The organism is Embleya sp. NPDC025285 (assembly GCF_055558835.1).
Genome location: NZ_JBVHLU010000062.1, coordinates 1 through 57,671, shown reverse-complemented (window position 1 = coordinate 57,671; position 57,671 = coordinate 1). Strand labels below are relative to the sequence as shown.

Sequence of the window (57,671 nt, the reverse complement as noted above, 5' to 3'; positions counted from 1 at the left end):
TGGTGCACCCCGAGCGCAGCAGCGCGGCGGCCGAGCCCTGCGCGGCGGCGTAACACATCTCGTCGTCGATCTTCGCCCAGGTGGGGTAGAGCGTCACGAGCCAGTCGAAGAGGTTGCACTCCTGGGCCAGGCCGCGGGTGATCCACTGGTAGAAGTGGTGGTGCGTGTTGACCAGCCCCGGGGTGACCAGGTGGCCCGTGCCGTCGATCCGGCGGACGACGTGTTCCAGGCCGGCCGGGGCGGCACCCGCGCCGACCGACTCGATCCGGTTGTCCGCGACCACGACGTGGCCCGAGGCGTACTCGGTGTCCCGCGCGTCGACGGTCGCGACCGCGCAGTTCTCGATCACGATGCGCCCGGAACCGGCGGCGCGGGCGGAGTCCGCCACGGAGGGGGCGGAGCCGGCGGAGTTCCGCGCGGAGTTTCCTACAGACATGGGCAGTCCCTTGCGGCAGCGGTCCAATGTGCCAACGAACCGCCGTCTGGTCCTGCGCGCGGGCCCCGGAGGCGGGACGGCGGATGAAGAATCCTCCGGGGGTTATGCCCGACGAGCGAGGTCAGTCCACCGGAATCAGCGGAATGACACCCTCGCGGTGCACGGTGCCCTCGATCAGACCGTAGGGCCGGTCGGCGGCGTAGTACACCTCCTTGTCGTTCTTGACGCCCATCCGGTCCATGTCGACCTGGAAGTGGTGCTTGTTCGGCAACGACAGCCGAACCTCGTCCACCTCGTGCCGATGGGTCAGCACCCGGTTCGCCATCGCGTACAGGGACTGCTGGAGCGAGTAGGAGTACGTCTCGGCGAAGGACTCCAGCAGGTGCCGGCGGACCTGGGCGTACGAGCGCTCCCAGTTCGGTTCGCTCGCGCCGTCGGCCGCGTCGAAGGAGAACCGCCAGAGCGCGGTGACCTGGGTGGCCAGGATCCGGTCGTACGCCTCCTGGAGGGTGGTGTACCGATCCTTGATGTAGCCCCAGAATTCGGAGGCCGTCGTGTTCATCACGACCAGGTCCTTGAGTCCGGAGATCACCCGGACCCGGCCGTGCTCCCAGACGATCTCGGTGGTCCGGGTCTCGCCGCCGTCCCGGACGAACGAGTGGTGGATCTCGTCCGCGCCGACGAAGCGATTGCGCGCCTCGGCGGCGGGGATGCGGTTCCAGGGGTACTCCTCGATCCGCACCCGGGCCCGGGTGATCGAGGGCTGCGACTCGACGAAGTGCCGGGCCAGGCGTATGCCGTAGGCCTCGGCCGAGTCGATGCCGTGCTCTCGCGCGAACGCGAACACGGTGTTCTTCATGGTGTCCGTGGGCAGCACGTTGCCGTTGCCGCCGGTGAAGTGGGTGTCGGACAACTCGCCCGACAGTGCGACGCTGACGTTGAGGTCCTTGATCTCGTGCCGTTCGGTGTCGCGGCGGACCCGGACCACGCGGGTCTCCGCCTTTCCGTACTGATTCTGGCCGAGCACCATCGGCATGCCTGTCAGCTCCCTCGATAGACGGAATATCCGTACGGGTTGAGCAAAAGCGGTACGTGGTAGTGCGTTCCGGGGTCGGCGGTGAAGACCACTTGCACCTCCGGGAAGAACGGCGTCTCGCCGCGGGCGCGGCGGTACGCGGCGACGTCGAAGACCAGTCGTACGTCGACCGGGCCGGCGGCGGGATCCACGCCCAGCGGCGGCAGATCCGGACAGCGTCCGTCGGCGTTGGTCGCCGAGTTGCCCAGTACGGTCCACGTCCCGTCGGCCGCGCGTCGGGACAACTCGACCGGCACGTCCGGCGCCGGCCGGCCCTCGCTGGTGTCCAGGATGTGGGTGGAGATCACGCGGAGATCAGCCCTTCCAGGCGCAGGCGGTTGATCTTCCGCAGTTCCTCGCGGGTGACCTCCCACTCGGACGCCGGGTTGTTGTCGAGTCGGTGCCGCAGTTCGGCGAGCATCTCCGCGGCGCTGCGACCGCTCGCGCAGATCAGGAAGACGTGGCCGAACCGCTGTTCGTACGCGATGTTCCCGGCCCGCAGATCGGCCAACACCGCGTCACCCGCCCGGTGTACCCCGGACTGCTCGCGCGTCGACTGCGGATCGTCGTGGCGCGGGCGGCCGATCACCGCGTGACCGTCGATCGCCTCCTGGAGATCGTCGGCGGTCAGGATCGCCACCGCCTCGTCGGATCTCGCGTACAACTTCTCCGGGTCGCCGTAGGGCCGGGCCGCGAGCAGCGCGCCGATCCAGGCACGACTCGCGCAGACCTCACCGAGCAGTCGGATCGCCTCTTCGGCGGACGCGGCGTCGAGTCTGTCGAGTCCTGGCGCTGATGACATGTCGGGAACCTCCTCACTCGGCGGGCGTGCCCGTCCAGAGCCATGCGCCGCGTCCGAGCGAATACCCCGACGCGACGATGGCCGGAACGCTAGGCGCTCCGAATCTCCCGCGTCAACAGTTTGTTGAAGTCGATCATCGTGGTGAACACAACGTGACCCGCCGGAAACGAGGCTCGCCGAAGTGCTCGCGTGGGGGAGGCACTTCGTTTCCGCGCGCGGCGGCGCTCGCCCTCGCGCGGGTCGGGCCGGGCCGAGGGGGCCGGGTTCAACCTCGGGATTCGCGGTTGAGGTAGTTGTAGACGGTGAAGCGGCTCACGCCCAGGGCCGCGGCCACGGTCTCGACGCCGTGGCGGATGGTGAAGGCGCCGCGTTGTTCGAGGGTGCGGACCACGCGCTGTTTGGCCTCGCGGTCGAGGTCGGCCAGCGGGCCGTACTGGCGTTCCGCGTCGCCGAGGAGGCGGTCGAGGGCGGTGCCGAGGCCGGGGAGGCGGACGGCGACGGCCGGTTCGCCCTCCCAGTCCAGCACGACGTCCTCGGGGCCGGCCTCGTCCGGGGTGACGAATTGCGCGCCCATCGCGGTCACCAGCGGCTTGATCGCGGCGGCCAGCGGGTGTTCGGCGGGGCTCACGCGGGGCCTCCCGGCGCCGTCGGCACGGTGGTGACCTGCACCGAGATCCGAGTCGCGCCGACCCCGAGCGCGCCTCGGTAGACCTTGTCCAGCGCGGCGAGGACCACGTCGGCCTCGCCCTCGGCGGTCGTACCGAAGGGGCCGACCTCCACGTCGAGGCCCGCTTCGTCGAGGACCCGGCGGGCCTCCAGGGCGTGGGCCGGCACGCCGTCCAGGTCGAACGGCTCGGTCGAGAACTCAATCCGCAATCGCACGCTCGAACCCTAGCGCCCGGCTCGGGAGCCTCGCCGGGCCCGCGCCGCGGGCCGGCGATTCGACGGGGCGGGAGCGGCCTGGGCGGGGGGCTGGTCGGCGGGGCGCGCGTGGGTCAGACTGCGGCGGCCACCCTTGACAAACTGTTGAAGGCGCGTGACATCATTCCGGTGAGCAGAATCTTACTTCCGCATTGTGGAACCGACGTGGAAGAGGTGATCCCGTGAGCGCTCGTGATCTGCGCTTCGACATCAATCTCTCGATCCTCTTCACCGAACTCCCGCTCCTCGAGCGGCCCGCTGCCGCCGCCGAGGCCGGCTTCGCCGAGATCGAGCTGTGGTGGCCCTTCGGCGGCCCGACCCCCGCCGACGCCGAGCTGGACGCGCTCGCCCGAGCGATCCGCGACGCCGGCGTCGACCTGGTCGGCCTGAACTTCGACGCGGGCGACATGCCCGCCGGCGACCGCGGCCTGCTGTCCCGGCCGGCCGAATCGGCGCGCTTTCGGGACAACATCGCCGCGGCGACCGGCTTCGCCGAGAGCCTGGGCTGCCGCGCGCTGAACGCGCTGTACGGCAACCGCGAGGACGGCGTGGACCCGCGGGCCCAGGACGAACTCGCCCTGGAGAACCTGGCCCTGGCGGCCCACGCCGCGCACGGCATCGGCGCGATCGTGCTGATCGAGGCGCTCAACACGCCGGAGAACGCGCGCTATCCGCTGACCACCGCCGCGGAAGCGGTGGCGGTGGTGGACAAGGTCAACGCCGAGACCGGCCTGGGGAACGCGACCTTCCTGTGCGACCTGTACCACCTCGACCGCAACGGCGAGGACCTCACCGCCGTGATCGACACGTACGCCGACCGGTTCGGCCACGTACAGATCGCCGACACTCCCGGACGGGGGCAACCGGGCACCGGCGGGCTGGACTTCGAAGACCTGTTCCGCCGACTCGTCGCCGCCGGGTACACCGGGCGCGTCGGCCTCGAATACAAGCCCGTCGGCCCGAGCGCGGACAGCTTCGGCTGGCTTCCGCGCGAGCTGCGCGACACCAAGGGAGGGGCCGGATGACCGGCGCAAGCAAGAGGATCGGTTTCGTCGGTCTCGGCATCATGGGCGGTCCGATGGCCGCCCACCTGGTCCGGGCCGGCCACGAGGTGACCGGGTTCAACCTGGAGCGGGACGCCATCGACCGGCTGATCGCGGCCGGCGGCAAGGGCGCGGCGAACATCGCCGAGGCGGTGCGCGACGCGGACGTGGTGATCACCATGGTCCCGGCCGACCCACACGTCGAGAAGGTGATGTTCGGCGACGGCGGCGTGTTGGACACGGTCGAGCCCGGCACCCTGGTGATCGACATGAGTTCGATCAAGCCCGGCACCTCGATCGCGGTGGCCGAGGCCGGCGCCGAGCGAAAGCTGCGGGTGCTGGACGCCCCGGTCAGCGGCGGCGAGGCGGGCGCGATCGAGGCGGTGCTGTCCATCATGGTCGGCGGTGAGGCGGCGGACTTCGCCGCCGCGCTGCCCCTGTTCGAGGTGCTCGGCAAGACCATCGTGCACGTCGGCCCGCACGGCGCGGGCCAGACGGTCAAGGCGGCCAACCAGCTCATCGTCGCGGGCAACATCCAACTCGTCGCCGAGGCACTGCTGTTCCTCGAACGTGCCGGGGTGGACACCGAGGCGGGCCTGAAGGTGCTCGCCGGCGGCCTGGCCGGCAGCACGGTCCTGGACCGCAAGGCCCGGGTGATGCGGGACCGCGACTTCAAGCCCGGGTTCCGGATCGACCTGCACCACAAGGACATGGGCATCGTCACCGAGTCGGCCCGCGAGTTCGACCTCGTGCTGCCGCTCGCCGGCCTGACCGCGCAACTCGTCGCGTCGCTGCGCGCCCAGGGCGGCGGCGGGCTGGACCACTCCGGTCTGCTGCTCGGCCTGGAAAGGCTCAACGGCTTTCCCGCGCAGAGCGGTTCCGGGCAAGGCAGTTCCGGGCAAGGCGGTGCCGAGCAAGGCAGTTCCGGGCAAGGCAGTTCGAAGCAGGGAGACAACTGATGGCACCCCGTCGAGTTCCGGTCATGAACGCCGTCGTCGAGGTGCTCAGGTCCGAAGGTGTGGACACCGCGTTCGGCTGTCCCGGCGCGGCGATCCTGCCGCTGTACCAGGCCCTGGAAACGGTCGGCGGCATCGAGCACCTGATCGTCCGGCACGAAGAGGGCGCGACCCACATGGCCGACGGCTGGGCCCGTACGAACGGCGGGGTCGGCGTCGCGATCGGCACGTCCGGTCCGGCCGGCACCAACATGATCACCGGTCTGTACACCGCGCTCGCCGACTCCATCCCGATCGTGTGCATCACCGGCCAGGCCGTCTCCAGCAAGCTGCACCAGGAGGCGTTCCAGGCGGTCGACATCGTCGAGATCGCCAAGCCGGTGACCAAGTGGTCCGTGCAGGTCAAGGAGGCCGCACAGGCGCCGTGGATCTTCCGCGAGGCGTTTCGGCTGGCCCGCTCGGGCCGGCCCGGCCCGGTGCTGATCGACCTGCCGCTGGACGTGCAGAAGCAGGAGATCTGGTGGGACTCCGAGGTGGACGCGCCGCTGCCGGTGAGCGAGGTGCTCCCACACCAGCCCCGCGTGGACGCCGCCCTGGACCTGCTGCTCGCCGCCGAGCGTCCGCTGCTGCTCTCCGGTGGCGGCGTGATCATCGGCGAGGCGCACGAGGAGCTCGTCGAGCTGGCCGAACTGCTCCGGATCCCGGTGCAGGTCACCCTGATGGGCAAGGGCTCGATCGACGAGAACCACGCGCTCTACAGCGGGATGACCGGCGTGCAGACCTCGCAGCGCTACGGGAACGCGTCGTTCCTGGAGTCCGACCTGGTGCTCGCGCTCGGCGCGCGCTTCGGCGACCGGCACACCGGCACGCTGGACGTCTACCGGGGCACCCGCAAGTTCATCCACGTGGACATCGAGCCGACCCAGATCGGCAAGGTCTTCGAACCGGACCTGGGCATCGTCTCGGACACCCGGCATTTCCTCCAGGCGATCCTGGCCACCGCGAAGGAGCGGGGCATCCGCCGCGAGGCGGGCGCGTGGGTGGCCCGGATCCAGGAGCTGCGCGCGACGCTGACCCGGCGCGAGGACTTCGACAGCGTGCCGATCAAGGCGCCGCGGGTGTACAAGGAGATCAACGAGGTCTTCGACGAGGACACCTACTTCGTCACCGCGATCGGCCTCTACCAGATCTGGGGCGGCCAGCACCAGAAGGCCTACAAGCCGCGCCACTACCAGGTCTGCGGCCAGGCCGGCCCGCTCGGCTGGGAGATCCCGGCGGCGATCGGCGTCAAGAAGGCGCTCAAGCACAGCGACCCGGACGCCGAGGTGGTCGGCATCGTCGGCGACTACGGCTTCCAGTACCTGGTCGAGGAACTCGCGGTGGCGGCGCAGTACAACGTGCCGTTCGTGATCATCATGATCAACAACGAGTACCTCGGGCTGATCCGCCAGGCGTCGATCCCGTACGAGATGAACTTCCAGGTCGACATCCACTACGACGAGGTCGGCACCGACAACGTCAAGTTGATGGAGGCGTACGGCTGCTCGGGCAAGCGGGTGGTGGAGCCGGACGACATCCGGTCCACCATCGAATGGGCCCGCAAGGAGGCGCAGCGCACATCGCGCCCGGTCCTGGTGGAGATCATGATCGAGCGCGAGGCGAACACGCCGCACGGGCCGGCGATCGACGCGGTCAAGGAGTTCGAGCCGGTTCCGTAGCCGGTCCGCGACCCGCGGTCGGCCGCGTGGCAGACCACGGGTGACCGGTGGGGCGTACCCGCTCGTCAGGTCCGGAGCGGGGCGGGCCGAGTCGTCGGACCCTCCCAGGGGCCCGCCCCGCTCCCTTCGATTCCGCCCGGTGACGCTGATCCCACTCGTGGTGTCGCGCCCGCGTCACCGGGCGGTTGCCACCCCGATCGCACGCGTCGGGTCGGGCCCGCGCCCGACCGTCGCACCCGCGTGGTGTCGCGTGCACGTCGGACCGTTGCCACCCTTGCCGATCTCCCCGAGAGCGGCAGCCACGTAGTTGACTGTGCCTCGGCACGGCATCCGATCGGTCGGCTCCGCGCCGACCCCGGACATCCCCTCCGGCAGCCCACCCGAAGGAGCAGCGCATGGGACCGGTCGTCGTCCTGGCCCCCGACAAGTTCAAGGGGACCCTGACCGCCGTGCAGGCCGCGGTCAGGATCGGTGCCGGGATCCGGCGGGCCCGTCCGGACGCGGACGTGCGCATGTTGCCGATCGCCGACGGCGGCGAGGGCACCGTGGACGCCGCGGTGGCCGCCGGCTTCGCGCGCATCCCGGTACGGGTCACCGGCCCCACCGGGCGGCCGGTGGGCGCGGCGCTCGCCGTGCGTGGCCGGACCGCGGTGGTCGAGCTGGCCGAGTCCTCGGGGCTCGCGCTGCTCCCGGACGGGCCCGCGCCGCTGACGGCGGACACCACCGGGGTGGGCGAGCTGATCGGCCGGGCGCTGGAGCTGGGTTGTACCCGGATCGTGCTCGGCCTGGGCGGCAGCGCCTCCACCGACGGCGGCTCCGGGCTGGCTCGCGCGCTGGGCGTACGGCTGCTGGACGCGGCGGGGGAGGAACTGCCCCGGGGCGGGGCCGCGCTGCTGCGGCTGGACCGGATCGAGCGCGGCGACCTGGCGACCCGGCTGGCCGGCGTCGAGGTGGTGATCGCCTCGGACGTGGACAATCCGCTGCTCGGCCCCAAGGGGGCCGCGGCGGTGTACGGGCCGCAGAAGGGCGCCTCGCCGGACGAGGTTCGGCTCCTGGACTCGGCGCTCGCGCGCTGGGCCGAGGTGGTCGCGCCCGAACTGGCCGAGGTGCCCGGGGCGGGTGCCGCGGGTGGGGCCGGGTTCGGCGCGCTGGCGCTGCTCGGCGCGAGCATCCGGCCCGGCATCGGCCTGCTGCTCGAACTCCTGGGCTTCGACGAACTGCTCGACGGGGCGGATCTCGTGGTCACCGGAGAGGGCAGCCTGGACCGGCAGACCCTGCACGGCAAGGCACCGGCCGGGGTCGCGGTCGCCGCCCGGGAACGGGGTGTACCCGTGGCGGTGGTGTGCGGCCGCGTCGAGTTGAGCGGGGTTCAACTCGACGCGGCCGGCATCGTGGCGGCCTACGCGCTGGCCGACCTCGGCGCCGACAGCATGACCCGCGCCGGCGAGCTGGCCGAGGACGCGGGCGAACGTCTGGCCCGAGACCTGCTCACCGGCCCGGCCGACGGGGTCGACCCGGCCGGCCGGTCCGCATCGCATCACCCGACCTCATCGCACCACCCGTCCGACTCGCCGGACCCGACCGATTCGACGGACCGGCCCGGTTCGACCGACCGGATCGGCTCGGCCCATCCCGTGGACTCGGAGGACGCGTCGTGACCCACACCCCCACCCTCGTACTACGCTCGCGCCGCGTGTTCACCCCGGCCGGCGAGCTTCCGGCCGACGTGATCGTGGCCGGCGGCCGGATCGCCGACGTGGCGCCGTATCGCAGCGCCGCCGGCGCGCCGGTCGAGGATCTGGGCGAACTCGCCCTGCTGCCGGGCCTGGTGGACACCCACGTACACATCAACGAGCCGGGCCGCACCGCGTGGGAGGGCTTCACGAGCGCGACCCGGGCGGCGGCGGCCGGTGGCGTCACCACCTTGATCGACATGCCGCTGAACTCGATCCCGGCCACCGTCACCCTCGACGCGCTGCGGGTCAAGCAGGAGGTCGCGCGCGGTCGGGTGTACGTGGACGTGGGTTTCTGGGGCGGTGCGATCCCGGGCAACACCGACGAGCTGGAACCGCTGTACCGGGCGGGCGTGTACGGGTTCAAGAGTTTCCTCGCACCCTCCGGCGTGGACGAGTTCCCGCACGTGAACGCGGCCGAGTTGGCCCAGGCGCTCACCGAACAGGCGCGGCTGGACGCGCTGGCGATCATCCACGCCGAGGCGCCGCACGTGCTGGACGCGGCGCCGCAGATGCCCGGCCGGGCGTACGCCGACTTCCTCGCGTCCCGGCCGGACGCGGCCGAGACGGTCGCGGTCGAGCAGTTGCTCGACATCGCCAAGCGCACCGGCGCACGCGTGCACGTCCTGCACGTGTCCTCGGCGCAGGTGTTGCCGCTCCTGGACGCCGCCCGCGCGGACGGGATCGCGGTCACCGCCGAGACCTGCCCGCACTATCTGACCCTGGTCGCCGAGGGTGTTCCGGCGGGCGACACCGCGTTCAAGTGTTGCCCGCCGATCCGCTCCCAGGACAACCGCGACCGGCTGTGGCGCGGGATCGAGGCGGGCTCGTTCGCCGCCGTGGTCTCCGACCACTCGCCGTGCACCGCCGATCTCAAACGGCTGGACGTGGGCGACTTCGCCGCCGCGTGGGGCGGGATCGCGTCGCTGCAACTGGGCCTGGCCACGGTCTGGACCGAGGCCAGGGCACGCGGCTTCGAACTGGCCGACGTGGTCGCGCTGATGGCGGCCGGCCCGGCCCGGTTGGTGGGCCTGGCCCGCAAGGGCGCGATCGCACCGGGATACGACGCCGACCTGGTCGCGTTCGACCCGGACGCGGTGTTCACCGTGGACCCGGCCGGGCTGCACCACCGCAACCCGGTTACCCCGTACGCGGGCCGCGCGCTCACCGGCACGGTGCGCACCACGTGGCTCGCGGGCGCGCCGGTGGACGTGCACGGAAGCCCGCGCGGCCGGCTCCTGGACCGGACGGAGACCGCCGCGTGATCACCCCGGGAATGCGCCGGTTGCGCGGCCACGGCCCGCCCCCTCGTCCCGAGTTGTAGCCGAGTAGCCGTCGACTTCCTTTCCGGACGAGGAGATCAGCCGATGACCGCCGAATTCACCGAATACGTCAACCTCGCCTCGCGCGCCCTCGGGGCGGGCGTGGTGGCCGCCAGCGACGAGTGGTTCGCCGAGAAGGAGAACCTGCTCAAGGCCGAACCGCCGGTCTTCGTACCGCACACGTTCGGCCCCAAGGGCCAGATCATGGACGGCTGGGAGACCCGCCGCCGGCGCGGCCCCTCGGCCGAGCACCCGCATCCCGAACCGGACGCGCACGACTGGGCGATCGTCCGGCTCGGCGTGCCCGGTGTGCTGCGCGGGATCGTGGTGGACACCGCGTTCTTCACCGGCAACTACCCGCCGAGCGGCTCGGTGGAGGCCGCGTCCGTGCCCGGCGCACCCTCGGTCGAGGAACTGCTCGACCCGGCGGTGCGGTGGACCACGATCGTCGCGCGCACCGATCTCAAGGGCGACACGGCACACCCGTTCACCGTCACCTCCGGGCAGCGGTTCACCCATGTGCGGCTGAACATCTTCCCCGACGGCGGGGTGGCCCGGCTGCGCGTGTTCGGCGAGGCGGTGCCGGATCCGGCCTGGCTGGACGGGCTCACGGTGGACCTCGCGGCGCAGGAGTACGGCGCGGTGGCCGAGGCGGCCAGCGACCGCTACTTCTCATCGCCGCACAACCTCAACGCGCCGGGCCGCTCGCGGGTGATGGGCGAGGGCTGGGAGACCCGCCGCCGACGGGACGACGGACACGACTGGGTGCGGGTGCGCCTGGTCGAGCAGGCGCAGATCCTGGCCGCCGAGATCGACATCGACAACTACCTCGGCAACGCGCCGGGTTGGGTCGCCCTGATGGGCAGCGACGCGAGCGTGGACCCGGACGGCTGGTTCGAACTGCTGCCGCGCACGCGGGTGCAGCCGGACACTCGGCACCGGTTCCGGCTCACCGACGTACCGCCCGTCACGCACGTGCGCATCGAGGTCTTCCCGGACGGCGGGGTGGCCCGACTGCGGCTGCCGGGACGGCTGACCGAGGGCGGTCTGACAGCCCTGCGGCACCGCTTCGCACCCTCGCAGCGGTAGCGGACGTTCGCACGTACAGAGGGCCCGCGACAGCCGGTCCTCGGTGCACCCACGCTCGGCGCACCCACGCTCGGCGCACCCACGCTCGGCGCACCCACGCTCGGAAAGACCGGTGCCGCCATCCCCCGGAATAGCTGACAGGGAGTCAACTCTGCTATGAGCAAGCCGATACTGACGACGGAGGCCGGTGCGCCCGTCTCCGACAACCAGAACAGCGCGGCGGCCGGGGCCGGCGGCCCGCTGCTGCTCCAGGACCAGTACCTGATCGAGAAGTTGGCCCGGTTCAACCGCGAGCGCATCCCGGAGCGGGTGGTGCACGCGCGCGGGTCCGGCGCGTACGGCGTGTTCGAGGTGACCGAGGACGTCACCTGCTACACGCGTGCGCACTTCCTCGGCGAGGTCGGGCGACGGACCGAGGTCTTCCAGCGCTTCTCGACCGTCGCGGGCAACCTGGGGGCGGGCGACGCGGTGCGCGATCCGCGCGGGTTCGCGGTGAAGTTCTACACCGAGGAGGGCAATTACGACCTTGTCGGCAACAACACGCCGGTGTTCTTCATCAAGGACCCGCTGAAGTTCCCGGACTTCATCCACTCGCAGAAGCGCGACCCGTACACGGGGACGACCGAGCCGGACAACGTCTGGGACTTCTGGTCGCACTCGCCGGAGGCCACCCACCAGGTCACGTGGCTGTTCGGCGACCGGGGCATCCCGGCGTCCTACCGGCACATGAACGGTTTCGGCTCGCACACCTACCAGTGGGTCAACGCCGAGGGCGAGGCGTTCTGGGTCAAGTACCACTTCACGACGAACCAGGGCATCCGCACGCTCACCAGTGCCGAGGGAGCCGAACTGGCGGGCGAGGACCCGGATTCGCACCAGCGCGACCTGCACCAGGCGATCGACCGGGGTGTCTTCCCGTCCTGGACGCTGTACGTCCAGGTGATGCCGGTCGCCGAGGCGCCGCGCTACCGGTTCAACCCGTTCGACCTGACCAAGGTGTGGCCGCACGCGGATTATCCGCTGCGCAAGGTCGGTCGGCTGACCCTGGACCGCAACCCGGAGAACGTGTTCGCGGATGTCGAGCAGGCCGCGTTCAGCCCGAACAACTTCGTGCCGGGGATCGGGCCGAGCCCGGACAAGATGCTCCAGGGCCGGCTGTTCGCCTACGCGGACGCGCATCGCTACCGCCTGGGCGTCAACCACACGCAGCTCGCGGTGAACGCGCCCAAGGCGACCGCGGCGCTCAACCACGGGCGGGACGGCGCGATGGCGACCAACGCCGGTGGGCGGGCCCGGAATTACGAACCGAACAGCTTCGGCGGTCCGTACGAGAGCGGCGAGCCGCTGTCCGCTCCGCTCGCGGTGACCGGCCACACCGGCGCGCACGCGGCGCCGGCACACGCGAAGGACGACGACTTCTTCCAGACGGGCGAGCTGTACCGGCTGATGTCCGACACGGAACGGGCCCGGCTGGTCGAGAACATCGCGGGCAGCCTGGGCCAGGTCACCCGGGACGACATCGTGGATCGGGTGCTCCAGCACTTCCACGCGGCGGATCCGGAGTACGGAACGCGCGTGAAGCGGGCGGTCGCGGCGATCCGGGACGTCTGACCCCCGGGCCGGCGGGTCCGGTCCCGGACGAGAGCCACCCGAAGCCCGATCGGGTCGGGTCGACGCGCGCCCGGATGTCCTCGGACGTCCCGGGCGCGCATTCGGCCGTTCGGCCCCATGCCGCGTGGGGCCGGGTGGCCCGGAAACCCCTGGGCAACCGTAGTTACATAGCCACTTCGACGCCTCTCCAGTCTCACCCGTTCGGGTAATGGCCGGCTGCCCTCGCACCGGCAACGATTGACCGCGAAGACCGGTTCATCCAGGGGAGGCGGAATCGTTGTCGATCGATGCTGGGGCCGAAACGAACAGTGAGGCCCAGGACACGCAGGCTCGTTCGAGTCTTGCGACGGCGGCGGCGCGAAATCTCGCGACCACGACCAAGACCGTCCCGCAGATGCAGGACATCACGTCTCGGTGGCTGCTGAAGATGTTGCCGTGGGTCCAGGTGTCGGGTGGTACGTACCGGGTCAACCGGCGGTTGAGTTACCGGGTGGGCGACGGGCGGGTGCAGTTCGTCCAGACCGGATCGGAAGTCCGGGTCATTCCGGCGGAGTTGCGCGAGCTGGCTCCGTTGCGCGGGTTCGAGGACGAGGAGGTGCTGCGCGCGCTGGCGGACCGCTTCGTGCGGCGGGAGTTCGCGGCGGGGGAGACGCTCGCCACGATCGGCGAGCCGAACGACCGGGTATTCCTGGTCGTGCACGGCAAGATCGGCAAGTTCGGGGTGGGACCGTACGGCGATCGCACTTCGCTCGGACTGCACGGCGACGGCGACCACTTCGGCGAGAAGATGCTCGTCGACCGGGAGTCGACCTGGGACTACACGGCCACGGCGGCCACCTCGGTGATCGTGCTCGAGATGCCGCGGGACGCGTTCGACGGGGTCCACGCCGACACGCTGCGTGACCACCTCGCGGATTACGTCGAGAGCAGCGGCCGGCCGCAGAACGCGAAGGGTGAGGCGGAGATCCCGATGTCCGCCGGCCACCACGGCGAGGCGGTGCTGCCGGGCAGCTTCGTGGACTACGAACTCAAGCCGCGCGAGTACGAGTTGAGCGCGGCGCAGACGGTGCTGCGGGTGCACAGCCGGGTGGCCGATCTGTACAACCAGCCGATGGACCAGATCGAGCAGCAGCTGCGACTGACCATCGAGGCGCTGCGCGAGCGGCAGGAACACGAGCTGATCAACAACCGCGAGTTCGGCCTGCTGCACAACGCGGACTACGAGCAGCGCATCCAGGCCCAGGCGGGCCCGCCGACGCCGGACGACATGGACGAGCTGCTCAGCCGGCGGCGCGGCTCCCGGCTGTTCCTGGCCCACCCGCGCACGATCGCCGCGTTCGGCCGCGAATGCAGCCGGCTCGGCCTGTACCCGACCACGGTCGACGTGGGCGGCAACCAGATCCCGGCCTGGCGCGGGGTGCCGATCTTCCCGTGCAACAAGATCCCGATCTCCGAGGCGCGCACGAGTTCGATTCTGGTGCTGCGTACGGGTGAGGACGACCAGGGTGTGGTGGGCCTGCATCAGACCGGCCTGCCGGACGAGTACCAGCCCGGCCTGTCCGTGCGATTCATGGGCATCAACGAGCAGGCGCTGATCTCCTACCTGGTCACCGCGTACTACTCGGCGGCGATCCTGGTGCCCGACGCGCTCGGCGTCCTGGAGAACGTGGAGATCTCCCGAGTCGGGTGACAAAGGTCACGAGAATCACCAAATTGTGTCGGATGGGTCGTTTCCGGTTATAGGTCGGGCTGGACGTCGCGCGAACAACGGACGCGCGCGGTCGATCGTGACAGGAGACCCGAGACATGGGCATCGACGACAACATCCGCAACAAGGCCCAGGATGTCGGCGGCCAGGCCAAGGAGAAGGTCGGCGAGGCGACCGGAAACGAGGACCTGCGCGACGAGGGTCAGCAGGACCAGGGTTCGGCCAAGGCCAAGGAAGCCGTCACGAGTGCCAAGGACAAGGCCAACGAGGCGATCAACAAGATCAAGGGCTCCCTCAAACGCGACTGACCCACCCTCGCAAGGCCCGAGGCCCCCGGCGCGCGCCGGGGGCCTCGGGGCGTTCCGGCGGCGGATGCGCGTCACCGGGGCGCGGCGGCACGGGATTCCGGGGCTCGGGGTCGGCGGGAATCGTTCGGGCTCGGGCGGGAATTTTCTGGATCAAGGCACCGATAAACGGTGATCATTTCATCCGATCGGTTGCCGGTATGCCCATATGCGTTGTCCGGTCGGTGCGGGCGCGCCTACACTGGGTGATCAATGGCGAGTTCGAGACTTGGGGGAGTCATGAATCGACCTTGGGAAGCCGATCCGTCCGCCGCGCTGTCACGGAGACTGGGCAAATCGGCCGCGGAACTGGGGCAGAGCGAGGGGCGTGAGGGCTGTCCTGATATCTGGGAGTTGGACAACGGTGACATTGCGATCATCGGTCGCGATCTGACCGACGCCTACCTGCCGCTATTGCCCGCTGGTGTGACCGTCGCTTCCGACGAACGCATGGTGATCATTCCGCGCATCATGCTCGTCGCCGCCAAGAAGGATATTCCGGATGCCTGATCCCGACCTCTTCGACGAGGCTTCGGGCGAGTTCCTCGCACTTGCGGACTACCGGGACGACTTCGCGGCTCGCGAGGCCGCGGGCCGGGGCCAGGCGTCCTGGAAGCTGGAGCGACGGCAGGTCTTCAGGGAGCCCGGCAACGAGAGCTGGGAGGCGTTCGCGCGCGGGGACTGGAGCGAGGCGCTGCGGCTCGCGGAGCAGCGCCGTGGTTCCCTCGCCGAATATCAGGCCACGGTCGACGCACAACGGAACACGTTGTATCGGGTGCGTGTGGTGGAGGAGCCGATCGCGCCCTATCTGCAATGGGAGCTCAATCTTCTCCGGGTTCGCGCCGAGGTCGGCGAGAATATCAGGATCATCGGGCCCGAGAAAATTGCCGACCGTGAAAGAATCGCCGCGCTGCCCGAATTGATCACCCTCGGTTCGCATACGCTCTATAAAATCGTCTACACCGACGAAGGCGTGCTCGACGGCGGTATTCGAATTACCGATCCGGAAAGTGTCGCCAAGGTCACCGAATTGGCCGAGGAGCTTTACCGGGGCGGCGAGGAGATCGATAGCTTCTTCGAGCGCCGGGTAGCCCACCTGCCGCCGCCGAAACTCGAATAGGAGCCGATCAGGATGCCCACTCCCGCCGGCGGAAGCGAATTCGGGTCGGCGGATCCGTCGGGCGCCGCGCCCGGGTCGACGCATTCCGAATTGTCCGGGGCCGCGGGCAACGTCGTCCAGGCACGTGAGGTCTCCGGCGGGGTGCACTTCCATCAGGACGGTGCGCCCCGACGCCCGGTGCCTCGCCAGCTTCCGGGCGACGTGCGCGGATTCGTCAATCGAACCCGGGACCTCGAACGCCTGGACGAGATCACCGCCGCCGATTGCACGGAACCGGGCGTCACGGCCCTCGCGGTCATCGCCGGCACCGCCGGGGTGGGCAAGACGTCGCTGGCCCTGCGGTGGGCGCATCGCGAACAGCATCGATTTCCCGATGGTCAGTTGTACGTCAACCTCAGGGGCTACGACCCGGGCAAGCCGGTGACGCCGCAACACGCGCTCGACTGTTTCCTGGAAGCGCTCGACGTACCGCCGAGGGCGATCCCCCGGAAGTTGCCCGACAAGGCTGCCGCCTATCGGTCCCTGCTGGCCGGGCGGCGCATCCTGGTGGTGCTGGACAACGCCGCGGGCGTGTCCCAGGTACGCCCGTTGTTGCCCGGCTCGGGTGGCTGTCAGGTGCTCGTGACGAGCCGGAGTCGGCTGTCCGGGCTTGCCGCCCGGGAGGGTGCGCGCCGGATCACCCTGGACGTGCTGTCCGAGGACGAGGCGGTGCGACTGGTGCGTGAGGTCACCGCGGGACAGCGCCCGGACGACGAACCGGCCGCGCTGGCCGAACTGGCCCGGCTGTGCGCCCACCTGCCGTTGGCACTGCGGATTGCCGCCGAGCGCGCGGCGGCCCGTCCCTGGATGCGGCTCACCGACCTGATCCGCGATCTGCGCGACGAGTCGGTGTTGTGGGACGCGCTGACGGTGGACGACGGCGAGGAGGCGGACGCCGTACGCACGGTCTTCGCGTGGTCGTACCGCGCGTTGCCGCCCGAGGAGGCTCGGCTGTTCCGACTCCTCGGCCTGCACCCGGGGCCCGATTTCGGGGCGGGCGTCGCGGCGACGCTCGCCGGGGTGAGCCTCGCGCGGGCACGGACCCTGCTCGACGTGCTCATCGGTGCCCACCTCATCGAGCAACACGAGGCGGACCGCTACCACTTCCACGACCTCCTGCGGACCTACGCCAGGGACCAGGCCTGCCACGAGGAGGCCCCGGAGCTGCGGAACGGTCTGCTTCGTCGGGTCCTGAACTGGTACGGGCATACCGCGGACGCGGCGCAGACCTGGATCAATCCACACGAGCCGCATGTCGAACTCGACGCGCCGGAAGAGGGCGTCGTACCGCTGGTCTTCTCCGGTCACGACGAGGCGGTCGCGTGGTACGAGGCCGAGCGCGCCGGCCTGCCGGCGATAATCCTCGCGGCGGTCGACGCGGGACTCGATCGGCCGGCATGGCAATTGGCGGTGGTACTGCGGGCCATTCACATGCGCCTGCAACCCTTCGACGAATGGATCGCGATCGCCGACGCCGGCCTGGTGGCGGCTCGACGCTCGGGGGATCGTGCGGCCGAGGCGGAAGTTCTGGAAAGCCTGGGGATGGCGTACGCACAGCGAGGGCAGGCGGTCGAGGCGGCCGACTTCCACCGGAATTGCCTGACGATCCGTCAGGAATTGCTGGACCCGCGGGGAGTGGCGTTCGCGCTGAACAATCTCGCCGTACTCGGGTTGCGCACTCTCGATTCGGCGGCGGCGCTGTTGTGGGCTCGGCGCGCGGCCGCGGCATTCGAGGCGATCGGCGAGTGGCATTGGGCCCGGATCTCCCGGGTGAATCTCGCCGAAGCATATTGCGAGGCCGAAGAGTTCGGCTCCGCCGTCGCGCTCGTGAGCGAGGTGCTGCCGGAGTTGCGGGAGCCGGCTTCGGCCGGTCATCGAGGCAACGCGCTGAATGTGTTGAGTACGGCGCGGCTCGGGCTCGGCGATGCCGAGTCCGCACGCGCGGCGGCCGCGGCGGCCGTGGAAGTCGCCACGAGCCGGCACAACCGGGTCTGGGAGGGCCATTGGTTGTGCACCCTCGGCCGTGCCCAGCAGGCCTGCGGCGACATCGACGAGGCGCTGGCCTCCTATCGGCGCTCGGCCGCCCTCCAGCACGGCCTCGGTGACCGTGTGCGTGAGGCGAGGGCCTGGCATCTGACCGGTGTCGCGTATCAGGCGCTGGGCCGGCATCGCGAGGCCGTCGACTTCCACCTGACGGCTGCGGCGGTCTTTCGCGAACTCGACGACGGGCGGCGCCTCGCGGTCGTTCTGGCAGATCTCGCCGAGGCCCGGTCGTGCTCGGGAGAGCACGACGCGGGTGCGGCGGCCCGGCGTGAGGCGGTGGGGATTCTGGCCCGCTACGACGACGTGCGGGCATCGCGACTGAGGGAGCGACAGGCGCGGATCCTCGGCGACTGAGCCGTTACGTCGCGATCTCCTCGCTCTCCACGATCCACAGCGGACCGTCCCCACACTCCACCCGGACGGCCCCGGACACCGGAGTCGGGGAGGTGCGGTGTACGAGCAGGCGGCGACCTGCCACGGTGGCGATCGCGGCGCGGTCGACGAAGAAATGGAACATTCGTACGTCGTTGTGGATGTCGCGGGCGGGGCGGGACCAGTCCACGAGCCGATCCTCCTCGGGAACCCACCCGGCGGTGGTGGCCGCCGTGTCGTCCTGGGGTGTGCCCGGGGCGCGGGCCGCCACCAGGGCCAGGGCCTCGGGGAGCAGACGTTCGATCGTCGCGTCGATCTCGGCGAACAGGGCGTCCGGGTCGATGTCGTCGGCGAGTTCGATGCCGCCGGCGCGGGCCAGGACGGGACCGGTGTCGAAGTCCTCGGTCATTCGGTGGATGGTGACGCCGGTCGTGGCGTCTCCCGCTCGAATGGCCCAGTGGATGGGGCACGGACCCCGGTGTCGAGGCAGCAGCGAGGAGTGGATGTTGATCGCGCCCAGGCGCGGGAGGCGCAACGCGCTCGCCGGGACGCGCCACGGGAAGCCGTGTACCAGGATCAGGTCGAGGTCGGCGCCGGCCAGTAACCGGGTCAACCCGGCGCCGTCGCGGGGCAGCGCGAGATCCACGTCGGCGGGCAGGCGTTCGACGATCTCCGCGACCTCGGCCGGGGTACGGGGGTCGGCGGCGCGACGGGGACGTAGCGAGCGGGCGCGCACGTAGGTGACGGGGTGGTGGCCGGCGGCGGCGCAGATCGCGTGTAGTCGGGCGAAGCTCGCGGCGGAATGGGATGCGATTGCGACGCGGAGCGGCGGGGGTGTTGCGGGTGCGGGGGGCGTTGGGGCTGGTCGGGCTGGTGGGGGCGCGGTCATGGGGCTCCTGACGGAAGGGTGGACGGCCGGGCAACGGTCGTGTTGGCCTGGCTGGTTCCACTATTCCGAGAGTTGCGTGGCTCGCGCGGGCAACAGCGGAATTGGGGGCCTCATTCGCCGGCGGGCTGTTGGGGTGATGGGTGGCCTCAAGCGCCGGCCGGGCTGTTGGGGTGCCTGGTCGGGTTGGGAGGTGGCCTCGGGTTTCGGCCGGGCTGGGGGGTGTCGGTTGGGTTGGAGGGGGCGGCCGGGGGTGGGGGTTCAGGCGGCCTTGGGGTGGATGGGGCCTGTGGCTGTGCGTAGGGGGAGGCCGGTGGCGGCGTGGTGGGTGGCTATCACCTCGGCGAAGATCGACAGGGCTGTCTCCTCCGGGGTTCGGGCGCCCAGGTCCAGGCCGATGGGGGAGTGGAGGGCGGCCAACTCCCTTTCGGTGAGCGTGGTTTCGCGGAGGCGGGTGAGGCGGGCCTCGTGGGTGCGGCGGGAGCCCATCGCGCCGACGTAGGCCAGGTCCAGGCGCAGCGCGAGGTCGAGGAGGGGGATGTCGAACTTCGGGTCGTGGGTGAGCACCGTGACCACCGTGCGTCGGTCCAGGGACGGCGCGATCGAGGCCAGGTGGCGGTGCGGCCAGTCCACGACGACCTCGTCCGCCTCCGGGAAGCGCCGCCGCGTCGCGAACACCTCGCGGGCGTCGCACACCGTCACGTGGTAGCCGAGCAGCTTGCCCATCCGGGCCACCGCCGCCGCGAAGTCGATCGCGCCGTAGACCAGGAGACGGGGCGGCGGGGTGCGGCTCTCGACGAAGACGGTGATGTCGTCCGGGCCCGCCTCCGGGCACGGGCGGCCGTCCGGACGCAGCGTCGACAAGCCGGTGCGGCCCGCGTTCAGCATGGCCCGGGCCGTGTCGATCACCGACGCGTCCAGCGCGGGATCGGCGCCGTACGTACCGATCACCTCCGCGTCGGCGATCACCGTGATCACCGCGCCGAGCAGCTCGGCCGGCCCGGCCACGACCTGGGCCGCGGCGACCGGGATGTCCCGCTCGGCCGCGGCCAACGCCGCCTCCACGGCGGCGTCGCCGCCGGGTCGAACGAACACGTCCAGCACTCCGCCGCAGGTGAGCCCCACGGCGAAGGCGTCCTCGTCGCTGTAGCCGAAGCGCTGGAGCACCGGGGTCCCGCTGTCCAGCGCCTCGCGGCACAGCTCGTACACCGCACCCTCCACGCACCCGCCCGAGACGCTGCCGACCACCGTGCCGTCGGCGGCCACCGCGAGCGCCGCACCCGGGGGGCGGGGCGCGCTCCCGCTGACGCGGACCACGGTGGCCAGGGCGTATGGCGTTCCCGCACGTCGCCATGCCGCGATTTCGGTCCCGAGGTCGAGCATCGACGTCTCCTGGGTTGTGGGTGGCGCGGTCGGTGCGTCAGCTGACGCCCAACCACTCCTTGATCGGATGCAGGGCGAAGAACACGAGGAACGCCAGGGTGAGGACCCACATCAGCGGGCCGATGTCGCGGAACTTGCCCTGGGCGGCCTTGATCAGGGTGTAGACGATCACGCCGGCGCCGACGCCCGCGGTGATCGAGTACGTGAACGGCATCAGCACGATGGTCAGGAACGCCGGGATCGCCGCCGCCTTGTCGTCCCAGTCGATGTGCTTGACCTGGGTGATCATCATCGAGCCGATCACCACGAGGGCCGCGGCCGCGACCTGGTCCGGGACCACGCCGGCGATCGGTGTGAAGAACAACATCAGGCCGAAGATGCCGCCGGTGACCACGCTGGACAGACCCGTGCGCGCGCCGTCGCCGACGCCGGTGGCCGACTCGATGAACACCGTCTGACCGGACGAGCTGGTCACGCCACCGATGACGCCCCCCGCGCCGTCGATGGCCAGCGCCTTGGACAGGCCGGGCATCCGACCCTTGTCGTCCACGAGCTTGGCCTCGTTGCCGATCCCGATGATGGTCGCCATCGCGTCGAAGAAGCCCGCGAAGACCAGGGTGAACACCAGGACGGAGGCGGTGATCCCGCCCGCCTCGGCGAAGCCGCCGAACACGCTCACGTCACCGAACAGCCCGAAGTCGGGCGCGTCGACCACCTTGTCCGGCAGGTTCGGGACGCCACCGCCCCAGGTCTTGTCGGATATGTCGACGACCGCGTTGACCACCATCGCCAGCAGCGTGCCGAACACCAGGCCGATCAGGATCGCGCCGCGGATGTTGCGGGCCATCAGCAGGAAGATGCTGATCACCGTGACCGCGAAGATCAGTACCGGCCAGCCGGCCAGCTCCCCGGCCGGGCCGAGCGTGACCGGCGGTCCGCCCGGCGCGGCGTTCTCGGTGACCACGCCGGCCTTGTTCAGGCCGATCATCGCGATGAACAGCCCGATGCCGATGGTGATCGCGTGCTTGAGCGCCATCGGGATGGCGTTCATGATCCGCTCGCGCAGACCCGAGACGACCATCAACATGATGATCAGGCCGTAGATGACGCACAGGCCCATCGCCTGCGGCCAGGTCATCTCGGCGGCCACCTGACTGCCCACCACGCCGGCCACCGACAGACCCGCGGCGAGCGCGAGCGGCACGTTGCCGATCAGGCCCATCGCGACCGTGGTGATGAACGCCGCCAGCGCGGTCATCGTGGTGATCTGCGCGGGGTCGAGTTGATGCCCCTTGACGTCCTTGCCACCGAGCAGAATCGGGTTGAGCAGCAGGATGTACGCCATCGCCATGAACGTGGTGAGGCCGCCGCGCAGTTCGCGGCCCACCGAGCTGCCGCGAGCGCTGATCCTGAAGTACTTGTCCAATGCGCCCGAGCCGCCCGAGCCGCCCGAGCCGCCCGAGCCGGTCGGGGGCGACGGGTCGCCGGTGAGGGTCGTCCCGGATCCGTGTGGCGGATGCGGGGGATTTTCGCCGGGTTCCGTCGGAACCGAGGTCTGAGCCACTTCCCACTCCCAAGTGTCTTAGGTGTTGTTGGGGTGGAGCCGGTCGCCGCGTCGGGGCTGCCCGACCGCTTCGGGCAGGCGAATGCGACGACTTTTCTGCGTGGGGGCGCGTCCGTTCGACGACACGGCGATCGGCCGTGCGGAGTCAGGCCGGTCCGGCCCCGGGGAGGCGTCTGCGCCGCCGCCGGGGCCGTACTACGGTCTTGAAACCAGAACTGACGGTGTCTCAGGTCCCGGTGAGATGTTCCGGCCGAACCGGTACCCGGTTCAGCGCGAGGCCGGTCGCCGCGCGGATCGCCGCGACGATCGCCGGTGTCGAGGAGAGGGTGGGCGCCTCGCCGGCCCCGCGCAGCCCGTACGGCGCGTTGGGGTCGGCCAGTTCGAGCACGTCCACCGGCATCGGCGGGGTGTCGAGAATGGTGGGGATCAGGTAGTCCGTGAACGAGGGGTTTTGGACCTTGCCGTCCCTGACGATGATCTCCTCCATCACCGCCAGGCCCAATCCCTGGGTGCTGCCGCCGTGGATCTGGCCGACCACGGCGAGCGGGTTGATCGCCTTGCCGACGTCCTGCGCCGCGGCCAGCTCGATCACCTTGACCAGACCCAGTTCCACGTCCACGTCCACCACCGCGCGGTGCGCGCAGAAGGTGTACTGGACGTGCCCGAAGCCCTGCCCGGTGACCTTGTCGAACGCCTCGGTCGGCCGGTGGTGGAACACGGTGGTCTCGTCCACCGGCTCGTCGCCGAGCAGTTCGGCCAGGTCGGCGACGACCTCGCCGGCGGCGTTGACCACCTTGCCGCCGGACAGCCGCAGGCCCGCCGTGGACGCGGGCGCCCAGCCGTGCCGAGCCCGACCGCGGGCGAGCACCGCGGCGCGCACCGTCTCGGCTGCCAGCTTGACCGCGCCGCCGGTCATGTACGTCTGTCGGGACGCGGACGTCGAACCCGCCGAGCCCACCCGGGTGTCCGCCGGCGCGATGGTCACCTGGTCCACGCCCAGCTCGGTACGCACGATCTGCGCGTGCACGGTGACCCCGCCCTGGCCGACCTCGGCCATCGCGGTGTGCACCAGCGCGACCGGCGCGCCGTTGATCACCTCCAACCGGACCCGGGCCGTCGAGTAGTCGTCGAAGCCCTCGGAGAAGCCGACGTTCTTGATGCCGACCGCGTAGCCGACCCCGCGCACCACGCCCTCGCCGTGCGTGGTGTTGGACAGTCCGCCGGGCAGCTCGCGTACATCCGGGCCGTCGGCCGTGCGCCAGTTCTCCACCTCGGGCAGCGGCATCTCCTTGACCCGCCGGAGCAGATCGGCGACCGGCGCGGGGGCGTCCACGGTCTGCCCGGTGGGCAGCACCGAGCCCTGCTCCATCGCATTCAACCGGCGCAACTCGACTGGATCCAGGCCCAGTTCCTCGGCCAGTCGGTCCATCTGCGTCTCGTAGCCGAAGCACATCTGCACCGCGCCGAAACCGCGCATCGCGCCACACGGCGGATTGTTGGTGTACACCGCCGTCGAGTCGACCACCGCGTTGGGGATCACGTACGGCCCGATGCCCAGCGAGGCCGCGTTGCCGACCACGGCGGGTGAGGCGGACGCGTAGGCGCCGCCGTCCAGGACGATCTCGGCCTTGACGAAGACCAGCCTGCCGTCCCGGGTGGCGCCGTGCTCGAACACCATCGTCGCGGGATGGCGGTGCACGTGGCCGAAGAAGGACTCCTCGCGGTTGTACACGATCTTGACCGGCTTGCCGGTGTGCTGCGCGAGCAGGCACGCGTGCACCTGCATCGAGATGTCCTCGCGCCCGCCGAACGCGCCGCCGACGCCGGCCAGGGTGAGCCTGACCTTCTCCGGCGGCAGGCCCAGCACCGGGCACATCTGCTGCTGGTCCACGTGCAGCCACTGGGTGGCGATGTACAGGTCGATGCCACCGTCCTCGGCGGGCACCGCGAGACCGGACTCCGGGCCCAGGAACGCCTGGTCCTGCATGCCGACCTCGTACTCGCCGCGCACGATCACGTCCGCGAGCGCGCGCACCTCGGCCGAATCGCCGTCGCCGTGGTGGATGTGCTGGCTGTGCACGATGTTGCCGAAGGCGTGCGCCTTGTAGTCGGCCGGTGCGTGAACATAGCCGAACCGTTCCGGATCCAACGCCTCGACCGGGCCGATCGAGGGCAGCACGTCGTACTCGACCACGATCTTGGCGACCGCGCGGCGCGCGGTCTCGGGGTGGTCGGCCGCGACGATCACGATCGGCTCGCCGTGGAAGCGCACCTCGTCGATCGCCAGCACGGGCTGGTCCTGGATCTCCAGGCCGTAGTACTTGGCGCCGGGGATGTCCTCGTGCGTGAGCACCGCGTACACACCCGGCTGGGCGAGTGCGCCGGACACGTCCACCGACAGGATCCGGGCCCGGGCGTGCGGACTGCGCAGGGCCGTGCCCCACAACATGTCCTCGTGCCACAGGTCCGAGGAGTAGGCGAAGTCGCCCTTGACCTTGAGGATGCCGTCCGGGCGCAGCGGCGAGGCGCCGATGCCGTCCCGGCCGTGTGCGGTCACGTCCTGGAGGTTCTTCGGCTTGGTCAGACCGGCCATGGCTCAGCCCTCCGCTACGGTCGAGGCCGCGTCGCGGGCGTCGGCCTTGCGGGCGGCGGCGAGGCGGACCGCGTCCATGATCTTCTCGTAGCCCGTACAGCGGCACAGGTTGCCCGAGAGCGCCTCGCGGATCTCCGCGTCGGAGGGGTGGTGCGCCCGGTTCAGCAGGTCGTGCGTCTGGACCAGCAACCCCGGCGTACAGAACCCGCACTGCACGGCGCCCGCGTCCACGAACGCCTGCTGGACCGGGTCCAGGGTGTCGCCGTCGGCCAGGCCCTCGACGGTGCCGACCTCGCGGTCCTGCACCTGGCCGGCCGCGACCAGACACGAACAGACCGGGTCGCCGTCGAGATAGACCGTGCAGGAGCCGCATTCGCCCTGTTCGCACGCGTTCTTCGAGCCGGGCAGGCCGACCCGTTCGCGCAGCACGTACAGCAGGCTCTCGCCCTCCCATACGTCGTCCGCCTCGGTCGGGCGGCCGTTCACGGTGAATGTGACCTTCATGCGGCGGCCCTCCCGGTGGTGCGGTGGTCGTTCCAGGTCCAGATCAGCGTGCGCCGGGCCATCACGGCCAGCGCGTGTCGCCGGTACGCGGCCGAACCGCGCACGTCGTCGATCGGCGCCGCGGCCTGCGCGACCAGTTCGCCGAAGCGCTTGGCGGTGGCCACGGGCAGCTCGGCGCCGGAGGCCCACAGGCCGGTGTCCTCGAGCTCGGCGCGGATGAACGCCTCGGCCTCGGTCGCCCGCCGCGGGGTGGGTGCGGCCGAGCCGATCCCGGTGCGCACGTCGCGGGCCCGCGGATGCAGCGCGACCGCGAACGAGCAGACCGCGATCACCATCGCGTTGCGGGTGCCGATCTTGGCGAACTGCTGCGGCCCGGTCGCGGACGGGATGTGGATCGCCCGGATCAGTTCGTCCGGCTCCAGCGCGTTGCGCTTTACCCCGAGATAGAAGTCGTCGATCGGGATCAGCCGGGTGCCGCGCACCGAGGCCGCCTCGACGGTCGCCCCGGACGCGAGCAGCGGCGGGTGCGCGTCTCCCGCGGGCGAGGCGCCACCGAGGTTGCCGCCGACCGAGCCCCGGTTGCGGATCTGTGGTGACCCGACCGTGCGCGCGCCCAGCGACAGGCCCGGAAGCCGGTCGTGCAGCGAGTCGATGATCTTCGCGTACGGCACGGAGGCGCCGAGACGCACGGTGTCGTCCTTCTCGATCTGCCAGGTGTGCAGCTCGTGGATACGGTTGAGATCCAACAGGGCTTCCGGACGATGCCGATCGAAGTTCAGTTCGACCATCACGTCGGTGCCACCGGCGATCGGGACCGCGGACGGGTGCTGCGCCTTGACGGCGAGCGCCTCCTCCCACGTCGCGGGCCGCAGGAATTCCATGACGGGTGTCTCCTTCTGCCTTGCGTATGGCCCTACCGTCCTTGTACCCGTCGCGGGGGGCGCTTCGCTTCGGGTTGTGTGGATCGGAGGGTGCGCACCAGTACACCGAGACGAGGGTCACTGTGAGTACCCACCAAAGACATGACCCAGGCGTGTCAAGCGGGCGTTGTTCCCGTACTTTTCTCCAAGTGTTCGTCCGCTTGTCGAACCGGTATGACGGATCCGCCGCGTGTGCCGAGGCCACGCAGGCTCGATCGAGAGGGGGCCGTCGATGCGATTGCGCGCGCTTCTCGGCGACGGAACAGCCGGTACCGGCATACCCGGGATCCGGCTGTTGGTGGGGCAAGGGGAGCTGGACCGGGCGGTGCGGGCCGTGATGACCACCGACCTGCACGACCCCAGCCGGTACCTGACGGCCGGGGCCCTGGTGCTGACCGGTATGGGCTGGCGCTCGAATCCGGAGGACTCGGAGCGCTTCGTCCGGGTGCTGACCGGGGGCGGGGCCACCGCGCTGGCCGCCGGGCAGGCCGAGATCGGCGACATCCCGGCGGATCTGGTGCTGGCCTGCGAGCGGCACCACCTGCCGTTGTTCGCGGTCGAGGAGGAGCTCTCCTTCGCGCATCTGACCGAGTTCGTGATCCGCCGGATCTCCGCCGAACGGGCCGGCGACCTGACCGCGGTGGTCGACCGGCACCGGCGCCTGGTCCAGGCCGCCGCCGGCGGCGCGGGGCTGGACGGGGTGCTCGGGCTGATCGCGGCCGATATCGACATCCACTGCTGGGTGCTCTCGCTGACCGGGCGCCAGGCCGCCGCCGGCGGGCCGGACCTGGCGCCGGGGTTGCGGGTCAAGATGGCCCGCGCGCACTTCGCCGCCCGCGAGCGCAAGGCCAGGGTGCCGTTCCGCTATCGCGTGGACGGGCGCTCGTTCTCGCTGCTTCCGGTGCCCGAGGCGGGCGGCTCGGCCGACCTGGACGCGTGGGGCGACTGGTTCCTCGCGGTCGAGGACGACGTCACCGACTGGCCGGACCGCCACCAGACGCTGCTGGGCGAGCTGGTCCGGCTGGTGTCGGTGGGCCGGGATCGGGTCGAGGATCAGCGTCGGCGCACCCGACGGTTGTCCGAGGACGTGCTCAACCTGCTCGCGGCCGGTGCCGATCCGGTCGAGGTGGCCGCGCGGCTGCGGGCCGCCGAACCGGACGACTCCGGCGAGACCTGCTGGCAGTTCGCCACCGCCACCATCCCCGACCTGCCCTCACGCGACGCGCAGCGGCTGGCCCGGGTGCTGCTGGAGGAGGCGTTGGCGGATCAACCGAGCGCCGCCCTGGTGTCGGCGACCGGGCCGGGCGCGGTGGCGCTGATCCCCGGCGAGCCTCCGCGGGACCAGGAGGGCGGCGAACCCGACCCCACCACGCGGCTGCTGCGCGAGCGGCTGGCCGCGCTGGAGGGGCCCATCGCGAGCGGCGTACGCGTGCACATCGGGGTGAGCGCGCGGGTGGCCCGCGCCGACGGGCTGCGCGGCGCGCTGGAGGAGGCCTGGCACGCGGGCCGGATCGCGGCCACCAGGTCCGGCCGGGTCGAGGTGGTCGGGCATGCCGAACTCGCGTCGCACGTCGCGCTGTTGGCCGCGGTGCCGGAGGACGTGCGGCGGGCGTTCCGCGGGCGCCTGCTGGAGCCGCTGCGCGCGTACGACGCGAGCCATCAGGCCGATCTGGTCGGCACGTTGGAGGTGTTCCTGGACTGCGACGGGTCCTGGACGCGGTGCGCGGCGCGGCTGCACGTACACGTGAACACGCTGCGCTATCGGATCGGCCGGATCGAGGAGTTGACCGGGCGTCAGTTGGCCCGGCTGGAGGACAAGGTGGACTTCTTCCTGGCGCTCAAGCTGCGCTGAGCGGGTCCGGGACGCCGCCGCGTGCCGGCGGTGGGCCGCGGAGAAGCGCGCGGCGCGCCCTCGACCGGCCGCGACGCGCTCTCGACCGGCCCGCGCCGGGCCGACCGCGCGGCCGGTGTGCGCCGTGGTGGGTCAGCCGAAGGACACGCCCGACGTGACCGGGGTGACCGTGCCGGTGATCGCCTTGGCCCCGGGTGAGGACAGGAACGCGACCGCGTCCGCGATGTCCTCGGGCAGGGTGATCCGGCGCAGCGCCGACGACTTGGTCATCTCGGCGCGCACCTCGGCCTCGGGTACCTGTCGGCGGGCCGCGATGTCGGCGATGTACGCGGCCAGCTTGGCGTTCTCGGTGTAGCCCGCGACCACCACGTTCACCCGCACGCCGTCCGGCCCGACCTCCTTGGCCAGCACGCCGGAGGCGACCTCCATCGCGCCCTTGGTCGCCGCGTACGCGCCCAGGTTCACCAGCTTCGCGCGCGGCGCCTCCGAGCTGATCTGCACGATCGAGCCCCCGCCGACCGCGCGCATGTACGGCAGCGCGGCGCGCGAGACGGCCAGTACGCCCAGCACGTTGATCTCGAACGCCCGCCGGAACTCCGCCGGATCCAGGTCCTCCAGCCGCCCCGAGGGGTTGTAGGTGGCGACGTTGACCACCACGTCGACCCGGCCCAACTCCCGGGCCGCGGTGTCCACCAGCGCCCGGCACTCGGCCTGGTCGGCCAGATCGGTGGGTATCGCGAGCACCCGACGGCCGGTCAGCCCGCCGATCTCCTCGGCGAGTCGGCGCAGCGGCTCGGGTCGGCGCGCGGCCAGCGCCAGATCCGCGCCGTCCCGGGCCAGGGCGATCGCGCAGGCGCGCCCGATGCCGTCGCCGGCTCCCGCGACGATTGCGACCCGTGCGTCCGGTTCCTCCGCCATCGATACCTCCGTGACGTGCCAAAACTTCGTAACTCGCCACCCGTCCTACCGCACGGTGCTTTCAATCGCCATGATCATCCGGTTGGGTTACTGTGCGCGGCCGTTTGCCGCCGAAGAGTCAACCCGGCCAGCCGTACCGACACCACCGGAGGCACCGATGCCCACCGTCGTACTGATCGGAACGCTCGACACCAAGGGATCCGAATACGCGTGGCTGGCCTACCGGCTGCGGGCTCGGGGAGCCGAGGTGGTCCTGATGAACGTGGGTGTGCTGGGCGAGTCGCTCGCCCAGGCCGACGTGCAGGCATCGGACGTCGCGGCGGCGGCCGGCACCGATCTGGCCGACCTGCGCACCCGCGCGGACCGGGGCGCGGCCACCGCCGCGATGGCCGAGGGCGCCGCGTCCATCCTGCGTGAGTTGTTCGACCAGGGCCGGGTGGACGGTGTGCTCGCGATGGGCGGCTCGGGCGGGTCGGCGATCGCCTCCTACGCGATGCGCGCGCTGCCGGTCGGTGTACCCAAGCTGCTGGTCTCCACGATGGCCGCGGGCGACGTGTCGCCCTACGTCGGCGCGGTGGACGTCACGATGATGTACAGCGTCGTGGACATCGCCGGGATAAACCGGCTCTCCGAGCGGATCCTGGGCAACGCGGCGGACGCGATCGCGGGCATGGCGGGCGGCTACGCCGAGGATCGCGCGGCGGTGGCGGGGGTGAGCGGCGAGGGCCGTCCGCTGGTCGCCGCGTCGATGTTCGGGGTGACCACGCCGGCCGTGGACGCCGCGCGCGAGCGGCTCACCGAGCTGGGCTACGAGGTGCTGGTCTTCCACGCCACGGGCGCCGGCGGCACCTCGATGGAGAACCTGGCCGAGGCGGGCTTCCTGGCCGGGATCCTCGACCTGACCACCACCGAGCTGGCCGACGACCTGGTGGGCGGGGTGCTGAGCGCGGGCCCCGAACGGCTGACCGCGGCCGGGCGGATGGGGCTGCCGCAGGTGGTCAGCGTGGGTGCGCTGGACATGGTCAACTTCGGCCCGCGCGACACCGTGCCCGAGCGGTTCGAGGAGCGGAAGCTGTACGTGCACAACCCGACGGTGACGCTGATGCGCACCACGCCGGCGGAGAACGCCGAGCTGGGTCGGCGGATCGCCGCGAAACTGATCGCCGCGACCGGTCCCACCGCCCTCTACCTGCCACTGCGCGGGGTCTCGGCGATCGACGTCGAGGGCGCGCCCTTCTACGATTCCGTCGCCGACAAGGCGCTGTTCGACGAGTTGCGGTCCGGACTCGCGGGCAGTGCCGTCGAGTTGCACGAGGCGGCGACGGACATCAACGATCCGGCGTTCGCCACGGCGGCGGCGGATCGACTGCACGAGATGATCACGAAGGGACGTGTGGACTGAGATGGACGGACGCGAGGCGCGGGGCCGACTGCACAGGACGGTCGGGCAGGGCGGCGTCGTGATCGGCGCGGGCGCGGGCACCGGATTGTCGGCCAAGTGCGCCGAGGCCGGCGGCGTGGACCTGATCATCATCTACAACTCCGGCCGCTACCGGATGGCCGGCCGCGGCTCGCTGGCCGGGCTGCTGCCGTACGGCGACGCCAACGCGATCGTGGTCGAGATGGCCGGCGAGGTGCTGCCGGTGGTGCACGGTACTCCGGTGCTGGCCGGGGTGTGCGGCACGGATCCGTTCCGGATCATGCCGCACTTCCTGGACCAGCTCGCCGCGATGGGCTTCGCGGGCGTGCAGAACTTCCCCACGGTCGGCCTGTTCGACGGTGTCTTCCGGCAGAACCTGGAGGAGACCGGCATGGGCTACGACCTGGAGGTGGAGATGATCCGGCTGGCCGCCGAGCGCGGCCTGCTCACCGCGCCCTACGTCTTCGACCCGGAGCAGGCCCGCGCGATGGCCGCGGCCGGCGCGGACGTCCTGGTCCCGCACCTGGGGCTGACCACCAAGGGCAGCATCGGCGCGAGCACCGCGGTCTCGCTCGACGAGGCGGTGGAGCGGGTGCAGCGCATGCGCGACGCGGCGGCGGAGGTGAACCCGGACGTGCTGGTGTTGTGTCACGGCGGGCCGATCGCCGAGCCCGAGGATGCCGCGTACGTGCTGGCGCACACCACCGGCGTGGTGGGCTTCTTCGGCGCCTCCAGCATGGAACGGCTGCCGACCGAGACGGCCATCACCGAGCAGGCGCGGGCGTTCAAGGCGATCGGAGCCCGGTAGGCGCCGCGCCGTACGAATCCGGGCAGCACGTGCCGGGCGCCGGGCGGTACCGGTGGGACGCACAGGGCGTCCCACGTCGGAGGCGGGAAGCACAGGGCGCCACCGGCAGGAGACACATCCACCACGACCGCGAGGAGTCGCGTGTGTACAAGCTGACCGTGCTGTATGGCCACCCCGAGGACCCGGCGGCGTTCGACGCCTATTACTGGGAGAAGCACGTCCCGCTCGCCCGCACGATGCCGGGATTGACCGGCTGGACCATCGGCAAGTGCGATCCGGACCCCTCCGGCGCGCAGCCGCCCTATTACCTGGTGGTCGGGTTGTACGCGCCGACTCGCGCGGGTCTCCAGGCGACCCTGGATTCGCCCGAGGGCCGGGCCACGGTGGCCGATGTCGCCAATTTCGCGACCGGCGGCGCGACGTTCCTTTGGGACGAGGAGCGGGTAGTCGTACCTGTGGAGCTGCCCGCGACGGAATAGCCCGACGGTGAAGCACGGGTGACCACGCGGCCGCGCACCGTGGACGCCGGCGCCGTGACCTGCGAGGATGGCGACATATCGGGCAAATCGGTGTTATTCCTGCTTATGGGGCACCTCACAAAGCGCCCGAAATGTTTGCCAACCCGGCGGCCCGGTGCGTAGCTTCGTGGTTGTTCGCACAAGCGGACTCCCCGGGCGGTACGCCGAATCCTGCCGCCGCCCGAGGGAAGCAGTCGATATCGACTGGCGGCAGGAGCGGGGGAACCAAGTGAGTGCCGGCATCGGCAATGTCGATGCCGTGGGGTGAAGCCATGCCTGTTTTCAGGCGAGGCCGGGCCAATCGTCCGAACCCGACAGCTAACTTCGTAGGCGCCCGACGAGGTAATCAATGACCTTCCGTGCCATCACCGCTCCCGTTCGCTCGCTCTCTCGTGGCCGTCGCGCCGGCATCGCCGTCGCCGCCGGTGCGGGTCTCGTCCTTCCCCTCGTGGGCATGGCGGGCAGCGCGAACGCGGCGTCCTCGTCCACGTGGGACGCGGTCGCGCAGTGCGAGAGCACCGGGAATTGGAGCATCAACACGGGCAACGGCTTCTCCGGCGGTCTGCAGTTCACCCCGAGCACCTGGAACGCCTTCGGCGGCGGCGAGTACGCGGCCAGTGCCGCGCAGGCGAGCAAGGCACAGCAGATCGCGGTCGCCGAGCGCGTGCTGGCCGCGCAGGGCCCCGGCGCCTGGCCGGTCTGTTCGCAGAAGGCCGGTCTGGCCAAGGGCGGCAACGCGTCCGCCACGGCCGAGTCCTCGACCACCGGCAAGACCAAGGCCCAGGACGCGCCGAAGGCCGCGGCCAAGGCCGAGTCGGCGACCGAGACCGCACCGCGCAACTCCGGCGCCGATGCGCCGAAGGTCCGGGTGCAGCCGAAGCAGGACGTCGCCGCGCAGGACGCGTCGAAGTCGGCCGCGAGCAAGCAGGCTTCGGGCTCCGGCAGCTACACCGTCAAGGCCGGTGACACGCTCTCCTCCGTCGCCGCCAAGCTCGGCGTCAAGGGTGGCTACCAGGCCCTGTACAGCGCCAACTCGGGTGTCATCGGTGACAACCCGAACGTGATCAGCGTGGGCACCAAGCTCTCCGTCTGACACACGAACGGCAACACGTGGGCCCCGTCGAGTACTTCGGCGGGGCCCACGCCCATGTCCGGTCGGTGGTGATCGAAACGGGATGTCGATTGGCCGTGTTGCCGCTCGCTTCGTCGATCGATCAGGCCCGGCTGGGCAGTTCGGCGGGTTCGGTGGACCGGGTGGGGGCGGGGATCGCCGGTTCGTCGGCCGCTTCGCCGGACGCGGATCCGGTGTGGTTGAGCAGCAGGTTGAGTACGACCGCGATGATCGAGCCGGCCGAGATGCCGGACTCGGCGATCATCGCGACCTTGTCCGGGAACGCGTGGTAGAAGTCCGGGAACGCGATCGGGAAGACGCCGAAGGCCAGGGCCACCGCCACGATCAGCGCGTTGGGTCCGGTGTCGAGGTCGGCCTTGCCCAGGGTGCGGATGCCGGCCACCGCGACGGTGCCGAACAGCACCACGCCGGCGCCGCCGAGGACCGGCTGCGGGACGAGCGCGACCAGGCCGCCGACGATCGGCATCAAGCCCATCAGGACCAGGAATCCGCCGCACACCGCGACCACGAACCGGCTGCGGATGCGGGTCAGCGCGACCAGGCCGATGTTCTGTGCGAAGGCCGTGCACGCGAAGCCGTTGAACACCCCGCCGAGCGCGGTGGCCAGGCCGTCGGCGCGCAGGCCGCCGGCTATCGTCCGGTCGTCGGCGGGTTTGTCCACCACCTCGCCCAGCGCGATGATGTCGGCCGTCGACTCGGTCATGCAGACGATCATCACCACGAGCATGGACACGGTCACCGACACGTCGAACTGCGGCGCGCCGAAGGCGAACGGCTGCGGGACCTCGAAGACGGCCAGGTCGCCCAGGGCGCCGCCGTCCACCTTGTCGAACGGGATGGCCAGCAGGGTGCCGAAGAGCAGGCCGAGCAGGATCGCGATGCGCTGCAGGAAACCGGTCAGCACCCGGTGCAGGACCAGGATCGCGACCAGCGTCGCCGCGGCGAGCCCGAGGTTGGTCGTCGAGCCGTAGTCGGCCGCCTTGCTGTCGCCGCCCTGCGACCAGTTCCCGGCGACCGGCAGCAGGGACACCCCGATCAAGGTGATCACCGTGCCGCTGACCACCGGCGGGAAGAAGCGGATCAGTCGACAGAAGACCGGCGCGAGCAGGAAGCAGAACACGCCCGAGACGATCGTCGCGCCGAAGATCACCGGCAGTGTCGCGTCCTGCTTGGCCGCGGCCACCGCCAGGATCGGCGAGACCACCGCGAAGGTGACGCCGTTGACGAACGGCAGTCGGGAGCCGATCCGCCAGAAGCCGAGCGTCTGCAGCAGCGTGGCGAGCCCGGCGATCAACAGGCTCGCCCCCAGCAGCGTGGTCAGCTCCGCGGTGGACAGGCCCAGCGCCCCGCCGATGATCAGCGGTGGCGCGGCGACCCCGGCGTACATCGTGGCCACGTGTTGCAGGGCGCCGGCCAGCATGCGCCCCGGCGGCAGCATCTCGTCCACGGGGTGCACGGGCGACGCCCCGGTCCCCGGTGACGCCCCGGCGGTGGCATCGCCCGGCGATCGTGCCGCGCCCGCGGTCTTCCTGGTGGTTCTCCAGCCCATGATCGGCGCCTCCACATCGGATGCCGTCGTAGGACGGCCCGGCCCATTGGACGTACTGGATCGCAGGATCGGGCAGTGGGAGTGGATGCGGATCCGGGGCGTTCCCCTGCCGAGTATTTCGCTATGCGGAATCAATATTCCGTTGATCAGAAAGAGACTGTAGGGACGGGCCGGATCGGCGGTCAATAGGCACAGGCGTCGGCGGTTCGGGCCGGTCACATCTTGTGGCTTCCTCCGAACGCGGCGTCGATCTTCGGAAGGCGGCTGGATGGCATTCTCAACTTATTCGGGCAAAACGTACCAGCGACGATAAGATTGCGTTTGGAACGCCCTTGCGGCGTTAAATTCTTTTGACATAGGTTCTTCTGACCGTGGTTCCTGCTTTCTCCTGAGAGGGTTCCATGTCGAACATGACCCGCGTAGCCGTCCGTACCGCCGTAGACCACCCGCTGTGGCCCGTGCTCAAGGAAGCCGTCGCCGACCTGCGTCCGTTGCAGGCCAAGGACGGTTCGATCGAGCCGTCCGAGCACGCGTCCGCCCGGGCGCTGGTCGCCGACATCACGTCGGCGGTCACCGGGCTCGCACCGCTGTTCCCGCACGACGAGGCGTACCTGGAAGCGGTCGTCGCCGACTTCGCCCGCTGGGCGGCGGATGGCTTCGGCCGTCCCGACTTCCTGGACTCGCTCGTCGCGTTCCGCCCGGAGCAGGCTCGGCGCGACGGTCTGGAGCACCTGGTGGTGTTCCCGATGACCACCCAGAACGGCAATCCCAACCGCAACGTCGAGGCCGTGCTGCTGCGGGTGGTGTGGCCGCAGTGGCTGGCCGCGCTGGAGGCCGAGCGCTACGACAACGCGATGTTCGTGCCGGTCGCGTTCGTCGACTTCACCGCCGGCTACGACACCGACTCGGCGGTGCTCTTCCCGGAGACGGTGGCCGTGCGCGAGGTGCCCAGGTTCACCTGGGGCGGCATCTTCTGCGACCGCGAGGCGGCCCGCTTCCGTCGGGTCGCGGCTGCCGCCGCACACAGCCTCGATCTCGAACTTCCGTCGGAAGCAGCGGAGTTGGTGGAGAACCAGCAGCTCGCGCAGGACGCCTTCGTGTTGTGGGACCTGATTCACGACCGCACCCACATGCGCGGCCACATGCCGTTCGACCCGTTCATGATCAAGCAGCGGATGCCGTTCTGGATGTACGCGCTGGAGGAACTGCGCTGCGACCTGACCGCGTTCCGCGAGGCGGTCGCGCTGGCCGGCGAGGGCGTGGCGACCGCGCGTTCGGTGCAGTACGCGGTGATCTTCGACCGGCTGTTCCGCTTCCCGGTCACCGGGGGCCGGGTGCGCAACTACGACGGCTTGGGCGGGCAACTGCTGTTCGCCTACCTGCACCGCGCGGGTGTGCTCGAGTGGGCGGACAACCGGCTGACGGTGGACTGGGACCGGATCACCGAAGCGGTGCTCGGGCTGTACGAAGAGGTGGACCAGCTCTACCGCGAGGGTGTGGACCGGCCGAAGGTCGGCCACTGGCTGGCCGGCTACGCGTTGGTCGCCAAGTACGTGTCCCCGCACCCCGGTTCGGTGTGGGCCAAGGGCACTTCCGCGCTGCCGATGGACGGGCCGCCGAAGGCGCTCGTGGACGCGGTGTTGCCCGACGAGTTCCCGCTGAGCATGTTCTACGAGGCGCTGAACCGGCGGCTGCGCGACGTGATCGCGTCCACCCGCGGGATCACCGCGGACAGCCCGGTGGAGCGCCTGGCGGAGGACGAGGACGCGGCCGCGGCGTCGTGAACGCCGCCGCGAGGATCCGTGGTGAGCGGTTCGGCGACACCGGGACGAACAGTGGACAGTGAACGGCAGGGTGAACGAGGAGTGGGCGTGACGAAGGGTCTCGACGGCGCGGTGATCGCGGTCGCCGGCGCGGGTGGGCCGACCGGGCGGGCCGTGCTCGCGCGGCTGGCCGGCGCCGGGGCGCACGTGTACGGCGCGGACGCGGACGCCGGGCGATTGCACGAGAGCGTGGAGGCCGCGCCCGGTACGCACGGCGCGGTGGTGGACCTGCTCGACCCGGCCGCCACGCGCCGGTGGGCGGACGACGTCGAGCGCGAGCACGGGCGGGTGGACGGCCTGGTGCACCTGGTCGGGGGGTGGCGCGGCGGCAAGCGGTTCGCCGACAACTCGCTCGAGGACTGGGCGCTGCTGCACGACCTGCTCGTGCGTACCGTGCAACACACCAGCCTGGCCTTCCACGAAGCACTCGCGCGCAGCCCGCGCGGGCGGTTCGTGCTGGTCTCCGCCGCTGCGGCCGGGCAGCCCACCCAGGGCAACGCGGGCTACGCGGCGGCCAAGGCGGCCGCGGAGACCTGGACGCTCGCGCTGGCCGACGCGTTCGCCGAGTCCGACGCGGCGGCCACCATCCTGGTGGTCAAGGCGCTCGTGAACGACGCGATGCGGCAGGCTCGACCCAACGCCAAGTTCGCCGGATTCACCGACGTGGCCGATCTCGCCGTCGAGATCGCCGGTCTGTGGAACACCCCGGCCATCGATCTGAACGGGAAACGACTGTGCCTGAACGTCCCCTGACCCCGCGTCACGACCCCGACACGCGCGGCTTCGCCAGCGACAACTACGCGGGCATCCACCCCGAGGTGCTGGCCGCGATCGGCATCGCCAACGGGGGTCACCAGGTCTCGTACGGCGAGGATGTCTACACCGAGCACCTCACCGAGGTCTTTCGCGCGCATTTCGGCGAACGAGCCCAGGTGTTCCCGGTGTTCAACGGCACCGGCGCCAACGTGGTCGGTCTCCAGGCGATGACCGACCGCTGGGAGTCGGTGATCTGCGCCGCGTCCGCGCACATCAACGTGGACGAGTGCGGTGCGCCGGAGAAGGTGGCCGGTCTCAAGCTGCTCGCCGTGGACACGCCGGACGGCAAGCTCACCCCCGAACTCGTGGACACCCACGCGTGGGGTTGGGGCGACCAGCACCGCGCGCAACCGCGGGTGGTCTCCTTCGCGGAGAGCACCGAACTGGGCACGGTCTACACGCCGGACGAGATCGCCGCGCTGGTCGCGCACGCGCACGAGCACGGCATGCTCGCGCACCTGGACGGCTCGCGGCTGGCCAACGCCGCCGCCGCGCTGGACGTGCCGCTGCGCGCGCTGAGCACGGACGTCGGCGTGGACGTGCTGTCCTTCGGCGGCACCAAGAGCGGCCTGATGTTCGGCGAGGCCGTGGTCGTGCTCAACCCCGACGCGGCGCGCGGTGTCGGGTACCTGCGCAAGGCCGCGATGCAACTCGGGTCGAAGATGCGGTTCATGTCGGTGCAGTTCGAGGCGCTGCTCGCGGGCGACCTGTGGCTGCGCAACGCACGGCACTCGAACGCGATGGCCGCCCTGCTCGCCGAGCGGGTCGCCGACCTCGACGGCGTGACGCTGACCCGCACGCCGCAGGCGAACGCGGTGTTCGCGGTGCTGCCGGCGGATGTCACCGAGCGGATGCAGAAGCGGTTCCGGTTCTACACGTGGGACGAGTCGATCGGTGAGGTGCGCTGGATGACGGCGTTCGACACCACCGAGGGCGACATCGACGCGTTCGCGACCGCGCTCGCCGAGGAGTTGGGCGCGCGGTAGGCGATCCGCGCGAAGGACCGGCGGGCCGGGGCTCTAGAGCCCCGGCCCGCTTTTTTGATCTCGGCGCGCGTCCGCTCGCGGAAGCGGGCCCGAGGGCCGGCGGGCGTGCCGGAGGTCACGAGTGCGTCCTTGGATCGAGCGTGCTCGGATCCGGTGCGCGATCAATCATAACAAATGTGATGATATATAACTTTCGAGACTGCCCGTAATAGGCTGCGGCGGCGCCGCCGCGAGGCGCTCGGCGTGGTGTGGATGGTCCATCGTTGTCGTTCCGAGTCGTCCGAGTCGTTCGACGGGGAGAACCGATCATGAGCATCCGAAAGCCCTACCTCAGCGGCCACTTCGCACCCGTGGTCGACGAGATCACCGGGTACGACCTCGCGGTGCGGGGCACGCTTCCACCGGAGTTGAACGGCCGGTACATCCGCAACGGGCACAACCCCAGGCCCGGCGACGTGCCCGGCCACTGGTTCCGCGGCAGCGGCATGCTGCACGGGATACGGCTGCGCGAGGGGCGCGCCGAGTGGTACCGCAACCGCTGGGTGCGCACTCCCGCGCCGGCCGGCGCGCCGCTCGTGCGCGAGGACGGCACCGCGGACCCGACCGCGAGCATCGCCGGTACCCACATCGTCGAGCACGGTGGCCGGTTGCTCGCGCTCCAGGAGGGCGACCTCCCGTTCGAGGTCACCCGCGAGTTGCACACGGTCGGCCCGTACGACTTCGCCGGTCGGCTGACCACCGGGATGACCGCGCACCCGAAGCGGGATCCGGTCACCGGCGAGTTGCACTTCTTCGGCTGCTCGCCGTTCCCGCCGTACCTGACCTACTACGTCGCGTCGGCCCCGGGGCGGATCACCCGGGCCGAGGTGATCCCCGGTGCGGGGCCCTCGTTCATGCACGACTTCGGTCTGACCGAGCATCACGTCGTCTGGCTGGACCTGCCGGTGGTGTTCAATCCGGCCGAGCGCTCCGGCATCCCGTACCGCTGGAGCGACTCGTACGCGCCGCGGATCGGCGTGCTGCCGCGTACCGGGCCCGCCTCGGTGACCTGGTTCGACGTGCGGGCCGGCGCGCTGTTGCACGTGGAGAACGCCTACCAGGACTCGCGTGGACGGATCGTGCTCGAAGGGCCACGATTCGACCGGTCCTCGTGGGAGAGCAGTTGGAAGTGGTGGGTGGGCGCGCCCGGACACCCGGACACGCCGCTGATCGGCGCGGTCCGGCACCGCTGGATCCTGGACCCGGTCTCGGGGGTGTCCGGCGAGGAGGACCTCGACGAACTGGTTACCGATTTCCCGACCATCGACGCCCGCAGGCTGGGCCGCCCGCATCGCTTCGGCTACGCGATCGCCTTTCCCGGCGGCGGACTGCACGAGCACGCGATCGTCAAGTACGACGGGGCCACCGGGGAGCGGCGGATCGCCGGCCTGGGGCCCGACCGGATGCCCGGCGAGGCGGTGTTCGTACCCGCCGAGAACGGCACCGCCGAGGACGACGGGTACCTGCTCACGATCGTCGGCGATCTGTCCGGGCAAACCTCGGAATTGCTGGTGCTGGACGCCGGGGACATCACCGCGGCACCGCTCGCGGTCGTGCGACTGCCGCGCCGCGTCCCGGCCGGCATGCACGGTTCGTGGTTCCCCGATCACACCTGACACCCGGCCCGCGCCGCGAGGTGCCGGGCGCCGCTGCGCGCGAGGCGCGACGTACCGGCGGGCTTGATCGGCGTGCCCTACAGTCCGAGCAGGTCGTCCGCGTGGACGGCCGGATCACCGGGTGGGGGAGTGGAGTTCGGGTGAGTGCGGCCAAAGGTTTGGGAGCGTTGCTGCTGGTCGGGACGACGGTGTTGGGCATCGTCCTGTACTTCGTCAACGACACGTCGTTGACCGATCTGTTGTCGCTGGGCGCCGGAGCGCTGTGTCTGTTCTGGCTGATCGCGGTGCTGACCGTGCCCTGGAACCTGTACTTCCGGGCCCGGCAGTTGATCCGGGAGATCGCGATCAGCCGGGAGAAGGGCCTCGCGGTCCCGGAGGCGCGCGACCCGGAGGCGCGCCGGATCGCCCGCCGGTTGTTGTGGGGAGTGATCGGCGCGCACGTCGTCTCGGCCGGGGTGATCGCGGTGATCACCTGGGCGTCCGGTGGTGTGGTGGGCTACTGGTTCGCCGGGTTCTATCTGCTCAGCACCATGTTCCGGCCCAGCCAGGCGTACCTGGAGCACCTCGGGCAGCGGCTGCGGAGCATGCTGCGCGAGGTGACCCACCCGCGTGAGGACGTGCTCGCGCTGATCGACCGGGTGGCCACACTGGAGAGCAAGGTCGAGAGCCTCGACGAGCGCACCAGGGAACTGACCGAGACGGTGGCGCAGTTGCGCACCGCCACCGAGCAGGACGCCGAGCGGGCAACCGAGCGGCATCACGCGACCGACCGCAAGATCGACGCTCTCGGCCGCCGATTCGAGGACACCGTGAGCCGGTTGACGGACAACCAGGAAGTGATCTCCGGTATCAAGGCGTTCCTGCGCCTGCTGCGCACCGAACAGAGCTGATCGGCCCGTTCGGCCGCGGCATCGGTCGGCGGTCGGGGCCTGTCGCCCCGATCGCCCGGCGGGGGACGGCAGTTTCAGGTCGACGTGGTGCGCACCGCCAGTGCGCTCTCGCGTACGTCCGGGTCCGGGTGTGCGCGCAGTTCGCGCAGCAGCGCGCGCCACTCGGCCGGCCACCCGGCCCGTACGCCGAGCGCGCGGGCCAGTTCGCAGCCGAACAACCCGGCCGCCGGCGCCGGACACGCGGCGAGATCGCGCGCGGCGGCCGTCAGCGCGATGGCATCGATCGGTGCGCCGGCCCGGCCGAGGCGATCGCGCAGCACGCCGGCCGCGCGGATCGCGGGCAGCGCCCGGCCGGCGCACAGTTCCACCAGATCGGTGAAGCCGGCCTCGACCGCGTCGCCGGACAGCGGCAGGACCGACGCGGTCAACGTCGCCGCCTCGATCCGCAACTCCGGGACGCCCGCCAGCGCGGCCCGCACCGGCCGCAGTACCGGCGCCGATTCGGCCGGTGCGCGGACCGCCCACGCACGCGCCTGGTCGAGCAGTACCGTCAACCGTCGTCGGGCCGGGCGGTCCTGCTCCGGCTCGGCGTTCGGCGCGTCCGGTGCGCTGTCCGACACGATCAGCGTGGTGATCACGTCGAGGTAGGTCTTCGGTGCGACGCCGTCCGTGGTGAAGGTGTGCAGCGCGTCGGCCGCCTCGCGCCACCCGATCGGGTCGGCCGGGTCCAGGACCGCGCGGGCGATCGCGACGACTCCGTCGGGCGAATACCGGGCCCAGCGCGGGAAGGCCCGATAGGCGGCCCGCCGCACCTCGGTGTCCGCGCTCGCGCAGGCCGTGCCGATCAACTCCGCGTACCGGGCCCGCCAGGCCGGCGCGAGGGCGGCCGGCGGCCGGGCCACGATCGCCTGGGCCGCCTCCCGGGGACCCTCGATTCCGGCCCGCAGCACCGTCCACGAACGTTCGTCGTCCAGCCGGGTGGTCAACCGGTGCAGGATCGCGCCGCGCACGTCCCGATGCTGATCCGGCGCCGACCACGCGTGTGCCAACATCTCCACCGCGCCGGGCAGCGCCTCGCGCACCACGACCCGGGCCGCCTCCTTGCGCGAGGTCACCTTGGCCGGCCCGAACAGCACCTTCCGCAGCGCCGGTTCGAGCACACTCGGCGGCACGTACCGCGCGGCGCGCGACATCGAGTACGCCGCGACCCGGGCCCGATCGTCGCCCACGTGCGCGAGCAGGATCGGCAACGCCGCGCCGGGGTCGTCGGTATGGGTGAGACCACTCAGCGCGGCCTCCATCAACGGCACCTCGGTGGCGGTCAGATACCGCAGCACCGCGGGACGGCCGAACCCGGGCACCCGGGCCAGCCGACGGATCGCGTGCACTCGGGTGTCGACGTGCTGGCGCACGTCGTCGGCGAGTTCGACCAGCCGCGCCGCGTAGGCCCGCCGCTGCCTGGGCAACAGCCGCGCCATGGTGTCGAACGGCAGGTACGGGATCCAGCGCACCCCACGCGTGGCGAAGCGACCACGCAACGTGCGGCCGTCGAGGTAGCCGTCGAGCAGGTCGGTGCGGCGATAGGCGAGCGCGTGCAGGACCACCGGCAGGGTCGGCGTCGACTCGTCCCACTCGACCAACTCGGCGACCCGCTCGGCGCGCCGACGCGGGTCGGCCAACCACAGCCCGATCGCGGTACCCGCGACGGCGTCCGAGTCGGCGCGGGTGGCCAGGCGCAGGATCTCCTGCAACGGCTCCAGCGCCCACGCCCGCCGGTCCAGGGTGCCGGCGAGGGCGAACGCGAGCCAGTGCTCACCCCGGGCCACCTGTGCCCGGATCCACGGCAACAGCGCCTCCAGGATCTCCCGTTCGCGACCGCGACGCAGGTCGTCGGCGAGGCCGGCCAGTCGGACCACGCCCGACCGGCCCGCCACCCGCTCGAAGGTGGTCAGAGCCCACCCGGTCAACTCCGGTGCGCCGCCCACGACATGCTGGGTCAGCAGGCGTGCGGCCAGGTCGGTCAAGGCCGATCGGGTCCGGTACGAGGTGTCCCGCGCCTCCAGGGTGTCCCGTACCAGGTCGGTGAGCACGCCCACCACCTCCGCGTCGAACAGGCCCGGATGCGCCTCGGCGATCGCGAACAACGCCGCGCCGCGCACCGGGTCCTGCTCGTTCCGCAGCCGGGTCAGCGAGCGCAGTACCGCGCCGAACTGCTCGGGGTCGCCGGTCCGGGCCGCGCACGCGATCAGTCGCCGATACCCCTCGGCCCGGGCGCCGGCGTCGGGAAGTCGCGTGTTCGCGTCGAGTTCGGCGTGCGCCTCGGCGAGCGGCAGGAAGGCGAGCAACGGCAGGCGGCGCGGCTCGTCGGCCGCGATCGAGGCGAGTGCGAGCATCCGGCGCGCCTCGGCGTGCCGACGCGCGTGCGGGAGCACGTCGAGCAGGGCGCCGCTCGGCATGTCCCGACTCCGGTCCCGGTCGGCGTGCACGGCGTCGAGGAACCCGGCGCGCCGGCTCGGCGCCATCGCCTTGAGCAGGCGGATGGTGACCGCCTCGTCGGTGCGCACCGCGCGACCGAGCGCGATCAGTTCGGCGGAGTCGGGCCCGGTGTCGACGAGTCGGCGCAGCGCGCTCACGCTCACCCCGGACAGGGTCCGGCCGCGCCGCTCGGAGGCGGCGAGCAGGCGCAGCACCCGGTCCCGATCCGCGGTGACGAACGGCTGGATGCCGCCGACGAACGCCCACGGCAGCGGCCCGTGGGTGGGGTGACGCTCGATCAGGTCCAGCACCCGATGCGGGAATCGCTGACCGGCCGCGATCACGCCGCGACCGTGGTTCGTCCACCACGCGTCCCGGTCGGAGACGGGGAGGTCGGCCAGCAGGCGCTCCGCGTTGTCGAGGCCGAGTGCCGGATACCGGCGCAGGAAGGCGTCCCGGACCCGGTCGATGTGCCCGAGCACGCCGACGTACTCGGCCGCCACGGTCGGACCGCACGCCGGCAGCACCCGGGCCGCCTCGGCAGGTCCGCGGATCGTGAGCACCTCGGCGATGACGCGATCCGCCAACGCGGTGCGCCGGCCCGCGCGGATGGCGCGGTAGATCGAGTCGCGCAGCACGGAGGGGGCGTCGTCCAGCAACGCGGCCAACGCGTCGTCGGGCACCGGCAGCGAACGGGTCGCGCTCACCGCGCGGCGGGCCAACGCGAGATCGGGATCCCGAGTGGCCCGCAGCACGTGCTCGACATCGCCCGCGACGATCGCCATGGTCAACGCGACTCCGCGCTCGTAGCCACCCTGTCCGGCCAACACGGCCAGTGTCGCGGCCAGTTCGGCGGACCCGCGAAGCTGCCGGGCGACGCGGGCGATCTCCCGCACGCGTTCGCGGTGGGGCAGCGCGTCCAGGGTGGCGATGAGTTCTTCGGCTCGCGTCGGCATGCGGGCCATTATGCGGATCCCGGCGCCCGGTCCGGGTACCGATTAATCCCGGTGCCGCCCGTCGCCACCTGCGAGGATGGGGCGGTGCACGCGCCGACCGAAGCCACCGAGACCGACCACGCCCGCCACTTTGGCAGGGCCGGCCGGGCCTTCCCCGCCGATCTCGCCGGGGTGTTCGAGACGCACGTCACGGTGCGCACCGACGACGTGGACGGGCTGGCCCGTCGGGCCGGCGCGTACGGCGTGGGGTTGACCCACATCGTGCTCGCGCGCGGGCACACGGTGTCCCAGCCGATGGTGACCGAGCGGGCGACCACGACCCTGGCCCGGGCCCGCGAGCGGGCCGGCGAACTCGCCGCGGCACTGCGCCGGGACGGGTATCCGGTGACCCGGACCAAGATCGAGGCGGCGCCGTGGCATCCCGGCGTCCCGGCCGGCGACGCGCAGGCGCGGGCGCTCGGGCCCGGGCTGTACTTCGAGCATCACCTCAAGCTCGTGCTCGCCGAGGACGCCGACCTGGCCGCGTTGGCCGCCGAGGTGGTCGGGCACGGTGCGCACCTGTCGCACAACGCGCGTCGGACCCGGGCGCACGGGCGGTCCGAACGGTTCGTCACGCAGCGCTGCCACGGGATGGGCGACGAGGCCGCCGCGCGCGCGATGGCGGACCTGGTGGCCGCGCTGGCCGGATACGAGATCGCCTCGGTGGAACGCGAGTTCGTCGTGTACGACGACAACGGCGCACTGGACGACGGCTGGCTCGACGGCGACGGCTGACGACCGGGCCCCGGCCCGAACCGGTCAGCCGGATGCCGGTACGGCCCCGGTGGGCGTCAGGAGGTCCTCGGCGGTGTCGGTGGCGTGGTCGTAGCTGCGCGCGCCGGTCAGCAGCGCGGGTAGGGCGGGCCGACCCCGGAGCAGTCGCCACGCGTGTTCCTGCCACCCGTCGCCCGGGCGGAGCGTGCGGGCGAGCGTGACGTGCGGGACCCAGGCCGCGGGGTGGTGGTAGGGGTTCTCCGCGTCGATCGTGCGCCACACCCGCAACTGGAGGGCGAGCAGCGCGTCGCTCGGCGCGACCTCCCACGCCACGGTGCGCGATCGGCCGCCGAATCGCACCGGCCGGGTGAACTCCACCTCCAGGGGCAGTGCGGTGAGCGCTTCGGCAAGCAACTCACGTACCGGGTCGCTGAGTTCGTGGCAGGTGCCGAGGGTGATGTGCGGTCGGTCGGCGGCGGACGGACGCGGGCTCTGTCCGGGCAGGCCGAGGTCGGCCAGTTCCTTCCACACGCGACGGACGGCGAGTTCGGCGGCTCCGTCCAGGGTCAGTTCCACAGTGCGCATCGCAGCACGGTACCTCCCCGCTCGGGCCGCGCCGGGTGGGGAGGATGCGGTATCGGGTGGAGGCGGTCAGGGCAGCAGGACGTCCAGGAACGTGTTGGAGAAGACCCGGCTCGGGTCGTACTTGTTCAAGGTGGCTCGCGCGGCGTCGAAGTTGCTCGTCGTGGGAAGGCCGGTGCGGAACGAGTTCGGGATCCGGCCGGTGATCGCGGCCGTGTCCGTCCACGCGCCGCCGATCCCATACGCCCAGCCCTTGGACCACTCCGGGCGCACGCACGCGTAGTTGCCGGTGTAGTTGCCCCAGATCCAGGCGTCCATCTGTTGGTAGAAGTCGTGGTTGGCGGGCGTGCCGGGCAGGGTCGCCACATCCAGCCAGACCACCGTGTCCCACTCCGGGTGGTCGGGGCGCGGTCGGGCGGCGGAGAGCGTGGGCTCGACCGCGTTCGCGGTGACCACCTCGTTCGCCCGGTCGACGCCGGTCACCCGCAGTTCGATCGGACTGTTGCACGGATACTGTCCGTTGGCCTTGTACGCGCCCAGCAGGCCGGTGTACTTCACGAAGAACTCGTTGAGTACGCGCTGCACGTTCGCTCGCGTGGTCAGCACGGCCCAGCCGCCTTCGTGGATGCGCAGCGTGGTCGGTTCGACGAACAGCTGGGTGTTCTTCGACCAGCCCCAGATGTCCCAGGTCCAGGTCACGATCAGGCCCGAACCCACCACCGCCATCTCGGCGTTGGTGAACACCTCGGTCGCACCCACGTTGCCGGTCGCGATGTCGGCCAGGAACTCGGCCTGGTCCTCGGTGACGAAGTTGGCGAACGTGTACGGATACGGGCTGTTGATCTGCGTCGAGACCCACGGCTTGCTCGGCGCCACGCTCCACACCTTGAGCCAGGGCACGGTGGTGAACGGGAACCAGATCACCTCGACCCGGCCCGAATCGCGGATGTAGTCGGCGAGTTTCTTTCCGCCGCCGCCGGGTGGGCCCAGCAGCGTGCCGATCTGGTCGTGGTAGAAGTTCTGGCAGCGCAATCTTTGGTTCGCGTTGGTCTGGAGCGTGACCTCGGTGACGAAGGCCCGGCCCAGGTGCACCAGGAACGGGCCGATCTCCGGGTCGTTGCGTTGGAAGGTCCTGAGCACGTAGGCACCGGCGGCCTGATCCCACACGACCGCGGTCAAGGACAACACCAGGTTGCTCAGCGTGCCGTAGGTGCCGCCCTGCGGAAGACTCTCGCCCGGCTTGGGGATTCCGCTGCCGTGCGCGCCGATGGCCAGCACGCCGCCGACGCTCAACTTGCCCGGCGCGGTGGCCGCGATCAATCCGCGCCCGGCCTCCTCCAGCTTGGTCAACAGGCGTTCGACGCTGCACCCGGTCTGGACGGTGACCGTGGTGGGCGATCCCGGATTGACCACCAGCGAGGTCAGGTTCCGCGTGGTGTCGACCATCAGCGTGCGCGAGGTGTCCGCGCCGGCCGGGATCAGGATCGGCGACCAGTTGTGGCTCATCCCGCGAGGCCGAAGCCGATAGCCGTTGGCTCGGGCCCAGTTCGCGAGCACCACGACGTCGGAGGGGTGCGCGGGCACCGCCGTCCACACGTCGTCGGCGCGCAGTTCGCCGGACCAGTTCCTGTACTGCTGCACGCCCAGCGTGATGCCGGGAGGGAAGTTCGGCGGACTCGGCGCCGCGACCGCCTCGGCCGCGGGCAACAGAGCTGCGGGGGTCCACTGGGTCGCGGCGAGCGCGGTGCCGGCGAGACCGCCGAGGACGGCCCGACGGGAGGGCGTGCCGGGGGTGGTGCTGCGCGCGGGGCTTCGGGAGTCGGTGGGGTGGTCCGGATTCGAATCGTTCACTCGCGGCATCAGGAGGCCTTTCCGGGGCGTCCCGAGGGCCTGCAGCCCGGGGGAATTCGACATACGGAAGCGGAGATTCCGATTCCGGAAGATCGATATGCTGCGGTGCCGAGGTGCCGGATGGGTCGACGACGCGTGGGTCGGCGGACGCTCCGGCGCCACGTGATGAGGACGTGCCTGGACGGTGCGATGTCGAGCCGGCGCCCGCCGCCGGCGACCCGCGATGTGGCTGGCCCGAGGGTCCATCCGAGGGCCGGCCAAGTCAACACCCAAGCGGCGGTGACACGTGTCGAGGATACGGAACCCGATGCGGGGGGATCCGTCGGGTATCAGCCGGTTTCGGGATGTGACGCGGTCAGGACTCCGGGTGCCGTTTTCGGTTCCGGTTCCGATCGGTCCGGCGCGCCCCGCCGCGACCGGTCGGAACCGGCCCGGGTCGGCCGTGAGCGAAGCGGCGGGGTGGGCGCGGGCGGCCGTTCGCCCCGGCTCGACGCGGCGGGCCGAACCGGCTCCGCCGGCTCCGGAGCCTCGTGCGCCTCGTTCGGCGTGAGCACCTTGTGCGCCCGGTCCGACTCGGTCGACGCGACCGACAGCCGGGCGTCGAGTTCGAAGCCGCCGCCGGGGCGTGGGCCCCGCGGAAGGTGCCGCCGGTCGACTCCATCCGCCGTTGCGGACCGACCAACCCCGGCCCACCGGAGCCCGGTTCGACCCCGGTTCGGGTGCGTCGATCACCGGCACCGGGCCGGTCCGAGCGGGACTGGCGCAGTGAATCGTCCCGATTCGGTGTCGCGCGGGTGACCCGTGTAGTCCCGGAGAGCTACCCGCGGAGTCCACTCTCCGGCGCGACGCGGGCTACCGACGCCGATTCCTAGCTTCGTGTTGGTACTTCGAGGACGGGAGCGGGACATGCGTGGTCGGCTGCGAATGGGCTTGGTCTCGGCGCTGGTCGCCGGGGCGTTGGCCGGACCCGGCGCGGGCGTCGCGGACGCGGCGGCACCGACACCACCGACGCTGCCCGCGATGTCCGCCGCGACGCTGGGCGAGCGCTACGCGGCCAACCAGGGCGCCATCGCCGAGGCGGCCGGCCTGGCCCGGGACACCGGCCACACCGCACGGGCCGAGCACCTCGCGCGGATGGCCGACCCGGGGCGGAACTTCCTGTCCTTCGACGGTCGCGCGGGCCGGGTCCGCGCGGTGGAGGTGCTCGGCGACCTGGCCGGCGCCGACCGGATCGCGGTCGTGGTACCGGGCAGCGACAGCGACCTGGACCACTACGACACCCGCGGCGACAAGCCGTACTCGACCCCCGCCGGCGGCGCCCGCGCGCTCTACGACGAGATCCGCCTCCAGGACCCGACCGCGCGTGTCGCGGTGATCGCCTGGCTGGGCTACTCGCCGCCGCGCACGATCAGCCTCGACGTGCTGACCACCGGCCGGGCCGACCACGGCGCGCGCGAACTGCGCCGCTTCGTCGCCGGTTTGCACACGGTGGCGCCCGCAGCGCAGGTGTCGCTGCTGTGCCACTCCTACGGCTCGGTGGTGTGCGGGCGCGCGGTCTCCCGGATCGACGTCGCCGACCTGGCCGTGTTCGGCAGCCCCGGCCTGGGCGTGGACGACCGGGACGAACTGGCCACCGGTGCCCGGGTCTGGGCCGGTCGAGGCGGGGCGGACTGGATCGACCTGGTGCCCAACGTGAGCATCCCGTTCTTCGACACCACCGTCGGCTTCGGCGCCGACCCGACCGGGCACGACTTCGGCGCACGCGAGTTCGTGGCCGGCGCCGGCGGCCACTCGGACTACCTGCGGCCCGGCGGGCCGGCCCTGTACAACCTCGCGCTGATCGCGCGGGGCCGTGCCGCGGAGGTGACCCATGCGTGAACCGGGCGTCCTGGTCCGTCGGATCGCGGACTCGACACCGGCGGACCGCGAGCGCGAGGTGGACGGCCTGCGGGCGATCGCCATCCTGGGCGTCGTGTTCGGCCACTGGATCGTCACGGGCGTGTACGCGGGCGCCGACCACTGGCAGACCGACAGCCCGCTGCGCCGCCTGCCCGACTACGCGCCGGTCACCTGGCTGCTCCAGCCGCTCGCGGTGTTCTTCCTGGTCGGCGGGTACGTCGCGGCCCGATCCCACGCACGCGCGGACCGCTACCGACCGTGGGCCCGGCGGCGGATGATCCGGCTCGGCCGGCCGATCGCCGCGCTGCTCGCGGTGTGGACCGTCGCGACCGCGCTGCTCGCCGACTTCGTGCCCGGCGACACCCTGCACACGCTGGGCAAACTGGTGCTGTCACCGCTGTGGTTCGTGCTCGTCTACGCGGGCCTGACCGCGCTCACCCCGCTCGTGGTCCGGCTCGGCCGGGTGGGACCCGTGCTCGCGATCGGCACGGTCGTCCTGGTGGACCTGACCCGTTTCGCCGCCGACGGGCCGGCCGCGGTCGGTTGGGTCAACGTACTCGCGGGCTGGCTCGTCCCGTACAGCCTCGGCGTGTTGTGGGCGGGGCCGCACCGGGCGCGGATCGAGCGGCTCGGCGCGCCGCTGCTGGTGGCCGGAGCGCTCGCGTGTGCCGGGCTGATCCGCTACTGCGGCTATCCGGTCAGCATGGTCGGCGTTCCGGGCCAGGCGATCTCCAACCTCAACCCGCCCACCGTCGCCGCGGTCGCCTTCGGGCTGGCCCAATGCGGGCTCGCGCTGCTGGTGCGGGCACCGCTGCGGCGGGCGCTGAGCCGGCGCCCCGGGATCTGGGCGGCGGTCGCGCTGATCAACCTGTCCGCGATGACGGTGTTCCTGTGGCACCAGAGCGCGATGCTCGCGGTGACCTCGGTCGGCATCGGGCTCGGCGGCCTGACCGGACTGGGCACGGCGCCGGACGGGCTGCCGTGGATCGCGGCGCGCATCGGGTGGATGTCGGCCTTCGCCGCCGTGCTGCTGGCGCTGTGGGCGGTGTTCCATCGCTGGGAGGCCGGCGCGGACAGATCCGGGCATCGCACGTAGCTCCTGAGAGTGACACCCGGGATCACCCGGGGCGGGGACGCGGTGGGCCACACGCGCCGCGTAGCGTGCTGCGGGTGAGTGTGAAGGCAGGCGGAGTGCACGCATCCGACACGGCCGCCGCCGGCGCGGCCCGGCCGGGCCGGGTGCATCGAGGGCTGAGCGGGCTGCGCGCGGACCTGTTCGACGTACGGGTTCGCACCGAGCGTCCGCCGGCACCGTTCAGCAGCCGCGCGGTCGCACTCGGCCTGCTCTACGTGGCCGTCGTGCTCACCGTGGGCATCCAGGGCGCGGTCCTGGCGGGCTACCCCGGGGTGTCCGGCGGTATGGCCTTCGCCCTGGGCCTGGCCACCGGCGCGCCGATCCTGCTCGCGCCGCAACGGCCACTCATCGCCTGGTGGATGTCGCTCGCCGCGACCGCGGCGTGCGCCGTCGCCGGCGAGGGGAACGGGCACGACCTGGTCCAGTGGCCCTGGACCAGCGTGGGCATCTTCGCGCAGATCGTGGTGCTCGCCTATGTGGCGTTCCACGCCCGGTTGCGGGTCGTCGTGGAGACGTGGGCGATCACCGCGCTGCTCGGAGTGGCGTTGGTCCGCAACACGCAGGAGGACCCTTCGCGCTGGGGCACGATGCCCGTGGCCGCGACGATGACCGCGGTCGCGATGGTCGTCGTGGTCGCCTTCCGGGGTCGCAGTGACGCGCGCCGCGAGCTGGCCGTGCAAGCCGACCTGACCGCCACCGAGCGAGAGCGCAGCGCACTTCTGGAGGAACGCGCCCGGATCGCCCGCGAGTTGCACGACGTGGTCGCGCACCACATGTCGGTGATCGCGATCCAGGCCGAGGCGGCCCGCTACCGGGTCGCGGACCCGCCGCCGGAACTGGTGCAGAGCTTCGTGACGATCCGCGCCAACGCGGTCGACGCGCTCGGTGAACTGCGGCGCGTACTGGGCCTGTTGCGCACCGGGCCGGAGGGTGACGGCGAGCTCGACGGGCAGGGCCGGCCGGCCCCGCTGCCCACCCTGGACCGGCTGCCCGAACTGATCGACAACGTCCGCGCGGCCGGGATGACGGTGGAGCACCTCACCGTCGGCATGCCCCGCCCGTTGCCGCAGGGCGTCGACCTGTCCGCCTACCGGATCGGCCAGGAGGCGCTGAGCAACGCGCTGCGACACGCGCCCGGCGCGCGGGTGCGGGTCGAGGTCGCGTACGTACCGACCGGGATCGGTCTGCGGGTGCACAACGAGCCCACGCCGAACGCCGACGCGCCCGCGCGGGAGGGCTCCGGGCACGGCGTGCTGGGCATGCGTGAACGGGCGGCGATGATCGGCGGCACGTTGGACGCCGGGCATACTCCCGAAGGGGGCTACCACGTGGACGTCTTCCTGCCGACCGAGGAGCAGTGACATCGATGGCCATCCGGGTGCTGATCGCCGACGACCAGATGATGGTGCGCGAGGGCTTCTCGGTCCTGCTCGGCGCGCAGCCCGGGATCGACGTGGTCGGCGAGGCCGTACACGGGCGCGACGCGGTCGAACAGGTCGCCGTACTGCGCCCGGACGTGGTGCTGATGGACGTGCGGATGCCGGTGCTGGACGGGCTGGCCGCGACCCGCGAGATCACCGCCGACCCGGGCAACACCACCCGGGTCCTGGTGCTGACCACCTTCGACCTGGACGAGTACGTCTACGAGGCGCTGCGCGCGGGTGCGAGCGGATTCCTGCTCAAGGACGCCTCGGCGGTGCAACTCGCGGACGCGGTACGGGTGGTGGCGGACGGCGAGGCGCTGCTCGCGCCGACCGTGACGCGCCGGCTGATAGCCGAGTTCGCCCGACTCGGCCCGCCCGACGCCGGACCGCGCGGCCGGGTCGAGCGGCTCACCGAGCGGGAGACCGAGGTGCTCGCGCTGATCGCGCAGGGGTTGTCCAATGCCGAGATCGCCGCGCGGCTGGTGGTGAGCGAACAGACGGTCAAGACGCACGTGAGCCGGCTGCTGGCCAAGCTGAACCTGCGCGATCGCACCCAGGCGGCGGTGTTCGCGTACGAGAACGGCGTGGTGCGGGCGGGCGAGGGGCGCTGATTCGCACTCGGCCGGGTTCGTGGCCGCCGCCCGGTCCCGCTCTCGGATCGCCCGCTCGTGCGCTCAGCCGGCCGGCGCGGTGCCGCGCTCGTAGGTGTCGATCAGCCGGGTCAGGTGGACGCCGGCCAGCAGCAGCGGCTGCTCGCTCCGGCTGACCTGCGCGGCCAGTTCGGCGCCCTCCAGGGTGCTGATCACGGTCTGCGCGAGGCCCTCGGCGTCCGTCTCGGCGAAGCCGACCTCGACCAGCCGCACCCGCACCAGCTCCCGCCAGTGTGCGAACGCCTCGGCCGCGGCGGCCTGGATGTCGGGCGCGCCGGTCGCGGTGCCGAGCGCGGTCGCGGTGACCGGGCAGCCATCGACCCAGTCGGACGCGCGCAGCCCCTCGGCAAGACTGCGGGTGAGCTCGCGGATCGCCGCGCCCGGGTCCGGCTCGGCGGCCAGCACGTCGCGCAGGACGTCGGCGAACTCGCCGTCCCCGTGCCGGATCGCGGCGACCGCCAACTCCTGCTTGCCGCCCGGGAAGAAGTGGTACATCGAGCCGAGCGTGGCGCCGGCCTCGGTGGAGATCTGCTTGATCCCGGTGCCGTCGTAGCCCTGTCGCTGCATCAGCCGCGAAGCCGTGCGGACGATGCGTTCGCGGGTGCCGAGCGGGGTCGTCCCGGCGGCGGGGGCGGCCGACTCGTGCTGCTGCGCCTTGGTCTTCACGCGGCGAGTTTATCGGATAGAGCGTTCGCTCCAGAGTGAATAGAGCGTTCGCTCTAGTGTGTGCTACGTTCCTGGGACTGGATAGAGCGTTCGTTCTAGTCCACGCATTGCGAGATTTTTGGAGTACTCATGGGCGACAAGCAAGCGGTCGACAAGCAGGCGGTCGACAAGCAGCCGGTCGACAAGCAGCCGGTCACGGTCATCGGTCTCGGCCCGATGGGGCAGGCGATGACCCGCGCATTCCTGGCCGCCGGTCATCCGGTGACCGTATGGAACCGGACCGCGAGCAAGGCGGACGCGCTGGTGGCAGAGGGAGCGTCGCGGGCCGCCACGATCGAGGCCGCGTTGGCGGCGAATGAGCTGGTGGTGTTGAGCCTGACGGACTACGACGCGGTCCACGCGATCTTGGAACCGGCCGCGGCGGCGCTGGCGGGTCGGGTGCTGGTCAACCTCAGTTCGGACACCCCCGCGCGGGCCAAGGCGGCGGCCGAGTGGGCGGCGGGGCACGGCGCCCGGCATCTGACCGGTGGGGTGCAGTCGCCGCCGTCGGGCATCGGCTCGCCCGAGATGTCGACGTTCTACAGCGGCCCGGCCGACGTGTTCGCCGCACACCAGGAGACCCTGGCCGTGCTGACCGGGACCGACTACCGAGGCGCGGACCCCGGCCTTGCCGCGCTCCTGTACCAGCTTCAGATGGACATCTTCTGGACCTCGATGACCGCGGCCCTGCACGCGCTGACGGTGGCGCGGGCGAACGGCATCTCGGCCGCCGAGTTCCTGCCGCACGCGTCGGCGACGGCCGCGTCGGTTCCGGACTTCCTCGCCTTCTACACGCCGCGTCTGGACGTCGGGGACCACAGTGGCGACGTGGACAACCTGGCGATGGGCTTGGCGAGCATCGAGCACGTCGTGCACACGACGCTCCAGTCGGGGGTGGACGCGACGTTGCCGAGCGCGGTCCAGGAGATCTTCCGGCGGGCGGTCGAGGCCGGGCACGCGAAGGACAGCTTCACCAGCGTGAGTGAGGTCTTCCGCTCGGCCTGACGGGGCGGGGCGGGGTGGCGGCGGGCGACTCGGGCGGGCGACTCGGTCGGGCGGGCCGGGCAGGCCGGGTCATCCGAGCACTCCGAGCCATCCGGGCCCTTTCGAGCGCCGGAATGCGGGTCCCGGGCGGGCCGGTCGGCGGTCACGGCCGGCGTAGCGGCAGCAGGCAGCGTGGATCGGGGGTGCGCAGCGCCATGCCCAGCGGGCTCAGCGCGCCGGTGCCGGGGGTCCACCGGAACGCGGCGACCGCGTCCGCGTCGGGCAGGGCCGCGTAGAGCACGTCTTCGACGAAGGCCAGATCCTGCGGGGCGCCGCCACCGGCGGGGAGGTCGGACATCGTGTGCGGGGCGGTTGTGGCCAAAGTGGTGATCGTGCCTGGGCCCCGGTTGGCCGCGTACACGTGCGCGCCGTCGGGCGCGGCGACGATGGCCGAGGGCAGGCCCGGCGCGGCGAGCGGATAGCGGGTCAGGTCGGGCAGGGCCAGGATCGCCGGGTCGAGTTCGCCGAGCAGCCAACGGCCGCTCAGGTGGCGCGGCCCGGTGCCGGTCGGGACGCGGTGGGTGGAGCGCAGCCGCAGCCGGCCCGCGCTCAGGTGGTAGGTGAGCAGGACGTCGCCGCCGAGGTCGACGACGGTGAGCGTGTCCCGGTCCTCGAACACGATCTGGTGCGGGTGCGCGGCGGATTGCCGTTCCGGGTGCGCCCGCGAACCCGGGCCCGGGAGCGCGATCTGCTCGGTCACCTCGGCGATCGCGCCGTGCGTGTCGAGGCGGTGGACGAGCAGATCGCCGGTGCCGTAGTTGGCGACCAGCAGATGCCCGCCGGCGGGGGACACCGCGACGTGGCACGGGATCGAGCCGCGTGCGGAGACCCGTTGCCGGAGTCGGGGGTGCCGGCTCGGCTCGAGCACGGTGACCGTGCCGTCGAGCGCCTCGTCCACGCCGTAGACCAGGTCCAGGCGCGGGTGGGCGGCCGCGTACGCGGTGCGCACCGGCACCGGTGGGCCGGTCTCCACCAGCGCACCGGTGTCCGGATCGGCGGTGCACACCACGGTGGTGTCACCGCCGACCAGAACCGGCACCCGGCTCGGCGGCACGGGGTGATTCCTCGCCGAGCCGGGCGGTGTGCGGGCGTCCTGACGATGCATCAGAACGCGTCCCCCAGCCAGTGCGTGGCACCGGGGGCGGTGACCGTGGCGCGTACCCGCGCCCGGTCGTTTCGGATCGGCCGGGCCAGACCGAAGTCGGTGTGGCCGGTGCTCACGTCGGTCAACACGGCGCCGATCGCCCGGGTGAGCGCCGCGTCGATCGGTACCCGCAACGTCACCACCGTGCCCGGGCCGCCGAGTTCGTACAGCGCCTCGCGCAACAGCGCGGGCAGTGCGTACGGACGGCCCGGGCCGAGGGCGAGTTCGAGCACCTCGCCGGTGTCCGGGCGGATCACCGCGTAGTCGCCCTGCTCGGTGGCCAACACCCGGGCGGGCGACGCGTACCAGTGCGGGAAGCGGTGGGCCCAGTCGGCCGGCGAACGCACCGTGCTCAGCGGCCGGTTCGCGTTCGAGGCGGCGTGCGTCGTGATCATCCGGGGCAGGTCGGCGGGCCGCGCCCGGCGCACCCGGCGATCGCCCCACGCCGCCTCGGGGCCGGCCACACCGCGCAGATACGGCGTCGGGAAGGTCTCCCAGCCGGATCCCGTGTACACGCCGGGCGTGCCGCTGAACATCAGCGACCACGCGCAGCCGTATCGGGTCATGTCGTCGATCGCCACCGCGAGCAGTCGGCGGATCAGCCCTCGGCCGCGGGCCCGGGGCGCACTGGCGACGCTGCCCACACAACCGACCGTCTCGACCCCGCCCGCCGCGTCGCGGATCGGGCGGGGCTGCCAGTGCAGGGCGGCGTCGATCGCGCCGTCGTCGGCGGCGACGACCAGGGTGCGCTCGTGCCGGCCCGGGTCGTGCGCGTGCAGCGCGGGCAGGCCGGGTGCGTCCGGGAAGGCCACCGCCCACAGGGCGCGCAGCGCCGGATCGTCGGCCGAGGTGGTGGTGCGCGGTTCCATCTCAGATCGCCAGGTTCCCGGTGGTGACCACCCGCGGGCCGTCCGTGGGCAGCGCGGTCCGGGTGACGCCGTCCTCGACGCACGTGGTGTGCAGCGCCGAGGACGCGCCGGCGAACGCCTGCGGGCGCAGTTCCAGCCGGCCGCCGGTGAACCGGGTCCCGGTGGCCACCCAGTGGTTGATCCCGGATTCCAGCCGCACGTGGGCGCCGTCGGTGGTGGACTCCGCGTCGTGCAACCGCCAGCGTGCGACGCCCGTTCCGGCGGCTCGGGACAGCAGTGCACCGGAGCCGTTGCCGCCGGTCATCCGGGTGCCGGCGCTCACGTGCACGCTCTGGTCGCGGACCGCGGAGAGCACTACGCCGGTGTCGGTCAGCGTGCTCGCGGTCAGCCGCAGCACGGCCGCGCCCACCTCCAGCGGCGCGGCCGCGGGCGAGGCCCCGACGATCGTGCACCCGTCGAAGTCGACCTCGCCCGAACCGCGCAGGATCGCGCCGTCCACGCCGGTGAACGTGCAGTCCCGAAAGTGCACGGTGTTGGTCACCGGCGTCTGCACCAGCACCTGCTTCGCGGGCAGGTGGAACGTGCAGCCCTCGATCACGTTCGGCCGGGTGGAGCGGGCCGAGCGCCGGCCGATCGCGAAGGTGTGCGCGACGCAGCCGCGCAGTTGTACGCCGTCCGCGTTGACCTGGAGGGTGCCGCCCGAGTCGAACGTCGGTCGGGGGATCACCCGGACGTTCTCCAGGGTCAGGTCGGTGATCTTCGTGCCGGCGACGAACCACGAGCACACGTGGTCGCGCACGGTGATGCGCTTCGCTGAAGTCCCCCACAGGGCGCCGGAGTTGGCGATGTCCATCAGTCCCGAATTGCCCTCGAAGAGCAGGTCGTGCTCGTACTGCCCGTGCGTGGTGAACGGGTTGCCGCCCTGGTCGTCGCCGTCGCCGTGGCAGTTGACCACGTGACAGTAGGCGGACGCGGTCAGGTCGTTCAGGTGTCGGGCGTTGCTGGAGACGCAGTCCTCGACCCGGCCGTACAGGCAGTAGATCTGCTGGGTCAGGTAGCCCGCGCCGCCGTACATCACCGTCGGCGGGTTCTTCAGCGAGGAGCGCGCGGTGTGGAAGTGGGTGCACCAACGGCGCATGATCACCGGCCAGAACGACCCGGTGGCCTCGATCCCGATCACGTCGCAGCGCACCGCGTATTCGTAGGCGATCGGGTGCGAGCCGGTGTATTCGTCGTCGGCGGGGCCGGCGCCGAGGAACACCATGTTGCGGACGTCGGCGCGCCGGACCGGTTCGATTCGGGTCCAGGTGATGCGGCGTCCGGCGGCCAGTTCCCAGCCGTTGAGGTAGTCCACCCGGATGTGCTTGCCGTCGACGATCTGCGTGATCTCGACCAGCTTCTGCAATTCGCGCTCATAGGTGCCGCCGCCCGCGATCGGGTCGATCTCCACGGTCCACCACTCGCCGACCTTGAACCTGCCGGAGTCCGGCACCGGGAAGGCGTCGGTGAGTTCGATGACGGTCTCGGCCAGCGGGTACGCGACCACCGTGTCGGTGACCTTGCCCTTGAAGTACAGGACCGCGCCGAACGGGTTGTCGTGGGTGTTCTTCTCGATGCCGGTGGTGCGGACGGTGT

The 57,671-nt window shown here is 71.5% G+C and carries 49 protein-coding genes and 1 riboswitch (1 of these 50 running past the window's edge); of the genes, 28 read left to right on the top strand and 21 right to left on the bottom strand.

Annotated elements, in window-relative coordinates:
• The 6 genes from ACZ4FV_RS33215 to ACZ4FV_RS33190 all read right to left on the bottom strand — a co-directional run.
• Positions 1–436, bottom strand: the start of a protein-coding gene (locus ACZ4FV_RS33215) for an 8-oxoguanine deaminase (RefSeq protein ID WP_395863564.1). 995 nt of this gene lie to the left of the window's left edge; 436 of the gene's 1,431 nt are visible here — the first part of the coding sequence; the start codon lies at positions 434–436; its stop codon lies beyond the left edge, outside the window.
• A 121-nt stretch (positions 437–557) separates the two neighbouring features.
• Complete coding sequence (gene pucL, locus ACZ4FV_RS33210; protein ID WP_395863566.1) at positions 558–1,472, bottom strand: factor-independent urate hydroxylase; 915 nt, start codon at positions 1,470–1,472, stop codon at positions 558–560.
• Positions 1,473–1,477: 5 nt separating this feature from the next.
• Positions 1,478–1,819, bottom strand: coding sequence for a hydroxyisourate hydrolase (uraH, locus tag ACZ4FV_RS33205; RefSeq protein WP_395863568.1), 342 nt, complete (start codon positions 1,817–1,819; stop codon positions 1,478–1,480).
• The gene (gene uraD / locus ACZ4FV_RS33200) at positions 1,816–2,313 is read right to left on the bottom strand and encodes a 2-oxo-4-hydroxy-4-carboxy-5-ureidoimidazoline decarboxylase (RefSeq protein WP_402233223.1); all 498 of its coding nucleotides are present in this window, start codon (positions 2,311–2,313) and stop codon (positions 1,816–1,818) included. Before uraD ends, uraH begins: the two co-directional genes overlap by 4 nt.
• A 265-nt stretch (positions 2,314–2,578) precedes the next feature.
• Positions 2,579–2,887 carry a helix-turn-helix domain-containing protein gene (locus ACZ4FV_RS33195; protein ID WP_395864059.1) on the bottom strand — a complete coding sequence of 103 codons (309 nt, stop codon included), beginning with the start codon at positions 2,885–2,887 and terminating at the stop codon, positions 2,579–2,581.
• Positions 2,888–2,937: 50 nt separating this feature from the next.
• Positions 2,938–3,195 (bottom strand): thiamine-binding protein, encoded by a 258-nt coding sequence (locus ACZ4FV_RS33190; protein WP_395863572.1) that lies wholly within the window; start codon positions 3,193–3,195, stop codon positions 2,938–2,940.
• 221 nt (positions 3,196–3,416) lie between these two features.
• Between ACZ4FV_RS33190 and ACZ4FV_RS33185 the strand changes: the two genes are divergently transcribed.
• From ACZ4FV_RS33185 to ACZ4FV_RS33130, 12 genes are all read left to right on the top strand, one after another.
• Entirely contained in the window at positions 3,417–4,259 is an 843-nt protein-coding gene (locus ACZ4FV_RS33185) for a TIM barrel protein (RefSeq protein ID WP_395863574.1), read from the top strand.
• Positions 4,256–5,236, top strand: a complete 981-nt coding sequence (locus tag ACZ4FV_RS33180) for a 2-hydroxy-3-oxopropionate reductase (protein WP_465323997.1) — start codon at positions 4,256–4,258, stop codon at positions 5,234–5,236. The genes ACZ4FV_RS33185 and ACZ4FV_RS33180 overlap by 4 nt, the downstream gene beginning before the upstream one ends.
• Entirely contained in the window at positions 5,236–6,951 is a 1,716-nt protein-coding gene (gene gcl, locus ACZ4FV_RS33175) for a glyoxylate carboligase (protein ID WP_395863576.1), read from the top strand. The genes ACZ4FV_RS33180 and gcl overlap by 1 nt, the downstream gene beginning before the upstream one ends.
• Before the next feature lie 395 nt (positions 6,952–7,346).
• Entirely contained in the window at positions 7,347–8,609 is a 1,263-nt protein-coding gene (locus ACZ4FV_RS33170) for a glycerate kinase (protein WP_465323996.1), read from the top strand.
• Positions 8,606–9,949 carry an allantoinase AllB gene (gene allB, locus ACZ4FV_RS33165; protein WP_465323995.1) on the top strand — a complete coding sequence of 448 codons (1,344 nt, stop codon included), beginning with the start codon at positions 8,606–8,608 and terminating at the stop codon, positions 9,947–9,949. The genes ACZ4FV_RS33170 and allB overlap by 4 nt, the downstream gene beginning before the upstream one ends.
• Positions 9,950–10,051: 102 nt before the next feature.
• Positions 10,052–11,095: an allantoicase gene (alc, locus tag ACZ4FV_RS33160; protein WP_465323994.1), complete on the top strand. Its 1,044-nt coding sequence runs from the start codon at positions 10,052–10,054 to the stop codon at positions 11,093–11,095.
• 156 nt (positions 11,096–11,251) lie between these two features.
• Positions 11,252–12,706 (top strand): catalase, encoded by a 1,455-nt coding sequence (locus tag ACZ4FV_RS33155; protein ID WP_465323993.1) that lies wholly within the window; start codon positions 11,252–11,254, stop codon positions 12,704–12,706.
• A gap of 277 nt (positions 12,707–12,983) precedes the next feature.
• Positions 12,984–14,396, top strand: a complete 1,413-nt coding sequence (locus ACZ4FV_RS33150) for a family 2B encapsulin nanocompartment shell protein (protein WP_402233206.1) — start codon at positions 12,984–12,986, stop codon at positions 14,394–14,396.
• A 116-nt stretch (positions 14,397–14,512) separates the two neighbouring features.
• Entirely contained in the window at positions 14,513–14,722 is a 210-nt protein-coding gene (locus ACZ4FV_RS33145; protein WP_395863587.1) for a CsbD family protein, read from the top strand.
• A 276-nt stretch (positions 14,723–14,998) separates the two neighbouring features.
• Positions 14,999–15,268: a hypothetical protein gene (locus ACZ4FV_RS33140; RefSeq protein WP_395863589.1), complete on the top strand. Its 270-nt coding sequence runs from the start codon at positions 14,999–15,001 to the stop codon at positions 15,266–15,268.
• Positions 15,261–15,878: a DUF6879 family protein gene (locus ACZ4FV_RS33135; protein ID WP_395863591.1), complete on the top strand. Its 618-nt coding sequence runs from the start codon at positions 15,261–15,263 to the stop codon at positions 15,876–15,878. The genes ACZ4FV_RS33140 and ACZ4FV_RS33135 overlap by 8 nt, the downstream gene beginning before the upstream one ends.
• Positions 15,879–15,890: 12 nt before the next feature.
• Positions 15,891–18,314 carry an ATP-binding protein gene (locus ACZ4FV_RS33130; protein ID WP_465323992.1) on the top strand — a complete coding sequence of 808 codons (2,424 nt, stop codon included), beginning with the start codon at positions 15,891–15,893 and terminating at the stop codon, positions 18,312–18,314.
• A 4-nt stretch (positions 18,315–18,318) separates the two neighbouring features.
• Here the strand turns inward: ACZ4FV_RS33130 and ACZ4FV_RS33125 are convergent, their stop codons facing one another.
• The 6 genes from ACZ4FV_RS33125 to ACZ4FV_RS33100 form a co-directional block, all read right to left on the bottom strand.
• A complete protein-coding gene (locus ACZ4FV_RS33125) occupies positions 18,319–19,068 on the bottom strand; it encodes a methionyl-tRNA formyltransferase (RefSeq protein ID WP_402233198.1) in 750 nt (249 codons plus the stop codon).
• 411 nt (positions 19,069–19,479) lie between these two features.
• Positions 19,480–20,601 (bottom strand): XdhC family protein, encoded by a 1,122-nt coding sequence (locus tag ACZ4FV_RS33120; protein WP_465323991.1) that lies wholly within the window; start codon positions 20,599–20,601, stop codon positions 19,480–19,482.
• 37 nt (positions 20,602–20,638) lie between these two features.
• Positions 20,639–22,027, bottom strand: coding sequence for an NCS2 family permease (locus ACZ4FV_RS33115; RefSeq protein WP_402233313.1), 1,389 nt, complete (start codon positions 22,025–22,027; stop codon positions 20,639–20,641).
• Positions 22,028–22,391: 364 nt separating this feature from the next.
• Positions 22,392–24,758, bottom strand: a complete 2,367-nt coding sequence (gene pucD, locus ACZ4FV_RS33110) for a xanthine dehydrogenase subunit D (protein WP_395863598.1) — start codon at positions 24,756–24,758, stop codon at positions 22,392–22,394.
• A gap of 3 nt (positions 24,759–24,761) precedes the next feature.
• Complete coding sequence (locus ACZ4FV_RS33105) at positions 24,762–25,262, bottom strand: (2Fe-2S)-binding protein (protein ID WP_402233192.1); 501 nt, start codon at positions 25,260–25,262, stop codon at positions 24,762–24,764.
• Positions 25,259–26,143, bottom strand: a complete 885-nt coding sequence (locus tag ACZ4FV_RS33100; RefSeq protein ID WP_402233190.1) for an FAD binding domain-containing protein — start codon at positions 26,141–26,143, stop codon at positions 25,259–25,261. The genes ACZ4FV_RS33105 and ACZ4FV_RS33100 overlap by 4 nt, the downstream gene beginning before the upstream one ends.
• Before the next feature lie 271 nt (positions 26,144–26,414).
• Between ACZ4FV_RS33100 and ACZ4FV_RS33095 the strand changes: the two genes are divergently transcribed.
• On the top strand, positions 26,415–28,034 hold the full coding sequence (locus ACZ4FV_RS33095; protein ID WP_465323990.1) for a PucR family transcriptional regulator: 1,620 nt from the start codon (positions 26,415–26,417) through the stop codon (positions 28,032–28,034).
• A 132-nt stretch (positions 28,035–28,166) separates the two neighbouring features.
• Here ACZ4FV_RS33095 and ACZ4FV_RS33090 read toward each other — a convergent pair whose 3' ends face one another.
• Positions 28,167–28,952, bottom strand: a complete 786-nt coding sequence (locus ACZ4FV_RS33090) for an SDR family NAD(P)-dependent oxidoreductase (RefSeq protein ID WP_465323989.1) — start codon at positions 28,950–28,952, stop codon at positions 28,167–28,169.
• 157 nt (positions 28,953–29,109) lie between these two features.
• Here ACZ4FV_RS33090 and ACZ4FV_RS33085 point away from each other — a divergent pair, with 157 nt between their 5' ends.
• The 4 genes from ACZ4FV_RS33085 (at position 29,110) to ACZ4FV_RS33070 (ending at position 32,791) form a co-directional block, all read left to right on the top strand.
• The gene (locus ACZ4FV_RS33085; RefSeq protein WP_395863608.1) at positions 29,110–30,354 is read left to right on the top strand and encodes a Tm-1-like ATP-binding domain-containing protein; all 1,245 of its coding nucleotides are present in this window, start codon (positions 29,110–29,112) and stop codon (positions 30,352–30,354) included.
• Between the two features lies 1 nt (position 30,355).
• Positions 30,356–31,180, top strand: coding sequence for a phosphoenolpyruvate hydrolase family protein (locus tag ACZ4FV_RS33080; RefSeq protein ID WP_395863610.1), 825 nt, complete (start codon positions 30,356–30,358; stop codon positions 31,178–31,180).
• A gap of 143 nt (positions 31,181–31,323) precedes the next feature.
• Complete coding sequence (locus ACZ4FV_RS33075) at positions 31,324–31,659, top strand: EthD family reductase (protein ID WP_395863612.1); 336 nt, start codon at positions 31,324–31,326, stop codon at positions 31,657–31,659.
• A gap of 221 nt (positions 31,660–31,880) precedes the next feature.
• A riboswitch (cyclic di-AMP (ydaO/yuaA leader) is annotated at positions 31,881–32,047 on the top strand.
• Complete coding sequence (locus tag ACZ4FV_RS33070) at positions 32,048–32,791, top strand: transglycosylase family protein (protein ID WP_402233177.1); 744 nt, start codon at positions 32,048–32,050, stop codon at positions 32,789–32,791. It begins immediately after the preceding riboswitch.
• A 121-nt stretch (positions 32,792–32,912) separates the two neighbouring features.
• On the opposite strand, the gene ACZ4FV_RS33065 is transcribed toward ACZ4FV_RS33070, so the two are convergent.
• A complete protein-coding gene (locus ACZ4FV_RS33065) occupies positions 32,913–34,268 on the bottom strand; it encodes a nucleobase:cation symporter-2 family protein (RefSeq protein WP_395864063.1) in 1,356 nt (451 codons plus the stop codon).
• 512 nt (positions 34,269–34,780) lie between these two features.
• Here ACZ4FV_RS33065 and ACZ4FV_RS33060 point away from each other — a divergent pair.
• The 5 genes from ACZ4FV_RS33060 (at position 34,781) to ACZ4FV_RS33040 (ending at position 40,549) form a co-directional block, all read left to right on the top strand.
• The gene (locus ACZ4FV_RS33060; protein ID WP_395863616.1) at positions 34,781–36,163 is read left to right on the top strand and encodes a DUF6421 family protein; all 1,383 of its coding nucleotides are present in this window, start codon (positions 34,781–34,783) and stop codon (positions 36,161–36,163) included.
• Positions 36,164–36,250: 87 nt separating this feature from the next.
• Positions 36,251–36,955: an SDR family NAD(P)-dependent oxidoreductase gene (locus ACZ4FV_RS33055; RefSeq protein ID WP_395863618.1), complete on the top strand. Its 705-nt coding sequence runs from the start codon at positions 36,251–36,253 to the stop codon at positions 36,953–36,955.
• Entirely contained in the window at positions 36,937–38,004 is a 1,068-nt protein-coding gene (locus tag ACZ4FV_RS33050) for a threonine aldolase family protein (protein ID WP_395863620.1), read from the top strand. Before ACZ4FV_RS33055 ends, ACZ4FV_RS33050 begins: the two co-directional genes overlap by 19 nt.
• A gap of 308 nt (positions 38,005–38,312) precedes the next feature.
• The gene (locus tag ACZ4FV_RS33045; RefSeq protein ID WP_465323988.1) at positions 38,313–39,659 is read left to right on the top strand and encodes a carotenoid oxygenase family protein; all 1,347 of its coding nucleotides are present in this window, start codon (positions 38,313–38,315) and stop codon (positions 39,657–39,659) included.
• 140 nt (positions 39,660–39,799) lie between these two features.
• Complete coding sequence (locus ACZ4FV_RS33040; protein WP_402233167.1) at positions 39,800–40,549, top strand: hypothetical protein; 750 nt, start codon at positions 39,800–39,802, stop codon at positions 40,547–40,549.
• A 74-nt stretch (positions 40,550–40,623) separates the two neighbouring features.
• On the opposite strand, the gene ACZ4FV_RS33035 is transcribed toward ACZ4FV_RS33040, so the two are convergent.
• A complete protein-coding gene (locus tag ACZ4FV_RS33035; RefSeq protein ID WP_465323987.1) occupies positions 40,624–43,980 on the bottom strand; it encodes a hypothetical protein in 3,357 nt (1,118 codons plus the stop codon).
• Between the two features lie 84 nt (positions 43,981–44,064).
• Between ACZ4FV_RS33035 and ACZ4FV_RS33030 the strand changes: the two genes are divergently transcribed.
• On the top strand, positions 44,065–44,754 hold the full coding sequence (locus ACZ4FV_RS33030; protein WP_465323986.1) for a hypothetical protein: 690 nt from the start codon (positions 44,065–44,067) through the stop codon (positions 44,752–44,754).
• A gap of 24 nt (positions 44,755–44,778) precedes the next feature.
• Here the strand turns inward: ACZ4FV_RS33030 and ACZ4FV_RS33025 are convergent, their stop codons facing one another.
• Both ACZ4FV_RS33025 and ACZ4FV_RS33020 read right to left on the bottom strand, forming a co-directional pair.
• The gene (locus tag ACZ4FV_RS33025; RefSeq protein ID WP_465323985.1) at positions 44,779–45,318 is read right to left on the bottom strand and encodes a 2'-5' RNA ligase family protein; all 540 of its coding nucleotides are present in this window, start codon (positions 45,316–45,318) and stop codon (positions 44,779–44,781) included.
• 66 nt (positions 45,319–45,384) lie between these two features.
• Positions 45,385–47,175, bottom strand: coding sequence for a cholesterol oxidase substrate-binding domain-containing protein (locus ACZ4FV_RS33020; RefSeq protein ID WP_465323984.1), 1,791 nt, complete (start codon positions 47,173–47,175; stop codon positions 45,385–45,387).
• An 897-nt stretch (positions 47,176–48,072) separates the two neighbouring features.
• Here ACZ4FV_RS33020 and ACZ4FV_RS33015 point away from each other — a divergent pair.
• From ACZ4FV_RS33015 to ACZ4FV_RS33000, 4 genes are all read left to right on the top strand, one after another.
• The gene (locus ACZ4FV_RS33015; protein ID WP_465323983.1) at positions 48,073–49,044 is read left to right on the top strand and encodes an alpha/beta hydrolase; all 972 of its coding nucleotides are present in this window, start codon (positions 48,073–48,075) and stop codon (positions 49,042–49,044) included.
• The gene (locus ACZ4FV_RS33010; RefSeq protein WP_402233155.1) at positions 49,037–50,161 is read left to right on the top strand and encodes an acyltransferase family protein; all 1,125 of its coding nucleotides are present in this window, start codon (positions 49,037–49,039) and stop codon (positions 50,159–50,161) included. The genes ACZ4FV_RS33015 and ACZ4FV_RS33010 overlap by 8 nt, the downstream gene beginning before the upstream one ends.
• Positions 50,162–50,235: 74 nt before the next feature.
• Positions 50,236–51,561 (top strand): sensor histidine kinase, encoded by a 1,326-nt coding sequence (locus ACZ4FV_RS33005; protein ID WP_465323982.1) that lies wholly within the window; start codon positions 50,236–50,238, stop codon positions 51,559–51,561.
• A 5-nt stretch (positions 51,562–51,566) separates the two neighbouring features.
• The gene (locus tag ACZ4FV_RS33000) at positions 51,567–52,235 is read left to right on the top strand and encodes a response regulator (RefSeq protein WP_402233150.1); all 669 of its coding nucleotides are present in this window, start codon (positions 51,567–51,569) and stop codon (positions 52,233–52,235) included.
• Between the two features lie 63 nt (positions 52,236–52,298).
• On the opposite strand, the gene ACZ4FV_RS32995 is transcribed toward ACZ4FV_RS33000, so the two are convergent.
• Positions 52,299–52,940: a TetR/AcrR family transcriptional regulator gene (locus ACZ4FV_RS32995; protein ID WP_465323981.1), complete on the bottom strand. Its 642-nt coding sequence runs from the start codon at positions 52,938–52,940 to the stop codon at positions 52,299–52,301.
• Between the two features lie 129 nt (positions 52,941–53,069).
• On the opposite strand from ACZ4FV_RS32995, the gene ACZ4FV_RS32990 reads away from it, so the two are divergent.
• Complete coding sequence (locus ACZ4FV_RS32990) at positions 53,070–53,984, top strand: NAD(P)-dependent oxidoreductase (protein WP_465323980.1); 915 nt, start codon at positions 53,070–53,072, stop codon at positions 53,982–53,984.
• 142 nt (positions 53,985–54,126) lie between these two features.
• On the opposite strand, the gene ACZ4FV_RS32985 is transcribed toward ACZ4FV_RS32990, so the two are convergent.
• The 3 genes from ACZ4FV_RS32985 to ACZ4FV_RS32975 form a co-directional block, all read right to left on the bottom strand.
• The gene (locus ACZ4FV_RS32985; RefSeq protein ID WP_465323979.1) at positions 54,127–55,128 is read right to left on the bottom strand and encodes a lactonase family protein; all 1,002 of its coding nucleotides are present in this window, start codon (positions 55,126–55,128) and stop codon (positions 54,127–54,129) included.
• On the bottom strand, positions 55,128–56,036 hold the full coding sequence (locus ACZ4FV_RS32980) for a GNAT family N-acetyltransferase (RefSeq protein ID WP_402233141.1): 909 nt from the start codon (positions 56,034–56,036) through the stop codon (positions 55,128–55,130). The genes ACZ4FV_RS32985 and ACZ4FV_RS32980 overlap by 1 nt, the downstream gene beginning before the upstream one ends.
• A gap of 1 nt (position 56,037) precedes the next feature.
• The coding region (locus ACZ4FV_RS32975; RefSeq protein WP_465323978.1) for a peptidase C14 at positions 56,038–57,671 on the bottom strand (1,634 nt) is incomplete at its 5' end.

Coding starts and splice junctions, on each gene's coding strand:
- ACZ4FV_RS33035 (WP_465323987.1), bottom strand. CDS start 43,980: ATGCCGACGCGAGCCGAAGAACTCATCGCCACCCTGGACGCGCTGCCC.
- ACZ4FV_RS33060 (WP_395863616.1), top strand. CDS start 34,781: ATGTCGAACATGACCCGCGTAGCCGTCCGTACCGCCGTAGACCACCCG.
- ACZ4FV_RS33090 (WP_465323989.1), bottom strand. CDS start 28,952: ATGGCGGAGGAACCGGACGCACGGGTCGCAATCGTCGCGGGAGCCGGC.
- ACZ4FV_RS33140 (WP_395863589.1), top strand. CDS start 14,999: ATGAATCGACCTTGGGAAGCCGATCCGTCCGCCGCGCTGTCACGGAGA.
- ACZ4FV_RS33080 (WP_395863610.1), top strand. CDS start 30,356: ATGGACGGACGCGAGGCGCGGGGCCGACTGCACAGGACGGTCGGGCAG.
- ACZ4FV_RS33120 (WP_465323991.1), bottom strand. CDS start 20,601: ATGCTCGACCTCGGGACCGAAATCGCGGCATGGCGACGTGCGGGAACG.
- ACZ4FV_RS33070 (WP_402233177.1), top strand. CDS start 32,048: ATGACCTTCCGTGCCATCACCGCTCCCGTTCGCTCGCTCTCTCGTGGC.
- ACZ4FV_RS33170 (WP_465323996.1), top strand. CDS start 7,347: ATGGGACCGGTCGTCGTCCTGGCCCCCGACAAGTTCAAGGGGACCCTG.
- ACZ4FV_RS33000 (WP_402233150.1), top strand. CDS start 51,567: ATGGCCATCCGGGTGCTGATCGCCGACGACCAGATGATGGTGCGCGAG.
- ACZ4FV_RS32980 (WP_402233141.1), bottom strand. CDS start 56,036: ATGGAACCGCGCACCACCACCTCGGCCGACGATCCGGCGCTGCGCGCC.
- ACZ4FV_RS33195 (WP_395864059.1), bottom strand. CDS start 2,887: ATGGGCGCGCAATTCGTCACCCCGGACGAGGCCGGCCCCGAGGACGTC.
- ACZ4FV_RS33020 (WP_465323984.1), bottom strand. CDS start 47,175: ATGCCGCGAGTGAACGATTCGAATCCGGACCACCCCACCGACTCCCGA.
- ACZ4FV_RS33145 (WP_395863587.1), top strand. CDS start 14,513: ATGGGCATCGACGACAACATCCGCAACAAGGCCCAGGATGTCGGCGGC.
- ACZ4FV_RS33130 (WP_465323992.1), top strand. CDS start 15,891: ATGCCCACTCCCGCCGGCGGAAGCGAATTCGGGTCGGCGGATCCGTCG.
- uraD (WP_402233223.1), bottom strand. CDS start 2,313: ATGTCATCAGCGCCAGGACTCGACAGACTCGACGCCGCGTCCGCCGAA.
- pucD (WP_395863598.1), bottom strand. CDS start 24,758: ATGGCCGGTCTGACCAAGCCGAAGAACCTCCAGGACGTGACCGCACAC.
- alc (WP_465323994.1), top strand. CDS start 10,052: ATGACCGCCGAATTCACCGAATACGTCAACCTCGCCTCGCGCGCCCTC.
- ACZ4FV_RS33135 (WP_395863591.1), top strand. CDS start 15,261: ATGCCTGATCCCGACCTCTTCGACGAGGCTTCGGGCGAGTTCCTCGCA.
- ACZ4FV_RS33025 (WP_465323985.1), bottom strand. CDS start 45,318: ATGCGCACTGTGGAACTGACCCTGGACGGAGCCGCCGAACTCGCCGTC.
- ACZ4FV_RS32990 (WP_465323980.1), top strand. CDS start 53,070: ATGGGCGACAAGCAAGCGGTCGACAAGCAGGCGGTCGACAAGCAGCCG.
- ACZ4FV_RS33085 (WP_395863608.1), top strand. CDS start 29,110: ATGCCCACCGTCGTACTGATCGGAACGCTCGACACCAAGGGATCCGAA.
- ACZ4FV_RS33180 (WP_465323997.1), top strand. CDS start 4,256: ATGACCGGCGCAAGCAAGAGGATCGGTTTCGTCGGTCTCGGCATCATG.
- ACZ4FV_RS33155 (WP_465323993.1), top strand. CDS start 11,252: ATGAGCAAGCCGATACTGACGACGGAGGCCGGTGCGCCCGTCTCCGAC.
- ACZ4FV_RS33095 (WP_465323990.1), top strand. CDS start 26,415: ATGCGATTGCGCGCGCTTCTCGGCGACGGAACAGCCGGTACCGGCATA.
- gcl (WP_395863576.1), top strand. CDS start 5,236: ATGGCACCCCGTCGAGTTCCGGTCATGAACGCCGTCGTCGAGGTGCTC.
- pucL (WP_395863566.1), bottom strand. CDS start 1,472: ATGCCGATGGTGCTCGGCCAGAATCAGTACGGAAAGGCGGAGACCCGC.
- ACZ4FV_RS33010 (WP_402233155.1), top strand. CDS start 49,037: ATGCGTGAACCGGGCGTCCTGGTCCGTCGGATCGCGGACTCGACACCG.
- ACZ4FV_RS33105 (WP_402233192.1), bottom strand. CDS start 25,262: ATGAAGGTCACATTCACCGTGAACGGCCGCCCGACCGAGGCGGACGAC.
- ACZ4FV_RS33015 (WP_465323983.1), top strand. CDS start 48,073: ATGCGTGGTCGGCTGCGAATGGGCTTGGTCTCGGCGCTGGTCGCCGGG.
- ACZ4FV_RS33100 (WP_402233190.1), bottom strand. CDS start 26,143: ATGGAATTCCTGCGGCCCGCGACGTGGGAGGAGGCGCTCGCCGTCAAG.
- ACZ4FV_RS32985 (WP_465323979.1), bottom strand. CDS start 55,128: ATGCATCGTCAGGACGCCCGCACACCGCCCGGCTCGGCGAGGAATCAC.
- ACZ4FV_RS33065 (WP_395864063.1), bottom strand. CDS start 34,268: ATGCTGCCGCCGGGGCGCATGCTGGCCGGCGCCCTGCAACACGTGGCC.
- ACZ4FV_RS33045 (WP_465323988.1), top strand. CDS start 38,313: ATGAGCATCCGAAAGCCCTACCTCAGCGGCCACTTCGCACCCGTGGTC.